Here is a 48,043-nt window from a genome sequence, read left to right on the forward strand (position 1 = left end):
GCCATTGCGAGAATGGCAAAAGGCTCCTTCGTGCTAGAAGAAGCCTTAAATCGAATTACCCCAAAGGCCAACGAAACGAGAAGACCCAAATGACAAACGAGCTAAGCGACATCTTTATTGTCGGCCATGGAACAAAATCTGCAATGGGACAAGAACAACTAAGGACCCTAGTGGAAATGTGTAGTAAGCACTTCCAGGGACGCAAGGTTGGATATGGCTTTTTAGAACTGGCAGATCCACATCTTGAAACCGCACTTAGGGGCTTCATTACCAAAGATACAAAAGAAATCACAGTGATACCTTTGGTGCTCTTAGGTGCTGGCCACGCCAAAAGTGACATAGCTGGAGCAGTCGAGGCTGCCCGAGGCGAATTTACTACCATTGAATTTCGCTATGGTCGAGATCTCTCGATAAGTATCGAGTTGATCGATGCATTCATGGAGCGCTACCGCCCTATCGACCCCAGCCAAGAAAAAAACGAGGAGGCGATCCTCCTTGTAGGACGAGGTTCAAGTGATCCTGATGCAAATTCAGAGGTCGCAAAGATAGCCAGGATGATCACCGAGATACACCAAATCTCTATTGTGGAAAGTGCATTTATATCCCTAACCACTCCCAGCGTCCCCCAAGGTCTAGAGCGCGCCTATCGCCTTGGCGCGAAAAGAATTACAGTACTACCATATTTTCTCTTTGCTGGCGCATTGATCGATCGAATTTCACAACAGGCAAAAGAATGGGGTGTTACACACCAAGATGTCACCTTGGGCATCCATGGTGAACTTGGACCTCACGAAGTGCTGGTGGAGTTAATCGCCCAGCGCATAGCCGAAGCCGATGGGGACAGGGTCCAAATGAGTTGTGATCGTTGCATCTACAGAATTCGAACAAAAAACTTCGAGTCAAACTTTGGACAGCCACTGGTGGTGGCATATCCGAACGACCATCACCACCATTAATGGTGGTCATATCGCCACTTTCACGACAAGCCTATACTTTTGGCGCGGTTACCTTTAGCCTCCTTGGCACTAAAAGTTATGGGCCTCCCACAAAGCCTCCATTGGAATATAGGTGCTGACCATTTATCCAACCGCCTCGTGGCGAGCAGAGAAAAGAGACAAGATTTGCAACATCTTCTGGCTCCCCAACACGCCCCAGTGCAGTTTTACTCTTGATCAAATCAATCAGCTCAGGAGACATCCAGCCCGTATCGGTAGCTCCAGGATTTATCACATTCGATCGAATTCCCAATTCAGAAAGTTCATGGGCAGCAGCTAAAACAATTCGATCGAGCCCGCCTTTGGTAGCGCCGTAGGGGAGATTGAAGGCTGTGTGGTCGCTGGTAAGTGCGACAATGCGGCCTTGATCTGGCGCTAAGCTCCAACGAGTTGCAAACTCTCGAATCAAAAGCCAGCTTGCACGCATATTTACCTGAAAATGACGATCGAAGCTCTCAAGTGTCGTATCCATAATCGATGAATCCACAGACTCACAATGCGAAAGAACCAACACAGCCACAGGACCCAATTTCGAGTTGACCATATCAAAGATCATCGATGGAACAGAGGGCTCCGAAAGGTCGGCTTCTATGCCAATACTTAGTCCTCCCAAGTTGGCGATATAGTTGCTAAGTTCGCTGTTATGCTCAGGATCGGCTCCCCAAGGCATCGATTCGTCATATCGGCTCCAGTAGGTGTAGGCGATATCAAAACCATCCCGAGCTAGAGCCTTAGCAATCGCGCTTCCAATGCCTATTCTTCTGCCGACTCCCGTTATTAGCGCCACTTGCCTTGGTGCCATCGCATGCGCCCTCCTACCCTTTTGTAATGGCAAACTTCGAAATCATCACCGCTATTTATCGCAATCCATAAGATCGCCTCAGCTAAAGGGTAATCCCAAATCCCAACAGATACCGTCACGCCTAACAATCCTCATCTACCAAGTTATCTCTACATATGGCAACGGCCATTAGAAAATGCATGAATGTGGCAACGAAAATTACTACGGAATGACCGCCTAGCGTGACGGCCCACTCTCGGTCTCTGGAACCTTCGAGGCAACTATCCCAAACCCATCGGAGACTGTCGCATTCGGCCTGCAACTACGACTCTGCGTCTCTGACGACGCGCAACCGGTAGTTATAACCAACTGTGGACCAACTCATCTTTGTCTTCTAGCCCATGGCTACATACTTGCCTAAATAAAGATCAAATCCATAACAACCTAATCCAAATAACAACATCGTCTAGCATTGTAGCTATCACGTCGTGTGGTCTCCTTGGTACGCAAGATCAGTTATCACCAACAATACACCACAGTACCGCCAACATTGAAAAGAGCATTCCTACAATCAGCTAAAGGAGATCATTACCCAGGCTCCCTTTCGAGAAAGGGGTCGAATTGACTGAATTTAAGACCACCTCTGATCGCCTACATCCTCTCGTAGGCGTCGATCTGAACCACGAAATTGGTAATCTCGTCGCGGAATCAGGGGTCGTTCTCTCGACTTATAGCGCGATAAGTCTCCACGTCTTAGTTACAGAGTCGCCAACGCTGTGGACAAACTCATACTGATCGCTAAAGGCCGACGACGCCCCGTTAGAAATCATCGAGCAGTACATGGCTAATCAGCGCAACGTTTGAGCCCAGTTCTTTAGGGCTTCGCCCCAGTGGGGCAGAATCTCCATGGCTAGCGCCATGGAGATTCTGCCCCACACCCCATTGCGCTAACCCACAACTATGCAAGTTACACGTCAGAGGCGGCAATCATCGACTCGTATCGGTTCCGTCTCTATGGGATATGATGCAAGGCGCTGAAGTGGCGAGGTTACCACGACAAAAGGAGTGCCTATAGATCCGTAGACATTTCAGAACATCAGGATTATCCCAAATGGATAAAAACCTCTTCACTTTAAAGCACTCCACATTTGAAGCCGAAATTGGATTATGCCTAATCAAACCCAACGTCCGTGATAGGCACTATCGCCATAATCTCGAACAAAGAGGTTGAAGAAAATCAGTTATATCCAATTGCGATAATCAAATTGCGATAATCAAACTCCGGGAAAAACGAGCTTAAGGGAATCGTCATAGCTCAAAACCTATAAGTGCAAAGATTGAATCCTGTTCACCTACCGAGTTGAATGTTCACCCACCGAGTTAACTGGTCATAATAAATTAATAAAAACACGACTTAAAATGGCGGAACACAGCTTAAAAATATAATTTACTCGATTGGACCAACCGAGTCAAAGGCGCAAATAGTAGCTGCCATGTCGACTAGTGACGTTCCAGCGACATATTAAAATAGCTACAAGTATGCAACTTGGGCTTCGATTGAGCGCGCCACTAGCCCCCGTGGGAATCAGCTCACCATCGCACACAGGACATGGCTCATCAATCAATCACCCACTGCGCATAAAAACATCGAATCTTCCCTTATTGTTACAGACCTGGATCCAATTGGATTAAATGGATTATTTCATAAAATCACTAGCGCTAAAGTAAAACTTTTGAATAGTTAATGTTGATACGATATGGCATCATCTAATAATAATTATCCCGGTAAATCAACTAACGAACAATCATAGATCCAAGCAGGTGAAGCAAAATCAGGTTAAATCCAAAAATAATCAGGTATGTCAACACAGTCGACATAGAGTCGACTGCTGGAGGAGACATTGTCACTGATAAAGTCCACGTGATGCAAAAATAAGAAAGTAACGGCCTAGGACTTGTTTAAAAATCACATTTTACTATTTCAAATATGGCCCATTCTCCGTCTTTGGATAATTCTCATGGTTCAAAATAACTGTAGCTAAGGCTACAGATAAAATTCTAGGAGAGGGTCCGGACCAAAACAATCCCTCACCATACCATGGCCATACAAAGCAGGCCAAATGCCAAAGCCGTAGCTGCACGATTAAACGAACTAGAGATAAACACGGCTAAGACAAGCATGCAATTGAATAGATAGATAGATCAAGAGCAGGGTAGAAATTTTTGAGGCAGCAGTGGTGAAGTTAGCCCTGATCTAGTCCCATCCCAAAAACCAATAAGCCTCATCATCTTCGCAGGTAGAAAAGTTTTTAAAAATATTTTCCGCAATTGACTTGAAAGTGCCATTACTAGTGAATAATATTACTTCTAGTGGAAGCGCTTCCACGGCTCGAATTACCTTGGGGAAGGTAGAGCCAGTGAACGCACAAAGGGGGAAACCACGTGCTAAAACATTCGAGAGTTAACATATTTGATGTTGCTAACCATGCTGGCGTCGCCGTTTCCACCGTTTCCAGAGTGCTAAATGGAAGCACTAAAGTTTCAGATGCAACACGTGCAAAAGTACTTCTTGCGATCGAGACACTTGATTTTAAACCAAGTCGCCTCGCCAGCAGCCTATCTAAAGGAAGATTCGACAACGTCGCTATCGTGGCGCCGTTTCTCACTCGACCCTCAGTCGTAACTAGAATCGATGGCGCACTTGATTTCTTAGACCAAACGGGTCACAGCACAGTGCTCTACAGCGTCTCCAAAACATCTCAGCGCGACCACTACTTCGAAGCACTAATGGATCAACATGAAGCAACCGGTGTGATTGTGATATCTGTTCCGATGATGCCCGAGCATATACGAAAGTTCCAATCCGCTGGAGTCGCGTTGTCCCTTGTCGACACGATTGGCGAAGGAACCGCTCAGGTCACAATAGATGATCAATTGGGTGGACGCCTAGCTACTAACCACCTCATTGAAGAAGGACATAGCCGTATCGGTTTCATCGGCGATCTAATCAAAGGGGAAAGCCTCAAATTCTCGTCTTCTCGCGAACGACTCATTGGAATGGTCCAAGCACTAACGGCCAATGGATTGACCCACGATGAATCCTTGGTCAAGTTAGGTGATCATAGCGCTGAGGCAGCTCGAGTATGCGCCCAGCAACTCTTGGAATCAGCCAATCCACCGAGCGCAATATTCGCCGCATCAGATACACAGGCTATAGGAGCACTGGTGGCGGCTGAATCTTTGGGACGCAAAGTTCCTCAAGATTTGGCCATAATTGGCTTTGACGACCTAGAAGTCACCAGCCTTTTGGATCTCTCAACCGTGCGCCAACACTTACATGAGAGCGGAAGGCTCGGGGCCCAACGACTAACCACTCTCATGGAGGGCAAAAAAATCGACGAACCAACACTCCTGATGGACATCGAGGTGGTCGTTCGCTCTAGCACTAAAGGAGAACGGGGGTCAAGCCTGAGTCGAATTATCTCGTAATTCAAATTCTTAAAAGGTAAAAAAACGATCGAGGTTATGGTCTTGGGCCACTTGGTAATTCGCGCCCAATACCTAACGCTCGATCGATGCTTATAGCTTCGCAGAAGCACGAAAGGAAGTCTAGATGAAAATCCATAGCAAATCTACGGTGAAGAGGAACCCTCGTAAAAGGGCGGGCAAATATGCAATAACCATCGCTACATCTGCTTTAGTATTAAGCGCTTGTGGCTCATCGTCAACATCTTCATCATCGGCCTCGACCTCAGCATCTGGGACCTCAGGCGGCATAACCACTATCAATTGGTGGGCGAGCCCCCTTGGTGGCGCAGGCGATCGCCAAAAGCTAATCACTGCCTTTGAAGCGGCAAATCCAAACATAAAGATCAAACTGATCTCCGCTCCAACGAACACAGATACAAATCGAGCCCAACTTATCACCCAGATCTCTGGGGGTGCCACAACACCTGACGTCTTTATGGGGGATGTGATTTGGCCGGCTCAATTCGGAGCCCATGGCCTTGCGCTACCGTTGAGCAAATACCTACCGGCGAGCTATTTTGCTAAATTTGCACCTGGACTAGTATCTGGAGCATCCTATAAGGGTCAGGTATATGGATCACCACTCTTTTCAGACCAAGGCTTTCTCTACTATCGCAAAGATCTTTTAGCCAAAGCGAATCTACCAGTTCCAACGACATGGCCACAACTCGAATCTGAAGCGGTAACCCTCGTCAAAGATGGTTTAGTTCAAAACGGCTTCGTTTGGGAGGGGAACTCCTACGAGGGCCTGACTTGTAACTTTATGGAATATCTCGCTTCGGCAGGTGGAACCGTTGTCAACTCAGGATACAGCGCGTCGACTATCAATTCCGCGGCCGGGCTAAAGGCACTCACCTTCATGCGAAGCCTAATTACCAGTGGAGCCAGCCCTGCCTCTGTCACTACAATGCAAGAACCACAAGCCGAATCAACGTTCGTAGCCGGCAATTCCGCCTTCTTGAGAAACTGGACATATGCATGGGCTGACTCCCAAAACCCCGCCACTTCAAAGGTGGTCGGCAAAGTTGGAGTGGCCCCTCTCCCAACCTTCCCAGGTCAAAGTGGACCTGGTTATTCAAACATTGGTGGGTGGAACTTGTATGTCAACCCTCATACCAAGCACCTTCAGGCCGACCTAACCTTTTTGAAGTGGATGTCAGGAACTGCAGCCCAGACCACTTTAGGAAACCTGTCCTTTATTCCTACTGTGGAATCCGTTCGTCAAGCCTTTGCTTCGTCGACGACGGCTCCTCCTCCGCTTCAGATAGCTGCAAAGACCAAACTGGTACCTCGTCCTTCGGGTACGCCAAACTATGCTGCGGTTAGCCAAGCAATCTACGCCAATGTAAATGCCGCTCTTTCGGGTTCCACCTCGGTAGCTTCAGCGCTTTCAACCGCTTCATCTCAAATGAACTCAGCGTTGGGTGGCGGCCTCTAACCCCCCCCCATAGCGATGTGCCCCTTGGAGTTTTCAACTCATGCATGCTTAGCCATGTATGAGTTGAAAACAACTGCCACCCCCAGGTCAAGGGGCACAAACAATTGACAACGGGTTCAGCCGTATCAATATAGAAGCAATCTATCTAAAACAGCGAGGTGAAAGATACCCATGGTTGCAACAGAAACGAAAGTCACAGAAGCCACGCCTACTTCAAAAGCCGCTTCGAAAAAGCTCCGAGATCGAAATCAAATCCTACTGGCGCGCCTCGGATGGCGCTTCACCACACCTTCACTGCTAGTAGTTGGCCTTGTTACAATCTTCCCAATCTCTTTCTCAGTAATCCTAAGTCTCTCAAACGTAACCCTTTCAGGAAACGGCTTTTCGCTTGGGGGCTTTACCTTCAACAACTTCTCGATCTTGATTCACTCATCTGAGTGGCGTTACGCTTTAGCCTTTACCATCTTCTATACCATTGTTTCGGTCCTAGTGGAGGTAATACTAGGAACAATGATCGCGCTTTTGATGGAACGCCTTTCCGGAGGACGCGGTCCCATGATGGCCCTGCTACTCCTGCCTTGGTCGATAATCACCGTAATATCGGCCGAGCTTTGGCAATATATATTTCAGGGTTCCTACGGCGTCATGCAACAGATCTTTAGCGCCGTCGGCCTCGGCAAACCGGTCTTTCTCGGAAGTCCCACGCCAGCCATCATCTCAATGATGATTGCCGACATCTGGAAGACAACACCCTTTGTGGCGGTAATCGTCCTAGCGGGTCTCGTGATGCTACCCGGCGATGTCTTTGAAGCAGCCGCAGTGGACGGATGCTCTGGATGGGTTATGTTCTGGAAGATAACCTTCCCTCTGCTGCGACCAACAATTGCCATCGCGGTCCTATTTAGGATCTTACAAGCGTTTGGAATCTTCGACCTCCCATTCGTTTTGACTGGTGGAGGGCCCGGGACTTCTACTACCTCCTTGGCAATCCTGGGGTACAAAGCCATGTTTCAAAACCTACAATTCGGACCTGGTTCTGCAGTTGCGGTCAGTGCTACGGGCCTGGTTTTAATCGGTTGCCTTTCATTTCTAAAGGTCTTCAAGAGCCAAGTGAACAGCGGGGAGTAGCCAAAGATGGAACGTAAGAAAAAAACCGGTTTCGCTCGATATATCAACTTGGTAAATCTCGGAGTCTTCGTAGTCGTCACATCGGTGAGTTTGCCGATCTACTGGCTAGTTATCTCAAGCCTCAAACAACCAGTGGCAATAGGTGCATCGCCACCTCAATATATCCCCTCTCCGTTTAGCTTTGCAAACTATCAGCAGGCATTCAGTCAATACGGCTTCAGTCAATACTTCATCAACTCAATGATCGTGACCGTAGCTGCTACCATTTTGGTATTGGGACTGGGATCTCTAGCGGGCTACGGCTTGGCACGACTTCCAATGCGAGGCAAAACCACGATCATGTTGACGCTTTTGGTCATTTCGCTATTTCCAGGAATTGCAGTAATTCCGCCCCTATATCTAATGATGCGCACTATTGGATGGTTAAACAGCTATCAGGCGCTCATAGTTCCCTACACCGCTTTCAATCTACCCTTTGCCATTTGGATCCTGAGAAACTACTTCCTGGGACTACCAAAAGAGATGGAGGAGACGGGACGAATAGATGGCGCATCCCCACTTCGCATCTACTGGTCGATCATCTTGCCACAAGCGTTGCCGGGCCTCTTCACAGCTGGAGTCTTCACCTTTACAGCGTGTTGGACGGAATTTCTCATGGCACTAACCCTCAACAACTCGAACAGTTTTAGAACCATACCTGTAGGAATCGCACTCTTTGGCACACCATTCAATATTCCCTATGGAACAATATTTGCAGCTAGCGTTGTAGCAGTTGTACCGATTGGAATTCTCGTATTTGTCTTCCGCAAGTCGGTGGTCTCCGGTTTGACCTCCGGGGCGGTAAAGGGCTGAGGAAAACGCCACAATTTTTATAAGGAAAGCTGAATTAATTGACAGATATTGACCTTAAGGCACAAAGACACTGGTGGGATGGATCACTGATCTATCACATCTATATTCGATCCTTTAAGGATGGCAACGGAGACGGGCTAGGAGATATAATCGGTGCCCACGAAATGCTACCGTATCTAAACTGGCTCGGCGTAGGCGGCATCTGGCTTTCACCGAGTATGCCCTCTCCAGATCGAGATTGGGGATACGACGTAGCCGACTACAAAGGCGTCCACCCCTCTATAGGTACAATGGAGGAGCTAGAGCGCTTCATATCAACAGCAGCAGAGTTAGGAATCCACGTACTTCTAGACCTTGTCCCTAACCACACGAGCGACCAACATGCCTGGTTCATTGAGTCTAAGGGTAACCCAAAGTCAAAATATCGAGACTACTACGTTTGGGCAAAGGGCAAGGGGCCGAACCAGCCACCTAATAATTGGATCGATGCAACTGGTTCGAGCGCATGGACCTTTGACGAAGCTTCCGGGGAATATTATCTCCACAACTTCTTAAAGAGTCAACCGGATCTGAACTGGTGGAATCCACAAATTCATCGAGAGATGGATGAGATCGTTCAATTCTGGTTCGCAAAGGGTGTGGCGGGATTTCGAATCGATGTAGCGCACGGCCTCTACAAGGACAAAGACCTAAGAGACGACCCAATTGCACCTCCTGAAGATACGGTGAATGAACGGTTCAACTTGATAGAAAAATATTCGAAAAATCAACCCGAGGTCCACGATGTCTATCGGAGATGGAGAAACTTAGCAGAGTCGTACTCTCCACCGCGTCTACTACTGGGTGAAACCTGGGTGGATGGCTTAGAAGGGTTGGCGAAGTTTTACGGAAAAAACGATGAACTTCAAATGGCCTTCAACTTCCTCTTTACCTTCTCGAAGTTCGATGCCAGCTCTCTTAGGAAGTCCATCGCCGAGACACTAAGACATCTCCCTGAGGGATCTACTCCCGTCTGGACTGCTTCGAACCACGATATCTCCCGCTTCCCAACACGATGGGCCAAAGGTGATGCGAAAAAGATCCGAGTTGCACTTACAATCCTTGCCACCCTTCCGGGCACGTTAGTCATTTACTATGGTGACGAACTTGGGTTTGGTGACGAAGCGGTACCACCAAAGATGATGCGGGACGAAATGACAGCGGGCATACCAGGTACTCGATTTGAAAGAGATAGCGCAAGACTACCAATGTCGTGGAACTCTAGTGCAAATCGTGGCTTCAGTGATGGCGACAGCGCTCCGTGGTTACCATATAGAGCAAATGACTATCAAGATGTGGCCTCGCAAATGGCCAATAGGAATTCGATCCTTCACTACGCTCGAGAACTATTTGCATTGCGCAAGACGGCCTATGACTTTCGACGAGAACATTTTGCCCTCTTGGAGAGTCCACCCGATGTACTCTATTACCGAACCGGGCGTTCTTATGTTGCCTCAAACCTTTCAGATGCAACGATAATTGCACACTGCGACCCAAATTCAATCGTCCTACACAGCCTAGATAACACAAGCTGGGAGGTCCAAAGTGATACAATTCAACTAGCGGGATGGGAGTCCGTGATTTCGACTCAAGAGCTACGTTTTACTTTTTAAGACAAAATCATTAGTCAAAGACCAAAGAAACCGCTGGTCTTAGCCATTTAAACAAATGGTGGCCACCAGCGGTAAAGACCGAAAAATTGCGAGAAACTACTACCTAACTGGGGGACGCAACCGTGGCAACTATCAATCTAGAAAATATTAAAAAGATCTATCCAAACGGTTACGAAGCGGTACATGACATCTCTTTATCGATCGCCGAGGGAGAATTTATGGTCCTAGTTGGCCCGTCAGGATGTGGGAAGACCACGCTACTCCGCATGGTTGCCGGACTCGAAGATATCTCACACGGATCTTTAAAGATCGGCGAGAAAGTAGTCAACGAAGTATCACCCAAAGACAGAGACATCGCGATGGTATTTCAAAACTATGCCCTTTATCCCCACATGACGGTAGCTGAAAATATCGGCTTTGCCCTGAAACTCAAGAAGCTGCCCAAGGAAGAGATCGGCAATAAGGTACGTGCCGCCGCAGAACTTCTTGGTCTGACCGAATGGTTGGACCGTAAGCCTCGGGAACTCTCTGGGGGCCAACGCCAACGTGTAGCCATGGGCCGAGCAATAGTAAGGGAGCCTTCGGTTCTTTTGATGGACGAACCTCTTTCAAACCTCGATGCCAAGCTTCGAGTGAAGATGCGTTCTGAAGTCCTAAAGATTCAGCGCCAGCTTGGCGTAGCAACCATGTACGTTACCCACGATCAGACCGAGGCTATGACCATGGGAGACCGCGTGGCGGTTCTAAATAGCGGCAATCTCCTCCAATGCGATACCCCGCAAAACCTATACGACTATCCCATCGACCAATTCGTCGCTTCATTTATCGGATCGCCCGCAATAAACCTCTACCAGGCAGAATTGACTCAGGGCGCCAAGGGACTTATTCTCGCTGGGGAACTCATCGATCTACCTGACAGCGTTCTCGTATCACATCCAATCCTCGAAAGTTACGCAAGCAAGCAAATTACCGTTGGTATTCGCCCCGAGGACCTATCGTTGGCTGACGAATTAGAGACTAATGCGGTAGGTGCTGTAGTGGAAATCGTGGAAGCGCTAGGCTCTGAACTCATCGTTCACTTCACGATAAAAGCTAATTCGATCACCGTTGAGGGTGCGATTGAAGAGGCAGAAACCATAATGGAAAGCAAAGGGGCAGGAGTTGCTCGGATCGAACCACGCGCAATTGTAAAGGCTGGAGATAACGTTCGCCTAAAGCCAAATTCTACCGCTTTTCACTTCTTCGATTCCGTCACCGGGATAGCAATCTACTAACGACTCGACTTTGCCGATTTAACCCTTTCGGCGCTTATATCGCTTCAGGGCTCTAAATGTCTATTGGCACCTTCGTAAAAGATTTTGAAGGTGCCAATCTCCAAAAGACGATGGGCCACAATTTAGTGCCACCGTCCATTGCCACTAGAGATTTCGCCACATAACATTCGGTTTCAAGATAATCCAATTAGGCCGAGCTTATGTGATGTCAAAATCATCTCATCGCTAGATCTCTTAATCGGTTAGACCGTAGCAACAATCGAAATAGAAATTCACGATTTAAAGGTTGGCCCAAGGAAGACCAAAACACTTTATGAGCTATGCCTCTTCAATCGCCGACAAAGCCTTTAATTGCTCCACAAAAGCTTCTACATCGATGAGTCGACTAAAAAATTCCTCGTCACATCGCTCTACGGCAACTATGGCCTGATTCGCCAGTTCAGTTCCAGCTTCGGTAGCCGAAAGAAGCCACGCTCTCTTGTCGAGTGGGTCCTGACTTCGAACAATTAGATTCTTTGCCTCAAGGCTCCTCAAGACCTGAGAGGTCATCATCGGATCGATAGATGCAAAGCTTGCTAAATCTCGTTGGTTGATTACCCGCTTGTTCTTAAGCCAAACCAATGAAGCTAGAGCCACAAATTGAACATGGGTCAATCCAAATGGTCGAAGTGCAGCCCTTTGAGATGCCTGCCAACGATTCGTGGTATACCAAAGTAAAAAGCCAGGACTCGCCTGTGGCGTATCGAATTCACTATCTAAGTTTTGCCGAGGAGCTATCGCCATATCTTGAATCCTTCCCAAATCGAAATAAGCATAGTCAAAATCTAACAATGGCATAGCTAAAGTAATCTTGGTGGCCACTGAAGGTTAAATAGCTCTTGCGATCCGGCAACCAAAGCGGCCCTTATAATCACTGCGAAGTTCTAAAACCTAATTTTCAACCATCTCTACCAGGCGATCTAAACTGGCTTTGGTATTTGAGCGAATACCTGGAGCCAAAATACGTCGCCACATCCAGGTCATTGGCCCTGAAAGTGAAACCGCTACCTCGATGTCGCTTCCACCATCTTCGCGGGCCAAGAGAAAATGACCAAATATCAATTTGGCACCGACCAACCGTGAGCTATTGACAAAAGAGCTACCTAACTCCAATGACTCAATTTTGATAGAAACCTTCGGTCCCCTTTTTGGCTTCATCTCTCCAACGCCACCTTGAATCATAGGTCCCACAAGAGTGGCCCACTCGACATCTAAATCCCAATCACTCCAACTCCCAAGGTCCAGCCAGCGATCGTAGAAAGTCGATGGAGCTACCTTTGAGGACGCTCGAGCTACAGCAATCACTTTTTCCATAAATATATAGTATACGCGCTTATTATATTTTCGTCCCTTGGATCCAAGACCTCGCTCCACGATTCAGCCCTCAAGGTGCTAGGTTACAAATCCGGATATGGAAGTTACCCAACTCTCCAATGGGTAATCAAATCTCTTATGCAAATCTCCAATTCGCTTCTATCATGATTTAAGCAAGATGAAAGTCACGCGTGACAGGTGAGATATGCCCCAAAGCCAAAACGAGATAGCCATCGAAGATTCGACCGGCAATGCGAGAGACGACCAAACCTTAGAATCCAAACCGGCTGCTGTAATCTTGGGAGAAAACCTCGTAGACCTCTTTGTAAGCGAAGATAGCGCTATTAGGGCAATTCCTGGCGGTGGACCGCTAAACGTCGCTAGAACGATCTCTAGATTAAAGGGCCACTCATATCTCTTTAGTCGACTTTCCTGGGACGTCTTCGGGCGCAAGATTCGAGTCGGACTCCAAAAAGACGGAGTAATCCTTGGGCTACCCGATGAAATTCAACTACCCACTCCCCTAGCGGTGGTAAACCAAGACCAAGGTAAGACAACTTATGGCTTCCATCTAGATAGAACCTCCGCTTTTCAAATCAACACGGACGAAGTTAGCGCATTCATGGATCAATGCAAAAGGCCTATCGGCGCAATTTATGCCGGTACTTTAGGACTAGTAGTAGAACCCATGGCTTCTGTAGCAGAGGTAATTTTATCCAGCGCTGCGGAAGATACCCTTGTCGTCATAGATCCAAATTGCAGGCCCACTGCAATCGCCGACAAGGATCTATATATCGCAAGACTCACAAGACTATACAAACGCTGTGATGTCATAAAAGTCAGTGATGAAGATCTGGATTACCTATTCCCCGGGCTAGAGATTGCAAATGCCGCTAAATCGCTTCTTGCTCAAGGGCCACGATGTATCCTCGTAACCCGTGGTGGGGCACCTATAGAGATCTACATTGGGGATCAAACCGCATTCGTAGAGATACCTATTGTTAGGATCGCTGACACCGTAGGTGCTGGAGACGCATTTGTCGGAGGATTCATTGCCTGGTGGTTAAAGTCCAAACTAAGCCGAAATGAAATCAACGACATAGGCCAAGTCACTAAAGCCGCTAAAGCCGCTGCTCTAATAGCTGCTCTAAACTGCACCAAGCAAGGAGCCGAACCCCCGTGGGCCCCTGAGGTATCCTCCATAGAAGGCTGGTCCGATCTGTAGTTTCGAAGGAATGTGAACTTATAAAAGTTAACGCCATTTAAGCTCTCACGATCTAATCGGTATAGTGATTTTTACCAGCCCTAGAGGTGCTGGAAGACGAAGGTGAGCCGCCCTCATAAATCACCCAATTATTGCAATTTCAATCGACGATCGAGAGTTCTCAAAAACAAGCATCCCCGAGTAGGTCCCATCTGGGTCAATTACCAGAACGCTTTGGGTCCAACGAACCCTAATCACCAACCCCAATCTTCAATCGCACAAATCGCTGTATTGGTATTTCTCTGAAAAGTTCCCATCAGGGCGCTAAGTTAGGATCATAGGAAAGTTTTGCTGTCGCAATTTACCATCGATCGCAATTTAACGATTCCGAAGGTAGCAAGTATCGATCAATAGGAGATCAAAGTTGGCCCAAATTACACTTCAAGACCACGAGATCAACGACTTTGTCAAGTCCCTTTCATTACCAGGAATAATCGACATCCATATCCACTTCATGCCAGACAATGTGATGGCGAAGGTTTGGCAATACTTCGAAGATGCCGGCCCTTTAATGGGTCGACACTGGCCCATACAGTACAAAATCAGCCAGTCAGAACGTCTTTCGTTTCTAGATAAAATCGGAGTAATTGCACATAGCGCATTGAACTACCCCCACAAGGCCGATATGGCACAGTGGCTAAATCAATGGAGCGCAGACTTTGCCAAATCACAGAAGTCGGTCATCCATTCAGCCACCTTCTACCCAGAAGAATCCGCACCTCAATATGTAACTTCTGCAATCCAAGAAGGAGCCAGGGTCTTTAAATCCCATGTCCAGGTGGGAAACTACGATCCTAGGGACCCAAATCTAAACGAGGTATGGTCGATCTTAGAAAAATCACAGATACCCATCGTGATACATGCAGGCTCAGGACCAACATCAGGAAGATTTACAGGAGTTGACCCCATCTCATCTGTCTTGGAAAGATTTCCCGAACTGTATCTGATAATCGCGCATATGGGAATGCCTGACTATCTTCAATTCATCGAACTCGCCCAGCGATACCCTAACATTTATCTCGATACCACCATGGCCTTTACCCCCTTCACCCAGGAACAGTCTCCATTTCCTATCTCCTTATTACCCATCTTGCAAAAACTCCAAGATAAAATTCTCTTGGGCAGTGACTTCCCCAATATCCCATATCAATATGCCCTCCAACTTTCATCACTAGCCAACTTAGGTCTTGGCGATGAATGGTTGCGGGCCATCCTCTATGAAAACGCCAAACGTCTCTTTCACGTCGGCGCCTAAAGTAAAACCAACCAGAGACCAATAGATCGCACCGACAGATCTCATCGTACAAACGGACCCAAACCGTGATCTCAACTTGCTTTGCGATATCTAAAATTGCTCAAAAACAAATTAAGGTTCATCACTCTAACATGGATCCGGATCAGCGCTAGGTTCCCATACCTCAAAAATTATCTCGACCAAAAGGTTATGTTTCAAGTGGGTCAATCGCATTTTGAATGGCAGATTCCACTTAAACCCAAGCGATGATACAAGATGTGGGGCCTAGCTTAGCGAGAACTCTAGGAAACGATTCCCGACTAAAAAAGATACATTCCGCATAGATATTACCAAATTTGAAGCGCACAGCCACAACTTATAAAACGGTAACAATCGTCTTCCTTAGGGTCAATCCAAAGCATCGATCTGCTAATCTTATGACAAATTTGCCTTAGAATAATCCCTACAAAACAGGAGTACGGTTTGAATCGCAAAAGTCCGCTGCCACTTTGGTCACAGCTCCTAGAAGACTTACGCAGAAGAATATCTTCTGGCGAATTCACTGAAAGATTTCCAACGGACAAGGAGATGATCGAGCACTATCAAGTCTCACGTCAAACCGTTCGTGAAGCCGTGCGTCACTTGGAACAAGATGGCCTCGTGGTTCGCCATCGCGGGCGAGGAACCATTCTGTCACACTCTCGCTTTGAACAGCGTCTCGGCTCGATCTATTCGCTCTTTCGCGAATTAGAGCGGTGCGGATATCAGCAGAACTCTAAAGTTCTTTTTCAGGGTAGCGTCATCGACGAAGCTTTAGCGTGTCAGTTCCAATTGACCGACGACAACTTCTTCTACCTAGAACGTCTTAGATATGCGGGCGCCTTAGAAGTGGCTCATGACAAGGTGCACATACCAATGAGTTATGCAAAGCCTCTCCTAAATGTAGCCTTTGAGCACACATTCCTTTACGACGAACTTGAACTGCGTTGTCACATCTCGCCCACCAGTGGCGAAGAAAGATTCTCGCCAATCGTCCTACCACCATCAGAATCAGAACTACTCGGTTGTAAATCACCGAGTGCCGCTCTCTCAATCCGAAGAGTCACATATTTCGGCGCGGCTCAACTCGAAGTACGCGACACGATCGTTCGAGGAGACCGATATTGGTTCGTCTCCTCGTTCGACTCCGCCAAAACCTCCAATTCAACGCAATTGAGCCAAACGTTCTATAGTTGACATCCTCGAGAAATATGACTTGGAAGTAACTACACGATAATCAAAAGACAAGGGTGACACAAAGAAAAATTAAATCAATCCTTTATTCAGCCCCTGTCGCACCTGTCCCTGCAGAATACTCTGCAATCGAGGGAGGGGAAACAACTCTCGAATTAAAGCGTTATGTCACGAAATTAAAGCAACATTCCTATAGGTCCAAAATTGTCCAACGTCCACATATTGGATCAACCAACTAACGATTTGTCCATTCGAAAATAAAAGTCCCAAGATCATTCGATACTAAAGATCACAATGCAAAATAGCAAGGCATAGATGCAAGGTATCTTCCAAAAAGTCATTTACGAGGTCCACCATCTACCATTGTTTACCAAATCGTTCCATCTAAAAGGGCAAAGTACCAAACAGAAACTCCTAAGAGCAAGTGCCAAGCGACGGTCCAAAAAACCCAATGAAACCACCTCATCGTTTCGCCCAGTCCAAAAAACTCATGGTCATTTAAATAATTCGGGAGAAATATACCACTCGTCCTTGTGTGGTAGGGTATCATCTGTGATAATTCATAGATGCATTAGGGATACAAGAGGATCCTAAGCGTCGAAGGCGTTAGCAATTGAGATCATCGAAGATATCCAAAACGATGAAGAGAATTAAGATTTTAAATTCGGAGTGATAAAAAATGGACCTTGGCCTCAAAGGCAAAGTTGCGCTTATTTCAGGAGGAACCAAAGGAATTGGTCGTGCTATTGCTGTGGGATTTGCAAAGGAGGGTGCCAACGTGGCATTCTGCGCCCGTAACCCCTCAGAAGTGGCTGAAACTCAAACACTCTTAAATTCACTTGGCGTTCGAGCGATGGGGACAACGCTTGACATAGGAAATGCACAAGGTGTTGCTGATTGGGTGGAAGCCAGCGCATCGGAACTTGGCGGCCTCGATATCGTAATTAATAACGTCAGTGCACTTGCCATACCTGACAGCGAAGAAAATTGGAAGCTCTCACTAGAGGTCGATCTAATGGGTACAGTTAGAATCTGCAAGGCCTCGCTACCCCATCTAATTGCTCGTGGCGAAGGATCGATAGTGAATATCTCAAGCGTGTCGGGGCGCGAAGCCGACTTTGCAGGTGGGCCATACGGAACTGTCAAATCTGCAATTATCGCCTATTCAGCCCACCTAGCCTTCACCTATGCTGACAAAAATATCCGTGCAAATACGGTTTCACCTGGTAATACTTACTTTCCGGGTGGAGTGTGGGAAAATATTGAAAATGGAAATCCGCAACTCTTCGATATGGCGATGGCGCTAAATCCAACGGGAAGAATGGGAACACCGCAAGAGAGCGCCAATGCTGTAATATTTTTATCAAGCCCCGCAGCGAGCAGAATCTCTGGAACCAACCTCGTCGTCGATGGGGCGCTAACCCGAGGAATTCAGTTCTAGCCGTAGAAACAAAGCGAGCAGTTTAATTGAAAAACCCCTTGATAATTAGCCACTTGATCCAATGAGAGCAATCATGAAAAGACCGCGGCTAAGAAATGTTGGAAATTATTTGAACTTCTCCGACGACTTCTTCAATCTAGAAAGATCAAGATTGACCCGCGTGGCCGATATCGCCGACATGCGAGAGCTTGCGCGACGTAGAGTCCCTAAGGGAGTCTTTGATTACGTCGATGGTGCTGCGGGAACCGAGGAGGCGCTAAGGCGTCAAAAAGACTATTACCTAAGGGCAGAGTTCACTCCCCGCCTACTAGTCGACATCTCTAAGATAGATACCTCTACCTCAATTTTAGGGGTGAAGAGTCCAATGCCCTTCGCGCTAGCTCCAACTGGATTCACCCGGCTGATGCACCATAGTGGAGAGGTGGGCGTCGCCCGAGGTATTAAGGATTCAGGCCTTCATTATGCCTTGTCAACGCTGGGAACAACCTCGATCGAAGAGCTAGCTAAAGCTGCGCCTTCCACGCGCAAGATCTTTCAACTTTACCTTTGGAAGGATAGATTATTCAACATTGAACTGCTCGAGCGGGCAGCAAGAGAGGGATATGACAGTGTCGCATTGACCTTAGATACGCCAATTGCTGGCCTTAGAAATCGCGACGTTAGAAATGGTTTTACAATTCCACCGACGCTCTCTCTATCTTCATTGATAGATATTTCAATGCATCCGAGATGGTGGTTCAATCTTTTGGCTTCACCCCCTATTGAATTTGCAAACCTCAAATCCACTTCGGGCTCTGTAGCTGACCTAGTTGGGCAAGTCTTTGATCCCGCGATTACAGCCAAGGATATTCATTGGCTCAGAGAGCATTGGCAAGGAAAGATAATCGCAAAAGGGGTAACTACAACCGAGGATGCCCTCACCTTAGTAGACCTTGGGGTCGATGCCATCTGGATCTCCAATCACGGAGGACGCCAGCTAGAGATGGCACCAATACCACTGGAGGTACTCCCGAAGATTCGTGCTGGGTTACCTGCTGAATACGAAATCTATATTGATGGCGGAGTCACCACTGGAGCAGATATCATAGCCGCCATTGCCCTAGGTGCAAATGCCGTATTTATTGGTCGCGCTTATCTCTATGGACTCATGGCAGGTGGACAAGATGGCGTTGCAAGAGCACTTGAAATCCTCTCCAAGGAGGTCCGCACCCAAATGGGATTGATGGGCGTTACATCTATCGATCAACTTTCAGAGAAAAACGTCAAAATCAGACCTCGAGAGGGTCGATAAGGGAACTACAAAGGCTGACAGGCAGATGGAAAAAATAGAATTTAGACCAGAACGAGAGCAATTCAACTATACCTTCGGGGGAGCAAAGCCGCTATTTAAGGTCCGTCCAGGAACGATCATGGAACTCTGGTCGGAAGACGCTTTCAACTATGCCCTTCAAACACCAGCAGATCTCTCCAGTCAAAAGGTAGATCTGCGCTATGTCAACCCTCAAACAGGTCCTTTCTACGTGGAAGGCGCAGAGCCCGGCGATACCTTGGTGCTTCATTTCATCTCAATGAAGCCAGCACGCGACTGGGGGGTCTCTGCGGTAATGCCATTTTTTGGCGGCCTCACTTCAACAGATCGAACCGCAACCCTTCAGGATCCCCTCGAAGATACCACATGGATATACCATATCAATCGGTCAAAGAATACGCTTGAATATGATGCTCGCTTTAGTGAATTTAAAGTTGACCTTCCTATCGAGCCGATGCTGGGAACCGTTGGAGTTGCTCCCGGCGCTTCCGAAGTAAGAACTTCCCTTGTCCCGGAGCGCTTTGGCGGGAACATGGATACACCTGAGATGAGACCAGGGGTTACTTGCTTTTTAGGGGTAAATGTAGAGGGAGCGCTCTTTTCACTTGGAGACGGCCACTACCGCCAAGGAGAGGGCGAAGCATGCGGAACCGCAGTTGAAGGAGCCATGACCACCACTTTGATAGTAGAGCTGATCAAAGGTAATGCACCCCTTTGGCCAAGAATCGAAAGCGACGACCAGCTAATGGTAGTGGGGTCATCGAGGCCAATGGAAGACTCTTGGCGAATTGCACAAGTAGAGATGGTTCATTGGTTTCAAGAACTATTCGAGCTGCACCATATGGACGCCTACCAACTGCTATCGCAGATCTCAAAGGCGCCAATTGCCAATGTGGTAGATGCAAACTATAGCGTTGTAGTCAAAGTCGCTAAAAACCTTCTTCCAAGGGTATCCATCTACAATGATATTCACAACGAACTGAGAGCAATTGCCTCAAAGCTTGGGATTTGATCACCGGCGATTGATCTCTAACCCGCAATAAATATGGTCCGTACCTCAATCGCCAAAAACACTGCGATGGTAGCACTTCCGTCCTTCCCTTCGCCTAATCTGGACCAAAACATAATCTAGACCAAAACTCAGAACCTAAAAGTCAATCCCCAATGCGCCGCTAAGGTGAAAAACCCTAGATCCCATATCTGCCAGCTCGCGCAAGATCACTCGAAGGAACCGCGTGAGGATTGAAACACCAGAACCCGGCCACCGCCACAAATAACGCACCTGGGTTCTGACGATCTCACTCCAACGCGCCACGTGCCACAGATGACAATATCGACAACACTGGGTCGCTTGAGGGTCGCTTAAGCGCCAATAGAGGCCGGAAGCTCAAAGTAAGATTGAGCCAAAGACGCCAAATAACCCAGATCAATCAAAGCGCTCCAAGTAGCGTCCTCTATCTTTTGGATCTTAGTGCCTGGATCCAAAAGATAGGATTGGGAAGGATTCACCCGTATAAAACCAACTTACATGGAATCTCCGATCACGCATAAGTTGGCAAAAACCATCGCATCCACTATTGCGATAGATCCCATATCGAGATCCTAGTCTTGATATGACTAGTAACGATATCTGACTGCAGCGGTCGCATCTAGGTCACCAATGCCCTGTAGGTAATTTGACTCTGCAACTCGCAACGAAGCAAATGTTTCGATGAATACCTGTCCAAAGGCGTCCATCAAAACTTGACTCCCTTTTAATGCCTCAACTGCTTGATCGACAGAGGTTGGAAAAGACGGTGAATCCTCAAATTCCCCTAAGTCAACTAACGTCCCACTTGTATCGCTACCGATCGAACGCAACTTTTCAATGGCCGCTGTCGCAACTGCAGCCATTGAAGCGCCCACTAGGTATGGCGAAGCACTTTGATCAAAGACTCCGATACGCCCAAAGGCGCCAACCTCCCCAGAGATCTCATTCGCAGGAACCAAAGAGATTGAAGAACTCGGATTAATGAGACCAGCCACTCTCTTTGACTTAGATCGTTGCTCTTTGGCGAATCTCAAATATGAGCCATAACTCGGTGCACCAATCGCGACAAGCGCATTCAATTCCGAGATCAATTCACGAAAAATTGCCTCGCCCTCTGGTGTTAGTCCTGCGAATTCGCTACCGGCTCCAAATAGATTCTTCCCAGAGCTTTGAAAGACAAATCTAACCTGACCACAATTATAAGGACCATCGATACTGACTGTCGGCGAGAAGGATGCTCTCAAGTCATGGTGCCGAGAGGCAATTCGAATTACGTGACGAACCAGACTTGCCACATCGCCAGCCCGAACGATATCGTACGAATCCGTTGAAACCTTAAACTGGCCAGAGTCAAAACCAGGAAAGATCTCGTTTACTCCAACGCCGGCTGCTTCCAAGTCTTCTAAGATCTCAAGACAATACGCGCCAACGTCCACCAAACGAGCCAACCCAAAAGAGGAACCCTCCAGAACGTTTGGAGTATCTTTTCCCTCTTTCGAGGCCTTGGAAGTAATCGGTTCAACAGACCATTCGACTTCAAAACTAATGCGTGCTACAAGGCCAATTTTAGAAAGTTCACCTTGTAGTCGACCAGCAATGTTTCGATGGCAGAGTTCATAGGCCGAACCGTCAAAGTTGAATCGCGACCCAGCTACCCAGGCCCACCCCGGATCGCCCTCTACCAAGGAAAGGGATTCAATGTCTGGAAAAAGAAGAATCTCGTGTTCTTTTGAATATGCATTGGGAGCAGGGACGTCATTTACCATATGGGTGTCCAAAACGGGTGAGATCAATAAACCTTTAGACAGAACCGTATCTAGACGTTGAAAAGGAATAGCCTTGGCTCTTGCAATGCCAGAGTTATCGATAAACGAAATAGCAATAGCTCGGACATCGCTCTTTTCTAGATTGCGATGGACCCCATTTACTAACGATGAATTTTTTTGTCTCAGATCGTGGAGAAGATCGTTCACTTCAATCCTTTCTTAGGCTGAATTCGAACTCGATATTCAATCCAAATACCATCTACACCTTAGGCAATAGTATCGCCTTTGATCCGCTATCTCGAGATCTCCCTGCTATGACGACAAAGGATCTTACACGATGTTGCTCTTTGGTTCATAAAATACAAAAAGAAACCAACGCACTCTCCGCGGCCAAATCACCGACTCGTGCTTATAAGATTGACGAAATCGATAACCCGTACTAGTCAATTTAGGACTGTGGCGACCGTAGATCAAGGGGAAGAGTTGAAGAGAATAGGCATAACCTTTGGCAGGCAAAATGACCATAGGTACGGGATACATGTTGGCTACAGCGATGCTTTGAGCAAACTCAATGCGCTTTCAATTCTCGTTTCGGCGGCGCCAACCAATCTTTTGGAATCCCCCGAATCTGAAATAACGCTCTCGGAGTACGCCCGCTCCACAATGGACCAATTGGATGGACTGATAATTTCGGGTGGTTGGGATGTCGATCCCGCGTTATATGGCCAAGACCCTCATCCCAAACTAGAAACCATTGATCCACAAAGAGATCGCTTTGAGATGGCGATGATAGAAGCAGCTCTTTCGTCATCCAAGAAAATACTCGCGATCTGTCGTGGGATGCAAATATTGAATGTCTTCCTGGGCGGTTCGCTTTATCAAGATCTGGTCAGTGCTGGCTTTCATGACCACTCCAAGCCAAAACAAGAATACGACCTAGCCCATGCCATTCGATTCGAAAGTAATAGCGAACTTGGATCACAGATGAAAGGTGCCGAAATGGTAAACACACTTCACCATCAAGCGGTAAAAGACGTCGGTAAAGATGTTCATCCTGTCGCCTATAGTCCCGACGGCGTCATTGAGGCCATCGAAGGCAACAATCTGATGGGAATTCAATGGCATCCAGAGCGGCTATTCCAGAGGGACGATAGACATCTAGCTGGTTTCGAATGGGTTGTTTCCTAAACCTTAGATCCCTCAACAAAGATGGATACCTCCACATTTCAACCTCCAGATCGACAGAACAAGCCCTGTCGATAAATTTCTCCCATCTAAATATATCGATAACCATTCAAACCAAAAATGTCGATAGATTTAGGCTAACTTTATAGGGGATAAGAATAAATTTTCAGGGGGAAACAATATGTCAATGATGGACGTCGATCTAAATACATGGCGCCTTCTCGCCCATGCAGACACGCACTTTAGTGACGTTGAGATCGTCACGCAAACTTCTCCAACGACGACCCACCGCTATAGCTTTGGTGACTTCACAAAGAGAAGCAAAAAGCTGATGAACGTCTTAGACGGTCTTGGTCTTACAGAAAACGCAAAGGTCGCCACTTTAAGTTGGAACAACTATCGCCATCTAGAGTGCTATTTCGCAATTCCATGCACTGGTCGCATACTTCATACTTTAAATGCTCGGCTATCTTCAGAGGACCTAATCTTCATAATCAACGACGCAAAAGACGAAGCCATCTTCACGACACCAGATCTCGTCCCAGTTCTAGAAGCCATTGCAGAACAAATTCCCACCGTAAAAAAGATCATCGTGATGGACGACGTAATTCCTCAAAGCTCAATTGAGGGCCTTGAGTCATACGAAGAACTACTCTCGAACGCACTCGATGAGTACGACGAAAAACCTATTCCAGAACGACAGGCGGCTGGCCTCTGCTACACATCAGGCACGACCGGACGGCCCAAGGGGGCACTTTACACGCACCGCTCCACCTATCTCCATGCATTAAATGCAGCATCGCCCTCTGGCATGTGTTTTGGAATCTCAGATTGCATCCTTCCTGTAGTGCCGATGTTTCACGCATCAGCATGGGGAATGGTTCATGCGGCAATTGCCACAGGCGCAAAGATTGCATTTGCTTATCCTCATCTACACCCCAGTTCATTTGTGGATCTTCTGATAAACGAGGAGGTAACACTTGCTGCAGGTGTTCCTACTGTATGGATAGGTCTAGAAGAAGAATTACGATCGAGAGGCGAACTAAAACTAAGCCTCAGAGAGATAGTTTGTGGTGGATCGCAACCGCCGAAAGCACTCATTGCTAGATATAGAGACAACTTTAACATCCCAATCGTCCAAGCTTGGGGTATGACCGAAACCTCACCATTAGCGACAGTCGCCAGGCCAAAGCACTCCATGCGCCACCTTGGCGCAGATGAACTTCTAGAGCGGGTTGGAGGCCAAGCTGGGATTCCAGCACCAGGAATTGACGTAGCCCTTAGAGATGACGAATGGAGCCAAGTTGACTGGGACGGGACGTCAATGGGAAATCTCTACGTACGCGGACCTTGGGTAATCAGCGCATATCTACACGAACGTGGCGCCGACTCCTTCACAGAGGATGGATGGTTCAAGACAGGCGACGTAGCAATTGGATCTCCAGATGGCTATTTCGTCATAGCCGATCGCACTAAAGACCTAATCAAATCGGGCGGCGAATGGATCTCCTCCGTCGATCTAGAAGGCGCCCTAATGGCAATGCCAGGAGTTGTCGAAGCAGCTGTGATTGCTATGCCCGATGATAAGTGGCAAGAGAGACCCCTCGCATGTGTCGTTCTGGACAAAGATGCAACTATTGACATTGAATCAATAAAAGCTCATCTTGAAACTCAAGGATTTGCAAAATGGCAACTCCCCGACAAGGTCGAATTCATCGATCAAGTTCCTCGAACCAGCGTCGGAAAATTCGATAAAAAAACACTAAGGGCTAAATTCACGAGCCAAGACGAACCCGGCAGCTACAACAAGAACTAAGGGTACAAACAATTAGAGTCGATTTCGAAGCAATTATCTCTACTAAAACAACAGGAGTTTCCTAGTGTCCCTGTGGGATTCGAGGGATTACATGTGTGCACACTATTGCCAGATCATCGACATCATACTCGCGCTAGCGATCTTTAGACTGCTAAGCGCGATCTTTCTAGAGATCTTTCTAGATGAGATATGCCGTGACTTGGGTGGTTACCACCGTCGCGAATGAACTCGTAAAAGTTCAGTGACTTAGAATATGCGAACTTTATACCTGATGAGCTCAACCACTTATACTTTTGCCAAACCACTCACCAAAAGACAAAGATAGAAAGAAGCTATGACGCCTTCGTCACAGCCATATCCCCAATTGAGGACAGTTTTGATGAAAACTACAGAGAAACCCTAAATTAATCCTGCCACTCGATGCCCACCTTGGATATCAATGACAAAGTATTTACCAGGAAATACCCAATAATTATGCCACAAGGCATCTTCCGCGCCAAGTTGCAAAATAAAACATGATCCAATAGTTTCAAGGGCCAAAAGCGGAGTTGTCTCCGCCTTTGGCCCCATTTGATAGTACTTCGGGTGGGAAGTTTTGCTAGGCCATATCTACTATTGGCTTGTTTAGCTTCATTGCACCTGTTGAGCCATAGAAGGCTGCATCACCAAAGCAGAAGACTCCACCGTCGCTTGCGACTAACCAGTAGCCCTTACCATCTGGGGTTCCAAGAGCACAACGAGAGATCAAATCGTGCACGAACTAACCGGCTACGAGCAACCTAGCGAAATTTCGGCCTCGATGGAATTTCTGTTTCTAGAAAATCTTCTTAAAGCAAATACTCGCCTTGGAACGCCCTATCCAACTTGATCTATCTATATTTCGTTTATGCGCAAATATCGTCAAGAAATCATAGTTAGACTTCCCCGTTCACCTTGGTGAGATAAATAATCGGAGATACTAAAACCATTCTGAGGCTTTTGGGGAACTCTTAAACTGCTGCGATGGGATTTCGAGCAACATTCCAATCAAGCGTCTAACTTTGACTATCTCTCATAGGGTCGCAAGTTTTCCTGCGTGACCTCAAAGGGATAAACTTTGCGTAGTTATGGTGAATAACCATATGAATGCCAAGCTCCCTAAGTCTGAACCACCATAACAATTGCGCAATCCCGCTACGAGGAACGAGCGGTTACCGAATGTGGGTGTATTTGACCAATTGCACCCGAAAAGATCAACTCACTAGTCACCACCGAGCCACCATAGTTCTTGCATCAGATAAAGGCGTTGTCTATCACATCCGCACCAGTGGTGTTTCTGAGCCGGTTCACAAAGAGATCTACCGTCTCTTAGGAGTTAGTGATCCCCTTAAACGGATAAAGACGATTGCGACGCATTTGTAGTGTCCCAACGTAAGACCACATACTCAACTAGCTGGGAGAATAGGTTGATTTTAGGAAAGATGGGTTGGCGCAATTGCACACAACCTGGCACGGTGCAATTGAACACAACCTGGCACGATTCACTGCACGAATACGTGCTATTACAGAAACTGTTACACCACACCAAAGCTTCGACGGTGTTACTTTCAGATCGCAGGACATATCACTCGTTCAGCTAGAAAAGTAATACTGCATCTTGAAGAACACTGGCACTATAAGGATAAGTTCTTAGAGGCTCTTGATCGGATCAGAAAGTTTGAGATCGCCATCACCTGAACATCTGGTTACCTAACACACTGAATATTACTTGAAGGAACTGCTCTAGAAGACAAGGGACTAGGTCACTATGGCTAAAATGAGATTTCACAATCTCAAAAATGACCAAACAGGCTCAACCACAAAGGGAATAGGTCATATTTGGCACTCTGAAACCAGATTTAAGCCATAGACCCTCCGTCAAACCTAAATCAGTTCCGAAAAACCGACTCAGAGTCACACCGAAGGGCTCAAGCTGGTCCATTTCTGTGGATTCAGGCTAAATAAGCTACGAAAAGCAATGGCTGATCGTAATGGTTTATACAAACTTGGAGGAAACGTCCAGGTAGATGAGTTCTTTTTGGGTGGTGAGAGCCATGGCGAAGGCTAAAGAGCAAAAGGAACGACACAAACGAATGTCCTAATTGGCGTATCGCTTAGCAATGGAGCTCCGATCCATTGCTTTATGGAAGTAATCAAAGACACCACCGCCAAATCATTCAAAGATGTTTTTGTAAAGCGTTTAGATTCTGACACGAAGCCGATAAGCGACGGTAATCCAAGTTATGGGGCATGTGCTCGAGAGCTTGGATTACCAAATTCGGTTACTTTATCCAAAGACGAACAGGCACATGCAACATTTAAATGGTTCAATACCCTGATTGGAAACTGCAAAAAATTTATCGACGGAACCTATCACGGACGTGAGGAACGTAAGCAACTTTACCTCGAGGAATTCGTTTACCGATTTAACCGAAGGAGGTTTGGAATGTCATTGGTCGAGCGACTTCTCAATACATGTGTGTTTGCGTCGCCACATCCGCTACTCCGGAATGGCTCTTGCTTGCGAAAGTTTATAAGTACGTATACGAATACAGCCAGGCGAGATCAGTGATTACAGCCCCGTAAAATGCACACAAAATCTCCTCCCCGGTGACGGCCTAGCATGGCTGTCCGCCCTTGGGGCCAAGATACCTGAGAACTGCCAACATAAAAGTGGTTCGGAATCACTTTTTGAGAAAAGACTCCGACGAAGAACGATCTCTGACGCCACGTTAGACTCATGCTACTCATAATGTTAAGATACATAATGCAAAGATCGGGCTCAAATTGAAGGAAGCCAAGCGATCAAATGCAAATCATGAACATTTAGGCTCTCATTAGATCGTACACCTGCAACATTGATGCTTTAACCAATTCGAAGAACCTTGCTCGTTCTAATTTGCCTTTATGACCGTTCGTAATACTTGATATGGGCTCCTTCTCCTTGGCAATTCTCGATGGTCGCTTTGATGCAAGAAATCGCTCAGCAGTCAAACCCTATGCGGATAAGTCGAACTTCTAAAATAGCTTTAGAAACACCATAGACACCATTTGATCGGGTATCGAACTAAGTTATCCATGCAATGAATCACCGAATAGCTCAACTAGAAACAAACATAAGTAAATCGCCATTAACCCTGATTGAGATCCCCAAATCCGGTCGGGTCTTCACGTCGCAGCGGCGCTTAGGACTTGGCGATTGTGACACAATGGGGCGCCTTCGCATTGATTCTGCGGTCCGCATAGCCCAGGATATCGCTGCTAGCGATCTAATCGACTCTGGCCTCTCCCAAGAGGGTATTTGGGTTGTCCGTCGAACCGCAATAGAGTTCTTAGGTGACGCTCGCTACCAGGACCTAATCAATGTCAGCACATTCTGTGCCGGAGTAGGAAGAGCATGGGCTCAAAGAAGAACAACTATTCAAGTTGAAGAAAAACCAGTCGTGGAGATATCTTCTCTTTGGATTCAGACCGACCCGATAACCCGCACCCCAAAGAGCACTTCAGACTCCTTCCTAGCCATCTTTGGTCCGTCAGCATTTGACAGGCAGGTTACTCACCGATTAGCACTTGATCCTCACACGACAGGCAAGAAACTCGATTGGACACCACGCTTCACCGACTATGACCTGCTGGGACACATAAACAATTCGACCTATTTCGAAGCCGCTGAAGAACTAATCAACCGATACGACCCACCGAAAAATGACCGTCAACACTTCACCGTAGTTGGAGAGTATCGCGCAGGAATTGAATTAGGACGACCTCTATCGATCGCTATCAACGACCTGGAAAGTGAGGTCGCTCAAATCGACTTCGTCTGTAATCAAAAAAGTGAATGTTCAATCTGGTTGGCTCAGAACTAATTCTGTTCTGCTTGAACCATGCTTTGCACCAAATCGACGTCAGATCTTCTGGGACCATCGCCAGCACCAGGCGTCTCTAGGATCAAATCCACATCTCGAAACCACTCGCTATTTACGAATTGACCCAAAGCGACCAAACCGATGTGTCCATCGCCCAAATTCTCATGACGGTCGAGGTTGGAACCACATGTTGACTTGGAGTCATTGAGATGTACCGCTCCAATTACATCTTTTTTGAACTTCTCCGCAAGCGACGAGCTAAAACGCTCCATCTCTTGGGATACGGTATAGTCACAACCGCTCGCAAAGAGGTGTTGGGTATCGACGCACAGCCCAACACGTACGCTCTGCGAGGTCGACACCAATAGTGCGAGCTCGCTTAGGCTCGATCCAACTGAGTCACCGGCTCCAGCACTATTTTCAAGAAGTAATCGCACTCGCTTGGTTCCCTCGAGTGCTTGATCAATGGCGTCAACGATCTGGTTCAAAGCACTGTCAAAGCCGGCGCCCTTATGGCTACCCACATGAAGCACGACACTCTCGACGCCTATCTCATCGCAATAGTTGACAGTCTCTTTCAGCAGTGCTTTGGACTTCAAATAGAGTTCGGGGTCAGGTGATGCTAGATTGATCAGATAACTCGCGTGGCTGACGATCTTAGATACGACTCCTGATGTTGCCGCCATCGCCACAGCAACATCACTAAACCCATTTAAAGAGATCCGCTGGGCCTTCCAGCCCCGAGGTGAATTCGAAAAGATTTGAATTACACCAGCGCCTATCTCCTCACCACGTGTAATGGCCTTGGCTACGCCGCCAGCACCAGATACGTGTCCACCTATCAGCCTTGTCATGTCGTTCCTCCGAAGTTAACAACCTAACCAAAATCTCTATAAACAGCTACCAACTAAAGAGATATATAGTCACTTTCAAATCAGGTGCTAAAAAAATGAGCTAAGTGAGCCAAGCAACTGAGCCAAGGAAGGTTAACTCGAACTTGCGACAAGGAAGCCAACTATCGGTGAAGGTTCGAGGCCACTATCGTGAACCAACTCTGCCTGATTTAGCTATCTCTAGGCTACCTCAGGGGTATTGTGCAAATCAATTGTGCAAATCAGTCTTCGGCTAATTCGTACCTAGCTGGTCCGAAAAGCTCCATTCGCACACTTCGATTTAGAGCCACCACGCTAGTTGGCGTACCTGCACTAACCCAAACAACATCAAAGTCCTCTAAGGCGCTATCAACGAATAATGTGACCTCATCGGGAAGCGACAATGGGCTAACAGCGCCCACGGAGTAATTGGTCCTCTGGTGGACTAGAGCTGGACTACCAATCCTAAGTTTCAAGTCGCCATGAACGAGTCGAACCTTATCGCGTGATACTCTTTTGATCGCAGATATCAACACAACAACTGTTGACGAATCAGAGACAAATACAATCGACTTGCCGATTGCACCGATCTCAACGCCTAGGGCTCGCGACGCATCCAAGGAAGTTGCCGTCGAATCGCTAAAGTCCACTACCTCCAAGTTATGCTTGGCTATATCAAAATTAACTTGATCTGGTTGCGACATCTTGAGCCTTAGTAGATGAAAATAGTTAATTCCTAGAGTACTCATTACAAGCACAATCCATCAAATGCACCTATTACCGCTAATTTGCTTTATGCTACTCTAAGGCGTTAAAAACCTAAAACACCAAAGTTCACTACGGCACGGCACTTTGCGACCTGCCTAGCAGATTAATAAAACTGGAGTACGTTAAAGACAATGTCGTCCCGATTGGAACTAGAGCTAACCAGTAAGAGGCCAGATGAAACCTGGACCTGGAGAAAAGCCGGGGCTAAAGAGCCTAAGGGAGTACTTTCAGGGTCATTACTTTACGAAGGAGCCAAAGTTGGCGATGTCGTAAAGGCTGAAGTAAATTTCGAAATCGATGGTATATACGTTGAGTCCGTGCATGCGCCCCAAAAGCGCGAGGAATCACGTAATAATATTATCGAGATCGTGCCCAAGCCCATTAGCACCTTCACCACGATCGAGCGAGCAAAACAATCTCGCTCTAAGGATAAGCCCCGCGGCCGAAAAGAAGAAGGTGGAGCTAGTACGGGCGAAGCTAAACCTAGAGGCGAGAGGCGAGAACGTCGTGATGGCGCGGACTCTAAGCCGCGAGAAAAGCGAGAATTCAAACCACGTTCCAACGACGACCGTCGTCCTGCCACAGAGGGCGCAGATGATGCCCAAAAGACAGGAAGTCGGCAACCACGTGGCGATGGCGCGAATCGCAAGCGCAACGAATCACCTAGGACCCCGAACAATCGACCGGCCCCAGTTCGCTTTGCGCGATTGACTCCCCAGAGTCACCACAGAAACGCTTTCCTTGCAGAGGTGCCTGAGGAGCAAAAGTCAATTGCAGAACAGCTAATGGCCGGCGGATTACCTGCTGTTAGAACAGCTATAGCAACCCAAAACCAAGAGCTTGCCAAAGAGTCTAAGCCTCCTATGCCATCGGATCCAATTCTCGCAATCGCAGAATCGCTTCTACCTGCATATGAGCGAGCATCTTGGCGAGATCGTGCTGAAGCCGCTCTAGCAATCGCCGACAATATCTCCATTCGCGATATCAAGACAGTAGTTTCATTCGGCGAACGAGTGGCTAAAGCCGAAGAGCTCGTCGAATTGCTCGGTCGACTAAAGGTACTACTTAAAGCTCGAACTGAAAAGCTTGAGTCAGAATGGGTAGCCCAAATAGAAGAAGCACTTACAGAGAACAAGAGCATCAAGGCTGTACGTGCCTCAACAAGAGCCCCTGACGTTAACTCTAAATTGCCAGAGGAACTCCTAAACCGCCTCTCTGAGGCCGCAAGCCAGACCTTGAGCCCGGCTTCATCACCGGACCACTGGAGCGCCATGCTAAGCGCCCTTGAGACGTCGCCAATTAGAAAGCTCGTTGTTCCAAGTGGCCTTCCGGAAAACTCACCAGTTGAACTACAGGCCCTCGCACAGCAGATGAGTGGCCGCATACCTCACCTAGCTGAACTCCTTGGAATAAAGATGCCTCCGCCTCCACGTCCCCGACGCAAAATTGGAGACCCAGTTGAAGCGCAAGCTCCAGTTGAAGCGCAAGCTCCAGTTGAAGCGCAAGCTCCAGTTGAAGCGCAAGCTCCAGTTGAAGCGCAAGCTCCAGTTGAAGCGCAAGCTCCAGTTGAAGCGCAAGCTCCAGTTGAGTAACTTACAAGTCTGACTAGAACAAGCAAAAGTACCCCCGTTCAAACGAAAGTTAGGATGGGGGTACTTTTTTATTTCAAAGATCCCGAACCACGGAGATACGACACTGAACGACGGAGTACGTCGCCCGCGCCCTAACAATCAGGGAAACAGTGTCAATCTGGCGAAAAATCACAAACAAAGTCGCACAACTGAGATTTGGCCAAAGTATAAAGGGCAAAAAAGATAGGATCGAGTTGTTGATCATATCGAAGATCACTGACTAAGAATGTGAGAATAAATGGCGACCGGTACATCATCAACGGCTGTCGAGCAAATGATGCTTGACGAACACATTATGGCAATTGCAATAAATAGACCAGAAGCTCGAAACGCCATAAACGGAGCAGTTGCCCAAGGAATAGAGGCTGCGATAGACAACTACGAAGCCAACGAAGATGCATGGGTGGCAATTCTCTATGGCAATGGAACCAACTTCTCGGCTGGGGCCGACCTCAAAGAGATTGCGAGCGGCAATGCTAGTGCTCTAGCAACATCTCGTGGCGGATTCGCCGGCATCGTCCGTCGGGATCGAAAAAAGCCTCTCATAGCGGCTGTGCACGGCTCTGCCCTAGCGGGAGGATGCGAGATCGCACTAAGCGCCGATCTAATAGTTGCCACAAAATCAGCCAAATTTGGGGTACCAGAGGTAAAGCGATCCCTAGCAGCGGCAGCTGGGGGACTTTTTAGATTGCCAAAGGTCCTACCTAGAAACCTAGCATTAGAGATGATACTCACAGGGGATCCCATCTCTGCAATCGACGCTCACCTGCACGGAATGGTCAATGTGATCACCGAAGACGACCAACTGCTTATAGATGCCACTGCCTTAGCCAAGCGAATTGCAACAAATGCCCCACTTGCGGTTAGAGAGTCGCTCCATATCGCAAAGAGAGCTCTAAGCCTGTCTGAAGATGAGCTATTTTCATTGAGCGCCATGGCTATGAGCACCCTATCACAGACAAATGACTTTCGAGAAGGGCCCAGAGCGTTCATTGAAAAGAGAGAACCCAAATGGACTGGCTCATAAGTCCACTTTAGGCTCAGATAATTTATGCCTCTCGTGTCATCCTCAGGCCATCCGCTTTGAACCCAGCTCGTTCTAAAGCACTCTTAGAGGAACGAGCTCCGGGAGAGACAAAGCTGTAAATCGATAAAGTTCCGCAACCCAATGCCACTGCAACGATCTCATTGAGAAGTTTGGATCCATAACCTTGGTTGCGGAACTTGCTATCGACAAAGACTATAAACTCTCCACTTTGACCATCAATAATCAACGAAGCAAACCCAACTAAATCAATCCCACATCGTCCAATCAGAAGCTTCCGATCGTCAGATCTACTCAAATCTGAAAAAAACGAAGGGTAAAATCGATCAAAAGCTTGCCTTGCCAGTTCTTGACCACCGCGATATTTCGAAACCTCATGGACCAGAGCACTAATACAAGTGAGGCCAAAATCCCGCTCTCTTGGTGAAAATGGCTCGACCGAAAGGCTTTTTCCTATGACCAAAACTCCTTGCGACAACAAATTAGCTGACGACTGCAAAATCCGTTTTCGTTACGGCTGTTCTCCTAGCAGCTTTTGAGCCCTAGCTACTATGGTCTTTCGCCCTCGATGTTCTGTCTCAAAACGAACCACCAGATCCAGCTCAGAAGGGCTCAGCAGGTCAAATCTTGCGACTATTTGATTCGCCGATAAAGTCTGATAGTTAGGAATTATGACATCGATCTCGCCATTGGAGACGTCAGCAACATTGACATCATTTACCGGTGCTAAAGGTCGTGACTTAGCATCTAGGTCACCAGCACCACTCTCATCTGATTCTGTCAAATCCGCCAAAACCGTTGTCTTCTCGCTGGCCTCCGCCTCGACTGTCGTTGTTCTATCAGGCTCAGAAGAAGGAACATCTGAATAAAAACCACCATCGTTAGAAGTCGACGATGAACCACCCGGAGTGGAATCATTACCCAGTATGAACCTCGCTAGATCGCCCCAAGGTTCAGGCAGCACCGAAGTAATTCCATCCGTCACAGAACGTCGGATATCTTCAACTTGGGTCTTTACCTTATTGCCCGTATAGTCGACGGCCATCTTTCCCATGAATTTGGCCACCATAGTACGCGACTCTACGATAGAGCGACCATTTTCAACGGCCTTTGGCAATGATTCCGCCACTGATGTTATTATTCCAACTGGGGCATATACGAGGTAGTCGAGAACCTTAGCAATATCTTCTTCTTGCACCGTGACATCAATTCCTTATTTCTTGGTAGAAAACCACCAATAATCATTACAAAATCTTACACACAGTCGCGGCAATAAGTATGTTCCTTATCAGCTAGCTGGGTAAGTTTCTTCACCAAAAAACAACTTTGGCATACAAACTCGTCGGGTTGCCTCGGTAAAACCGTGAGCGCGATATCTGATCTATCGTCGGAATCATCGTCGTCATAGTCCTCGTCGTCTGAATCAACGACCACGAGACGTTCTTTTAGAATGTCATCGAGACTAGCCTCTACCTCTTCTTCAATCTCTTCATCGTCATCGGATTCATCATCTACATCTGAATCCGGGAGGTCAGCATCGTCGTCGTCATCGACCAAAATATCGTCTGGTTCGAGTTCTTCCTCTTCCAACTCATCGACATCAAGCTCTTCTAGATCTTCCAAATCGTCAGGATCGTCGAGAATCTCTTCATCGTCGAACTCCACATCGTCTAGTCCCTCGTCAAATTCGTCGTCTAATTCGTCGCCTAATTCAAGATCGTCGCTCAAACCCGCATCATCGTCGGGCTCTTCAAATTCGACTGCCTTCTTCCGAGCCATAAATTGTCCTTTCAATAACTTTATAAAATGTCACAGAGATCATCAACGTCATCCCTATGACCAAAAAAATACCCAAACCGGCCTGAATCGCTTGCAAATATAAATACTTCGCATAGTGGATCAAGATTAATACAGATTTTGTTCCCGAAAGAATCTAGTAACTTGGAAGCGGTTATTATGCCTGTTATGTCGATTAGTGACTATATCGATCTTTCCGCCTTGTCAATCTCACGCTTTATCGAATCCCTACGACCCAAAGAACCATCGCTCAAATCAACATGTAACATAGATGATGATATTCGTTGATGGCGCGCTACTTTCGAAATTGCCTTAAAAAGAAGTTGAGCAACCTCTCTATAGCTCTCATGTCCCTGTGGTTGGGATCGCAATTCAATCAAATGCATCAATTCGCGAGCATTTGCCTCAATTTGAAAGCGCACTCGATATGCCATCGGCACAAGATACGCACTTATGTCACTCCCATATCTTTCATCAATCCTGGCATGTAGCTCCAAAGGCGCTTCAAGCGCCTTTTGGTACCTAACCTTCTCTTTTGTCTTGAGTCGGCTAGAAGCATAGCTGCCAAGATCCATTGTCAAGGTTTGCCAGGAGATGTTGAGCATCCGGTGACGCTGAAGGTCGCGAAAGGCACCGTAATCGGTCTCTATCTCAAATAGATAACGACTACGCTCAAAGGCTCTCGAAGGGCGATGGCGTCGGTTCAATCGTTCACCTATGTACCCTTCAAACAAGTGGTCTAGCTCTATTGCTGTAATCGAATCGAGATAGCGATCTATTTGAGCGGCTGACAACTGAGTCATCTCAAAGAGTATTCCACTGGCAACTCGGCGCTCCCCGTCTGTGTCAAAAGAGATAAGGCGGACGCGACATCCCAACTCTCCCGTCAAACAATCATCATCTTCTAGAGGATCGCTGTTGGTCGCTCCTTTAAGTTCCCTTCTGGTGGAGATGTGGCGTGTATCTGAAAGATACTTTACCCACGGATCCCGCCGATCATTGCGATCAAGTCGAGAGACCAAAGAAGGAATCTGCGAATATAGCTGTCTTTGAAGCGACGCTCCAAGTCTTTGTATCTCCATTAGCGGATGCGCCAATAGGTGAAGGGTCAACGCCTCAAACGCCTGCGCAGAGCCGTAGACGCCAACGTTTGACTTGGTTGAAGCAGGTAAAAGACCTCGCGTAGCATCCAGTGCCGCAGCTCTTAGTGTAGCCCTTTGCAATGGCGAGTCCTCACTAGAGGTTGCGCCATCTTGAAGCAACCTAGCCATGACCTCCTTGGACAATGCGGCATACTCCACAAAAAGCTCATCCATGGCATTTGAAAAGGCCAAGGGGTCGTCGCCTTGTAACTCGGGTGGGGTGTAGTAGCGAAATTTCCCATTGGAATCGAGGAGGTCGTATGGTATGTAGCGAGTCGATTGTTCAAGATATGACATCAACCTGGGGCGCTCAAGCACCTTAGTGGCAATGTTAGATATGTTCTCAAAGGAAAAATGAATCGATCCAAGTTGAGCCACCGAATCATCCCCATAGTCGGCCAAAACTCGAGAAAAAAGGCCCTGGGCCCTAGCTACCCCCTGTCTGGATTGGTCGCTAACCATTTCATTATCATAAAACTCATCCAAAAACAGGCGGCGAATCGACTTTGGAGAACGAGAATATCTGGCAAACAAAGCTGCCTTGGTAACTTCGGGGAGGTTCGTTATCGAAAAGACGTCCTCTTCGATACTGGAAAAGTAACCGCTGAGGATCTCTTTTTCAATTTCAGTAAATTCTTCGGTCATTGCCCAATACATTAGGAGCATTTGAGGGAAATGGCTTCAATAATGTCTATCCAATAGCGGTATTTTAAGATCCCAATGGAAAATTCATCCACTCTGGCAGTGTTTGGCAAACCCTACTCGTCAATTGGTATAACTCTTTAGCTGGGGCCGAAAAGGCAAATTGGCCAAAAAAAGCGCTAGCGTGCAACCTTAGTACAATGTCACCGCTGAACTCTGATGGAAGCCTCCACGACACCTCGACACAAAAGGCGATTCAATGACGACAGGTTCAAAGCTACCTGCGGATCGTCCACCACCGAGGCTAACTGGCGCGCTAAATCGATAATCTGCTTCATGAATCGAACGAAGTCTCCACCAGGGACTCCATGATCGCCTATGACGCTGGCGAGGTCTCTGCCTCGAGCCCAAGCGCCGGCGTAAACCATAAATCCGGACTCGACTGATTTGGTTGGAGGAATTCTAAGGCGGGACTCCTCGCGATTTAGTTCCGCCCTAATATCGCACACCAAATTAAATCTCTTTTCAAGTTCACGAGATGGGAAACGATCCGACCCTGGAGCTGAAGTACGCGGCTCATAGACAAAGACCGACAGAAGAGATGCAAGCTCAACTGAATCTAACCCCGCAAAGACTCCATTATCATAGGCAAGAGCGATCAACAGATCAGATTCATGAAAGAGACCAGCTAGACGCTCGCCCTTTGTTGTAAGTTCCCAGTCAACAACAAAATTGTGAGTCGTGAGCACCTCAAGGACTCGATCAAACTGCCTAGCCAAGGACTCTGTATTGGACTTAACGCTCTGTCTGAGCTCCCCAGTTGTGAGTTGAATCCGCCGGAGCCGCTTTATCGCGGCTATATGTCTCGTAAAGTCTGGACAACGTCGAAGCTTATCCCGAAGTTCGTTCATCTCATCTTCATTTGCCTCCTCGAGCTCTCTTTGACCAGTGCGACGCTGGAGCAATGGCTCTACCAACAAACAGTCGGCTATTGGCATATCCCTTAAATGGTCAGCTACAAGATGAAGATAGTCATGGTCCTTGGGATCGTACTGGACCTCTACCTCGATGCGACCAACGACCTTAGGAATAAAATCGATCGTATTGGGCCGCAGAAGGTACTTCTGACCACTTGTACTGATCGCCCACGCGCTAATTCGCCCGCCCTTTTTCTTCGAGCTAGAGACGATAGCCAATCGTGTTGGAAAATGAGACTCTCCCTCGCTGGGTGCTATGATGACATCTCCCGGTCTTAACCTAGAGAGATGGAGGTGGATCAAGCGCTCTGGAGGAGGCGCAACGCCAACCTTTGGAGCCCGATCCTTCTTCTTCACCGAATCATATATAGCCTCAACGTCACCCAATTCACACGACGCCGCCTCTAGCAACTCATCTTCTTGGCTTCTAAGCTTGGCCAATCGCGCCTCTAAACGCACTATCTCTGCGTTAGATCTAAATTGTGCAAATGAAAGATTCAACAAGTTGTGCGCAATCTCGGGCTCGAAACTCTTCACCAAATTAGCGGCCATATTGTAAGTGGGTCGAAAAGATGAAGTAAGGGGATAGCTGCTTGTCAGCATCAAATGAGAGACTTGATCGAAGCTTACAAATGGAGACCAAAGCGAAAGGCAATAACCTATCTCGTCGATTCCGCGACGTCCTGCTCGCCCTGAAAGCTGTGTATATTCACCCGGAGTAAGAAGCTCATGAGTCTCGCCGTTGAACTTGTTTAACTTTTCAATCACAACGGTCCGAGCTGGCATATTGATCCCCAAGGAAAGGGTCTCGGTCGCAAAGACAACTTTCACTAGCGCTCTTGAAAAGCACTCTTCAACTGCCTCTTTTAGTGGCGGGACCATCCCCGCATGGTGCGCCGCTATACCGGACTCTAAACCAGCCATAAAGGTCGAAAACCCTAAAGCTTCCAGATCTTCCGTTGAAAGATTAGTAATAGACCTATCGACGATTGCACGAATCTCGCTTCGCTCTGCCGGGGTCGTCAAACGTACCGAAGCACGCACCAACTGCTCAACGGCTGCTTCACAGCCTTGTCGTGAAAAGATGAAGAAGACAGCGGGAACCATCGATTCATCCTTCAAGAACTCGACCACCTCAAGGCGTCGTGGAACGCCGCTTCGTCTCAGCGGCCTCTTTCGAACGATAAGCCCTTGAGAGCGAGGATCGTCATAGCGTGAGCAATCTGGGTTAGGGCGACCATCTACTATTGCCTCCATAATGTTTAGGCCATTGAATCGATCTTCGGCAACTCCGTAGAGATGCACCAACTCAACGGGACGCTTCGTCTCAACCACCACATCTGTAGGGCCTCGAACGGTTCTAATCCAATCACCAAACTCCTCGGAGTTGGAGACTGTTGCCGATAGACAAACCAAAGAGACCGACTCAGGGAGGTGAATAATCACCTCTTCCCAAACCGCACCGCGATAAGGGTTCTGCAGATAATGGACTTCGTCCATAACCACATATGCCAATCGGCCCAGATCGGCATTACCCTCATAGAGCATGTTCCTAAGTACTTCCGTCGTCATAACCACAACTTCAGCATCTGGATTTACAACGTTATCCCCCGTTAGAAGGCCGACCCGATCGGGACCATAGAGAGTTATGAACTCATAAAACTTTTGATTTGACAGTGCCTTTAGAGGAGTCGTATAAAAGACTCTCAGACCCAGCGAGAGAGAGCGATCAACGGCATATTGAGCCACCAGCGTCTTTCCACTTCCCGTAGGAGCAGCAACCAGTATCGAACGATCCATGTCGATCGCTGCAAAAGCCTTCAGCTGGAAAGGATCCGGCATCAATCCTGTTCGTTCGATAAACGATTTGTAACTAGGAGTAGTGAGCAATGGGGGCTATTTCGTCAGTTGATTAAAGCTTTGATACAACTGATCTTATGGCAAATTCTAAAAAGAAAACCACCTTAGCTAGGTATTTCACAATTAGCTAGCCTTGATCTCTTTTTTCTCGCGAACCAAAACTCTTCCAATCAGGATCGCCACCTCATAAAAGACCACCAAAGGGATCGCTAGAGCAAACAGTGAAAACGGATCAGAGCTAGGAATCACAACAGCTGCCACTGTAACGATTATTACAATTGCCCATCGTCTAACCGAGGCTAGCTTCTTTGGGGTAACAACTCGAGCAAGTTCAAGAGCCACAAGTAATACCGGAAACTCAAATGAAGCCCCAAAGGCCGCCATGAGCAAGAATATCAGGTTCAAATAGCTTGAAGGCGTGTAGATCTGCTTGAGCTGTTTCCCACCGGCTGCCTGCAGAAAGGCTAATGCGTGCGGAAAGATAAAGTAAGCAACATATGCACCGCTAACAAAGAGAATCAAAGACGCTAGGACAAATGGAACCGCATATTGCTTTTCCTTTTTTCGAAGGCCCGGCGTAATGAAACGCCATAGTTGCCACAAAATTACCGGCAATGCAAGAAAGACTCCGCCATATCCTGCAATCTTAATTCTCAGCGCAAAGCCATCCAAGGGACCCGTCACATAAAGCGAACATGAGGATACTCCTGATACGTGACAGTAAGGCTGGGTAAAGAAATTTAACGTTTGGTTGTAGAAGATATAAGAGATCACCGATCCAACCAATATCGCAAGTGCAATCTTGGTCATTCGCGATCTAAGCTCCGCCAAATGCTCAAAGATGCTCATCGAGCCATCTTTATCACCTTTGTGTTTGAGCGATATTCTAGGTACCTTTATATTCTTCAAATTCGAGACCAACTGCTAGTTTAGGAAACTTCTTAGTTCCAATAGGGATCTGCGTTGAATCCTAGATGATCCACGCCTTCAATTGGGCTCCATGGACGTAAAGTCGCATCGGCACTCCAGCTTAACGACAAATTAGCCCCACCAGACGTATTAGCGCCTTGGGGGTCGACGTTAGATTCCTCTTGGGTGATCGAGTTGGTCCCAAACATAGATGCTGCATGCGCTTGTGAAGGCGCCACTGCGGACGTAGTCAATAGTGAAGCTGCAGCACCTAGCGGTCCTTTGAGAGACATGGCTGAACCTAGCGGTCCTTTGAGAGACATGGCTGAACCTAGCGGTCCTTTGATTGAACCAATAGAGGAGTCCACAAAGGATGAGATAGGGCCTACACTCTCGGTAATGGTACTTAGAGCACCATTCATCTCGGTCTGAATGCGCCCACGAACCTTCTGAAACTCATTCCAGTACTTTCCAATTTGGCGCATTGCGACAGGAAGTTTGTCGGGTCCAAGGACTATCAAAGCAACAGTTGCAATAATCAACAACTTTGTCGGATCTAAGTTGAACATATCAACCAAGATACTCTGTTATTGGTGACAACGTTGAGCGTATTCTAAAGATAAGTGATGATAGGTCACATTAAGAACTCCCACCTTAGAATACTCACCTGGAACCGACAAGAAACTACTCTTCTTTAGTAGACCCCTTCTCTATAAGTCGATCCAGCCAACCATCATTTGAAATCTGACAGTGAAAGTCCATCAGCTCGTCATAAGAGATTGGTTCGCCTTGATGGTCCTCTTCGAGTTCCATCGGCATTCTCCAAAAACTCATGGTCACACCCGACGACAATAAAATATCTACAACAGCCTTCTCAGCAGGCTTGGAAACCCTATAGCGGCAACTAGGGCACCTAAAATTGTAGGAGGCCTGCCCATCTGTTGAACAAACCATAACTTTGATGTCTGCTAGCGTCAATTCGACATCACCACAGGTCGGACAGCTAGCCTTAATTAAAGGCATCGCGACTCCCTTCGCAAATTTGCATCCATACAAATAACCTAACAACGTGACTAATTTTTTTTACGTTGCTAACCTTGGTTATCGACCGCGAAGATTAAAAAGTTGAGGAGAACGTTAGGTGAACCGCTCAAGCTAAAAGCATGTCAATTGAGACTCAGTCATCGACTACAGAATTGCGATTCGGTTAAAGGGATAGTATCTCAAAACTACCTGCCCCACGAATAGCGAACCGGGAACTGGACCAAAAAATCGAGAGTCGTACGAATTTCCACGGTTATCTCCCATCATGAAATAGTCACCGGGCGGAATTTTAGTCGGCGGAAGATTGTAAGTGAAATCCCCCTTGGGTAGATAAGGTTCACTGAGCCTCGTGCCATTTATATAAACGTGTCCATGTGAGGCAGAGATCGTCTCACCCGGCAAGCCAACTACCCTTTTCACCAGATCTTTGATCGTCGGGTCGACCTTGTCTGCAGCTGGACGAACGAAGACGACCATGTCGCCTCTCTTGACGCCAAACAAGGCAAAATTTACCTTTGACACAACAATTCGATCATTTATCATAAGAGTTGGTATCATCGACCCAGATGGAATATAGAAAGATTGAAAGACAAATAACCGAATTAAAATCGCAAAAGTGATCGAAAGTCCAAATGCTATTAAATTCGGGCGTAACCATCGTCTTGGCTTATCCGAACGAGCTAATTTAGCAGCATTCTTACCGGCTTCATTTGGATCAGACAAAGTTTCTCCTCGGACCTCGGAATTCGGCAAAAATACACCAACAATTCCGATTTAGCTTACAAATCGAACAAAAGAGCTTACAAACTCTCAATCAGCTTATCTACCCTATCGTCTTCAGATCGAAATGGGTCTTTAAGCAGTACCGTCCGTTGCGCTTGATCGTTCAATTTAAGGTGAACCCAGTCGACAGTAAAGTCGCGGCGCTTCTCATTTGCACGCTTTATGAATTCCCCACGAAGCTTGGCACGCGTCGTTGAAGGAGGGGTCTCCACCGCTGCTTCAATAGCCTCATCGCTAACCATTCGCTCGACAAAACCACGCTTTTGCAGCTTGTAAAAGACTCCACGATCTCTTGATACGTCGTGGTACTGAAGGTCGATAAGTGAGATCTGCGGATGGCCCAGCGTCACATCATTACGGGCCATAAACGCCTCAAGTAGATTGTATTTAATAACCCAATCACATTCGCGGCCAAGCCTAAATGGGTCGATGGCTATATTCTCTAACACATAGATCCACATATCGAGGGCTTTGGACTCCTGATCGGGCAATCCTTGCAGATCACGATATTTGACTGCGCGTTCACAATATTCATTCTGAATCTCAAGTGCGCTTAGCTCGCGCCCATTGACTAGACGGATCTTCCTGGTGCAGGTGAGGTCGTGCGAGATCTCACGAATGGCACGAATTGGATTTTCAATGGACAGATCACGCAACACCACGCCGGAATCCTCAAGCATTCTCAACAAAACCGTAGTCGTTCCGACTTTGAGAAAGTTTGTATATTCACTCATATTGGAGTCGCCGACGATTACATGCAGGCGTCGATACTTCTCGGCATCCGCATGTGGTTCATCTCGAGAGTTGATTATCGGTCGCGAACGGGTCGTTGCAGAAGATACGCCCTCCCAAATATGCTCAGCCCTCTGTGAAATCGAATAAACCGGCCCTCGAGCGGTTTGGAGGACCTTACCCGAACCAGCAAAGATCTGACGAGTCACAAAAAATGGAATGAGGATATCCGAATATTTTGAAAAATCATCGGTCCTAGTGGTCAAATAGTTCTCATGACAACCATATGAGTTTCCGGCCGAGTCGGTATTATTTTTGAATAAATAGACGACGCCCCGAATGCCCTCTTCTCGCATTCGAGCCTCAGCCGAAAAAACCAATCCTTCTAAGATCTTTTCGCCTGCTTTGTCGTGTGCCACCAAGTCATAGAGCGAATCACACTCAGGCGTGGCATATTCAGGGTGTGAGCCTACATCGAGGTAGAGTCTGGCGCCATTTCCTAAAAATACATTCGAGCTTCTGCCCCAAGAGACGACCCTTCTAAAGAGATATCGGGCCACCTCGTCCGGACTGAGGCGGCGCTGACCACGCAACGTGCAGGTAACCCCGTATTCATTTTCAAGGCCAAAGATTCTCTTTTCAAGTGTCAAAGCATTCTCTCCATATACATCTTTGACCCAAAACGCCGTTCGAACCAAGATCTCCAATAATTTTAAATTCGCCATGGTCGTTTCTGGCCAGTGAAGCGTCGATAGGGTCACCTAGCCGCCTAGACCTAGAGGGAAAAGTATTTCCCTCTAGGTCCCTATCATACCTTCATCGAAAAATTCACTCCTCGAGCAATTCACTCAATTCGCTTCCAATGATGCGCCTAAAAGTACGGCGACCATTCTTGTCCTGTAATACTGCAACCTCAAGATCATGGGCCCCAAGCTTTCGTTCTGGACCACCTAAGGCTAAGATGGCCGAGGCTAGGGTACCTTTTAGGGAGTCCGAGGCGTCGTAAGTCTCGCCAAAGCGAGTCGCAATTGCATCCGATTCGCCTCCTAGAACCGTAAAACGATCTTCGTCCATTACCGTACCGTCGTAGAGAATATGGAACAATTGCGACCGAAAGTTCTTCCTTCCGAGTTCAGCGACGAGTATCTCAACTTCAAGGGGTTTCATCTCATGGGTAAAGACTTGACCTAGATAAGAGGCATAAAGATTGGCAAGCGACCGAGCATCCACATCATCCCTCGAATAGGCATAGCCTTTGGTATCAGCGTGACGAATCCCTGCGACTCTAAGTTGGTCAAATTCATTGTATTTACCAACGCCGGCGAAAGCTATGCGATCATAGATCTCCGAGACCTTGTGCAAGGACTTAGATGGGTTCTCAGCACAAAGAAGTATCTCATTTTGAAAGATCGCACAAATAAGTGAGCGGCCACGAGCAATTCCCTTTCGAGCGTAGTCTGCTCGATCCTTCATTACCTGTTCAGGTGCTACGTAATACGGCATACTCATTATTGGCCGCCTCCAATCCCTCTACGATTTCCAAATACTTCTACCGCGATTGCACCGATCTCTTCATCACTAGCGGCTTCAAAGCCCGCACTAGTGATAGTTGCAACAACTGGGAAGATCTTCCTTGCCAGGTCGGGACCGCCAGTTGCTGAATCCTCTTCGGCTGCTTCAGTCAAAGCCGAGATAGCAAGTTCGAGCGCACCTTGGCGAGAGAGTGGAACATCTTCCCTCAGACCTGCCTTGATAGTGCCCTTTGCGTCCCTACCACCCGAACCGGTCGTCTGAAATGCAACTTCTTCATAACGCCCACCTGTAATGTCGTAGGCAAAGATTCTCCCGATCCCACGGATCTGATCCCATCCAGCAAAGAGTGGGACAACGGCGAGACCCTGCATTGCCATGGGCAAATTAGCTCGGATCATCTGCCCTAACTGGTTCGCCTTACCCTCGAGGGAGAGCACGACACCCTCGACCTTTTCGTAATGTTCCAGCTGGGTTTGAAAAAGTCGGACCATTTCAATTGCCGGACCCGCTGCACCTGCTATGGCCACTCCTGAGTAGCGATCAGCCGCAAATACCTTCTCGATCCTACGATGTGCAATAAAATTACCCTCAGTGGCTCTACGGTCTCCCGCCATTACCACCCCATCGGAAAACTTAAATGCAACAATTGTTGTGCCGTGAGGAACGCTAAGTTGACCATTGGAAGTGCTCAAAGAAGAAGCAATGCCTCCACTGTCAAATGGAGACAGACCTGCCCTCTCGAGCGTCTTCAAAAAATTCGGACCTGGGTCCTCTGTTGGACGAAAAATCGGCAAACTCACCGTAACTCTCTCCTATCCACTTCTACCTGAAACGGACTCTAACCATTACCTTATTACCCTACGGCAGTGATCAACAATTCCGAACACTTCCAAGGCAGCTCTTAGGCCGTTCAAGCAAATTCACTTTGGTGCAATTTCCCTATTGAATTGCTAAAACTTCATTGGAATTCTACAACCCTCCAGTCGCCCGAAGTGGATCAAAGTTCGCCTGCACTTTTTCATTTAGGCCATTTAGGTCATTTAGGTCAATGGCACTAAAGCATCAAAGCACAACCAGGCAATGCGCTGGTGCAACGAAAGATTGCATCTAAAAGAACTAGCAGCTCCATAAATTTAAACCAATGGGAGCGCAATCCCCTCCGTAAGGGAGGGGTCAAGCGACCCCATCCTTTCTTGGTCTCCCTGATTTACCTCTTGGGAGTTTCTGGTTTTCTATGTACTTCTTCACTTCCTCTAATGGGGCTCCACCACAAGACACTATCGACCATGAGGGTGACCAGAAGTGGTTCCCCCACAAAGCATCTCGGACTTCCGGCCAGTTCTTTGGCTTGCTCTCATGGCTGCGAGCGTCTTCATCAACATCACCATCCTTGATAAAGCAACTTTAGCTGCGTTGGTTATCGACAGGTGAGCATGATCACCGTCTATCTCAAAAGCATCGGAGATGGAATCAAAACGAGTACACACTTCAATGAGAGCGGATTTGATCTCGTTACTTACTCTGTTCGTCATCACATAACGGCGATATTTAGGAGCCAGTACAATGTGGGCATGAAATTGATATAGACCACATGCCTCGGGTTACGCCAATCATCGATCACGAACTTCGGGTGAGCACTTCTTTACTCTTGCCATAATGATGACTCCTTAACCCAAGACTTGGAGTCTCCAAGATTTCCGGGGCGTATCAAAAAGATAGCTCCGCCACCCACCGTCATATATAGCAATCCAAAGACACCGACAAACCAGCCATAGGCCGATCCGCCCAAGCGCGAGCTCCACTGGCATGCATATCCAACTAGTGGAATCCGAATGCCCAGTTCAGCCACCACTCCTGCAACTAAAAGTTGTCCGACTCCAACCACCAACCACCAACCACTCCCAAATGCTTGCTGGTCCAAAGTTATTTAGGGCGTCGCCATAGGCGAGAAAAATTCCCGTCCTAATCGAAATAATCGAAGACGAGACTCCAAAAAGAGTAAAAAAACGAAGAGACCGACTCAAATCCTGGACATAGCCAAATCTAGCCATTTCATCGCTTGTATCGCTTTTCGTGGTCGGCTTGATCCGACGCCGATCTCGACTAACAATCAAAACGCACCCGGTGAGTGTCAAGATAGTTGGCACATTTGCTTAGTTGGATCTTGGCGATCTATCTGGTCCTTTAATTCACGATTCCAGATGTAGATAGTTGTCTTTGGTATCTGGACTTGTTTAGCCAAATCGGCGATTGCACCTCTGGGTGCATTGGGATCTGACAACAGCTCCCTCAGCCTCTTGACAACAGCTTCTTTTTGATCCTTTGGATAAGGCTTCATCGTGTTCGATCAAAGTTCTCGCCCTGCATGGTTGGTATTCTATTCGAATAGATGCCAACTCCCTTGACACCTAGGGCTATGGAGCAATTGCACTTAGCTTATCTCAAGCCGGTGACAAAAGAAGTGTTCACAGCATTCTTGCTCAAGTGTCTACCCATAGCCGCTTGAACGTAACGATGTTAGATGATAACAAACGTCTACATAACCTTCGTATCTCCTCTACTCCAAACTCTACCCAAAAAGAGATCTACTCTATTCTTGGAGTAGTAGATACCCTAGCTCGAACCAAGAAGGTGATTGCTCAACTGTAGTGCCCAAATCCAGACACCAATATGGTCATGACCTGGGCTTTCATGGGGTGGTTGTCGAGTGGCGGGGAGGAACTTCCCCTCCCCGCTCTCACAGAACCGTGCGTGAACCTCTCAATTCACACGGCTCCTAGCGAACCGACTTTTGGTATTACCCCAAATGACCAGTGAGCCCAAAGATTGGGTTCACGTTCGGCTATTTGAGATAGGTATTTCCAAGCATTTGCTCGTATGCTAAGTCGCCTGTACTTTTTGCGTGCCCATCTAATCAAATAGATATTGATACGACGGAGGAGTTGGCCTAATCTGGATTTGTAGAAGCGTCCATAGTAGTTGATCCAGCCTAAGATCACCGGGTTGTAAAGCCTGGCGAGTTCGGCTATGGTTTGGCCTGTTTGGAGGTGAATACGAAACCGCCTAAGTTCTCTGCCCATTTCTTCTACCGCTTTATCTGAAGCCGCTGGCAGGAAGTTGTTAAACTGCTGCTTGAACTTATTGC

General features: G+C 47.4%; 46 protein-coding genes and 2 pseudogenes (1 of these 48 running past the window's edge). 23 read left to right on the forward strand and 25 right to left on the reverse strand.

Annotated features, from left to right (window positions below):
- Both AXFE_RS04930 and AXFE_RS04935 read left to right on the forward strand, forming a co-directional pair.
- On the forward strand, positions 1-93 hold the final stretch of the coding sequence (locus AXFE_RS04930; RefSeq protein ID WP_052604768.1) for a precorrin-8X methylmutase. Its footprint begins 720 nt before the window's first position; 93 of the gene's 813 nt are visible here — the last part of the coding sequence; its start codon lies off the left edge, out of view; the stop codon is at positions 91-93.
- Complete coding sequence (locus AXFE_RS04935; RefSeq protein WP_052604769.1) at positions 90-956, forward strand: sirohydrochlorin chelatase; 867 nt, start codon at positions 90-92, stop codon at positions 954-956. The genes AXFE_RS04930 and AXFE_RS04935 overlap by 4 nt, the downstream gene beginning before the upstream one ends.
- Before the next feature lie 76 nt (positions 957-1,032).
- Here AXFE_RS04935 and AXFE_RS04940 read toward each other — a convergent pair whose 3' ends face one another.
- Positions 1,033-1,797 (reverse strand): SDR family oxidoreductase, encoded by a 765-nt coding sequence (locus AXFE_RS04940; RefSeq protein ID WP_052604770.1) that lies wholly within the window; start codon positions 1,795-1,797, stop codon positions 1,033-1,035.
- Positions 1,798-2,397: 600 nt separating this feature from the next.
- On the opposite strand from AXFE_RS04940, the gene AXFE_RS19880 reads away from it, so the two are divergent.
- The 7 genes from AXFE_RS19880 (at position 2,398) to AXFE_RS04970 (ending at position 11,648) form a co-directional block, all read left to right on the forward strand.
- Positions 2,398-2,571 (forward strand): hypothetical protein, encoded by a 174-nt coding sequence (locus AXFE_RS19880; protein WP_160291732.1) that lies wholly within the window; start codon positions 2,398-2,400, stop codon positions 2,569-2,571.
- Between the two features lie 1,647 nt (positions 2,572-4,218).
- Positions 4,219-5,265 (forward strand): LacI family DNA-binding transcriptional regulator, encoded by a 1,047-nt coding sequence (locus tag AXFE_RS04945; protein WP_052604771.1) that lies wholly within the window; start codon positions 4,219-4,221, stop codon positions 5,263-5,265.
- 124 nt (positions 5,266-5,389) lie between these two features.
- On the forward strand, positions 5,390-6,742 hold the full coding sequence (locus AXFE_RS04950; RefSeq protein ID WP_052604772.1) for an ABC transporter substrate-binding protein: 1,353 nt from the start codon (positions 5,390-5,392) through the stop codon (positions 6,740-6,742).
- Between the two features lie 171 nt (positions 6,743-6,913).
- A complete protein-coding gene (locus AXFE_RS04955; protein WP_082058492.1) occupies positions 6,914-7,870 on the forward strand; it encodes a carbohydrate ABC transporter permease in 957 nt (318 codons plus the stop codon).
- Positions 7,871-7,876: 6 nt separating this feature from the next.
- Positions 7,877-8,722 carry a carbohydrate ABC transporter permease gene (locus tag AXFE_RS04960; protein WP_052604773.1) on the forward strand — a complete coding sequence of 282 codons (846 nt, stop codon included), beginning with the start codon at positions 7,877-7,879 and terminating at the stop codon, positions 8,720-8,722.
- Between the two features lie 38 nt (positions 8,723-8,760).
- Positions 8,761-10,374 (forward strand): alpha-amylase family glycosyl hydrolase, encoded by a 1,614-nt coding sequence (locus AXFE_RS04965; RefSeq protein ID WP_052604774.1) that lies wholly within the window; start codon positions 8,761-8,763, stop codon positions 10,372-10,374.
- A gap of 122 nt (positions 10,375-10,496) precedes the next feature.
- On the forward strand, positions 10,497-11,648 hold the full coding sequence (locus tag AXFE_RS04970) for an ABC transporter ATP-binding protein (RefSeq protein ID WP_052604775.1): 1,152 nt from the start codon (positions 10,497-10,499) through the stop codon (positions 11,646-11,648).
- A gap of 318 nt (positions 11,649-11,966) precedes the next feature.
- Here AXFE_RS04970 and AXFE_RS04975 read toward each other — a convergent pair whose 3' ends face one another.
- A complete protein-coding gene (locus AXFE_RS04975; protein WP_052604816.1) occupies positions 11,967-12,431 on the reverse strand; it encodes a MarR family winged helix-turn-helix transcriptional regulator in 465 nt (154 codons plus the stop codon).
- Between the two features lie 147 nt (positions 12,432-12,578).
- Positions 12,579-13,001, reverse strand: coding sequence for an SRPBCC family protein (locus AXFE_RS04980; protein ID WP_152625871.1), 423 nt, complete (start codon positions 12,999-13,001; stop codon positions 12,579-12,581).
- Positions 13,002-13,206: 205 nt separating this feature from the next.
- On the opposite strand from AXFE_RS04980, the gene AXFE_RS04985 reads away from it, so the two are divergent.
- From AXFE_RS04985 to AXFE_RS05010, 6 genes are all read left to right on the forward strand, one after another.
- Positions 13,207-14,226: a PfkB family carbohydrate kinase gene (locus AXFE_RS04985; protein WP_052604777.1), complete on the forward strand. Its 1,020-nt coding sequence runs from the start codon at positions 13,207-13,209 to the stop codon at positions 14,224-14,226.
- A 403-nt stretch (positions 14,227-14,629) separates the two neighbouring features.
- Positions 14,630-15,520, forward strand: a complete 891-nt coding sequence (locus AXFE_RS04990) for an amidohydrolase family protein (protein ID WP_200891190.1) — start codon at positions 14,630-14,632, stop codon at positions 15,518-15,520.
- Between the two features lie 462 nt (positions 15,521-15,982).
- A complete protein-coding gene (locus tag AXFE_RS04995) occupies positions 15,983-16,735 on the forward strand; it encodes a GntR family transcriptional regulator (RefSeq protein ID WP_052604779.1) in 753 nt (250 codons plus the stop codon).
- Positions 16,736-17,411: 676 nt separating this feature from the next.
- Entirely contained in the window at positions 17,412-18,173 is a 762-nt protein-coding gene (locus AXFE_RS05000) for an SDR family NAD(P)-dependent oxidoreductase (protein ID WP_052604780.1), read from the forward strand.
- A 73-nt stretch (positions 18,174-18,246) separates the two neighbouring features.
- Complete coding sequence (locus AXFE_RS05005; protein WP_160291733.1) at positions 18,247-19,464, forward strand: alpha-hydroxy acid oxidase; 1,218 nt, start codon at positions 18,247-18,249, stop codon at positions 19,462-19,464.
- Between the two features lie 25 nt (positions 19,465-19,489).
- Positions 19,490-20,494 (forward strand): acetamidase/formamidase family protein, encoded by a 1,005-nt coding sequence (locus AXFE_RS05010; protein WP_052604782.1) that lies wholly within the window; start codon positions 19,490-19,492, stop codon positions 20,492-20,494.
- A gap of 350 nt (positions 20,495-20,844) precedes the next feature.
- Here the strand turns inward: AXFE_RS05010 and AXFE_RS19885 are convergent, their stop codons facing one another.
- Positions 20,845-20,991: a hypothetical protein gene (locus tag AXFE_RS19885; protein ID WP_160291734.1), complete on the reverse strand. Its 147-nt coding sequence runs from the start codon at positions 20,989-20,991 to the stop codon at positions 20,845-20,847.
- A gap of 108 nt (positions 20,992-21,099) precedes the next feature.
- On the reverse strand, positions 21,100-22,485 hold the full coding sequence (locus AXFE_RS05015; protein WP_052604783.1) for a type I glutamate--ammonia ligase: 1,386 nt from the start codon (positions 22,483-22,485) through the stop codon (positions 21,100-21,102).
- Between the two features lie 276 nt (positions 22,486-22,761).
- Between AXFE_RS05015 and AXFE_RS05020 the strand changes: the two genes are divergently transcribed.
- The gene (locus tag AXFE_RS05020; protein WP_152625872.1) at positions 22,762-23,466 is read left to right on the forward strand and encodes a gamma-glutamyl-gamma-aminobutyrate hydrolase family protein; all 705 of its coding nucleotides are present in this window, start codon (positions 22,762-22,764) and stop codon (positions 23,464-23,466) included.
- Between the two features lie 184 nt (positions 23,467-23,650).
- Positions 23,651-25,279: a long-chain fatty acid--CoA ligase gene (locus AXFE_RS05025; RefSeq protein ID WP_200891191.1), complete on the forward strand. Its 1,629-nt coding sequence runs from the start codon at positions 23,651-23,653 to the stop codon at positions 25,277-25,279.
- A gap of 598 nt (positions 25,280-25,877) precedes the next feature.
- On the opposite strand, the gene AXFE_RS19890 is transcribed toward AXFE_RS05025, so the two are convergent.
- Complete coding sequence (locus AXFE_RS19890; RefSeq protein WP_160291735.1) at positions 25,878-26,036, reverse strand: hypothetical protein; 159 nt, start codon at positions 26,034-26,036, stop codon at positions 25,878-25,880.
- 368 nt (positions 26,037-26,404) lie between these two features.
- On the opposite strand from AXFE_RS19890, the gene AXFE_RS19075 reads away from it, so the two are divergent.
- From AXFE_RS19075 to AXFE_RS05035, 3 genes and pseudogenes are all read left to right on the forward strand, one after another.
- Positions 26,405-26,680: a hypothetical protein gene (locus AXFE_RS19075; RefSeq protein ID WP_152625873.1), complete on the forward strand. Its 276-nt coding sequence runs from the start codon at positions 26,405-26,407 to the stop codon at positions 26,678-26,680.
- A gap of 574 nt (positions 26,681-27,254) precedes the next feature.
- A pseudogene (locus AXFE_RS05030) lies at positions 27,255-27,869 on the forward strand (IS1595 family transposase); the annotation flags it as partial.
- 511 nt (positions 27,870-28,380) lie between these two features.
- Complete coding sequence (locus AXFE_RS05035) at positions 28,381-29,163, forward strand: acyl-ACP thioesterase domain-containing protein (protein ID WP_052604787.1); 783 nt, start codon at positions 28,381-28,383, stop codon at positions 29,161-29,163.
- Here the strand turns inward: AXFE_RS05035 and AXFE_RS05040 are convergent.
- Positions 29,160-30,017, reverse strand: a complete 858-nt coding sequence (locus tag AXFE_RS05040; protein WP_052604788.1) for a deoxyribonuclease IV — start codon at positions 30,015-30,017, stop codon at positions 29,160-29,162. The two genes, AXFE_RS05035 and AXFE_RS05040, sit on opposite strands and share 4 nt — an antisense overlap.
- A 260-nt stretch (positions 30,018-30,277) precedes the next feature.
- Entirely contained in the window at positions 30,278-30,739 is a 462-nt protein-coding gene (locus tag AXFE_RS05045) for an aminoacyl-tRNA deacylase (RefSeq protein ID WP_160291736.1), read from the reverse strand.
- Between the two features lie 195 nt (positions 30,740-30,934).
- Here AXFE_RS05045 and AXFE_RS05050 point away from each other — a divergent pair, with 195 nt between their 5' ends.
- Positions 30,935-32,395, forward strand: a complete 1,461-nt coding sequence (locus AXFE_RS05050; protein ID WP_052604790.1) for a hypothetical protein — start codon at positions 30,935-30,937, stop codon at positions 32,393-32,395.
- 277 nt (positions 32,396-32,672) lie between these two features.
- Positions 32,673-33,461, forward strand: a complete 789-nt coding sequence (locus AXFE_RS05055; protein WP_200891192.1) for a crotonase/enoyl-CoA hydratase family protein — start codon at positions 32,673-32,675, stop codon at positions 33,459-33,461.
- A gap of 22 nt (positions 33,462-33,483) precedes the next feature.
- On the opposite strand, the gene AXFE_RS05060 is transcribed toward AXFE_RS05055, so the two are convergent.
- The 16 genes and pseudogenes from AXFE_RS05060 to AXFE_RS05135 form a co-directional block, all read right to left on the reverse strand.
- Positions 33,484-33,942, reverse strand: a complete 459-nt coding sequence (locus AXFE_RS05060) for a GNAT family N-acetyltransferase (RefSeq protein ID WP_052604791.1) — start codon at positions 33,940-33,942, stop codon at positions 33,484-33,486.
- A 48-nt stretch (positions 33,943-33,990) separates the two neighbouring features.
- The gene (locus AXFE_RS05065) at positions 33,991-34,677 is read right to left on the reverse strand and encodes a hypothetical protein (RefSeq protein WP_052604792.1); all 687 of its coding nucleotides are present in this window, start codon (positions 34,675-34,677) and stop codon (positions 33,991-33,993) included.
- A 56-nt stretch (positions 34,678-34,733) separates the two neighbouring features.
- The gene (locus AXFE_RS05070; protein ID WP_052604793.1) at positions 34,734-35,258 is read right to left on the reverse strand and encodes a DUF4193 family protein; all 525 of its coding nucleotides are present in this window, start codon (positions 35,256-35,258) and stop codon (positions 34,734-34,736) included.
- Between the two features lie 200 nt (positions 35,259-35,458).
- Positions 35,459-37,063 carry an FAD-dependent thymidylate synthase gene (locus AXFE_RS05075; RefSeq protein WP_160291737.1) on the reverse strand — a complete coding sequence of 535 codons (1,605 nt, stop codon included), beginning with the start codon at positions 37,061-37,063 and terminating at the stop codon, positions 35,459-35,461.
- A 200-nt stretch (positions 37,064-37,263) separates the two neighbouring features.
- A complete protein-coding gene (locus AXFE_RS05080; RefSeq protein ID WP_052604795.1) occupies positions 37,264-39,879 on the reverse strand; it encodes a DEAD/DEAH box helicase in 2,616 nt (871 codons plus the stop codon).
- A gap of 141 nt (positions 39,880-40,020) precedes the next feature.
- On the reverse strand, positions 40,021-40,746 hold the full coding sequence (tatC, locus tag AXFE_RS05085) for a twin-arginine translocase subunit TatC (protein ID WP_152625874.1): 726 nt from the start codon (positions 40,744-40,746) through the stop codon (positions 40,021-40,023).
- Positions 40,747-40,838: 92 nt separating this feature from the next.
- Positions 40,839-41,375, reverse strand: coding sequence for a Sec-independent protein translocase subunit TatA/TatB (locus tag AXFE_RS05090; RefSeq protein WP_052604797.1), 537 nt, complete (start codon positions 41,373-41,375; stop codon positions 40,839-40,841).
- A gap of 115 nt (positions 41,376-41,490) precedes the next feature.
- Positions 41,491-41,829, reverse strand: a complete 339-nt coding sequence (locus AXFE_RS05095; protein WP_052604798.1) for a hypothetical protein — start codon at positions 41,827-41,829, stop codon at positions 41,491-41,493.
- A 165-nt stretch (positions 41,830-41,994) separates the two neighbouring features.
- Positions 41,995-42,573: a signal peptidase I gene (gene lepB / locus AXFE_RS05100; protein ID WP_052604799.1), complete on the reverse strand. Its 579-nt coding sequence runs from the start codon at positions 42,571-42,573 to the stop codon at positions 41,995-41,997.
- A gap of 77 nt (positions 42,574-42,650) precedes the next feature.
- Positions 42,651-44,126 (reverse strand): Pup--protein ligase, encoded by a 1,476-nt coding sequence (gene pafA, locus AXFE_RS05105; RefSeq protein WP_235347624.1) that lies wholly within the window; start codon positions 44,124-44,126, stop codon positions 42,651-42,653.
- Between the two features lie 67 nt (positions 44,127-44,193).
- On the reverse strand, positions 44,194-44,874 hold the full coding sequence (gene prcA / locus AXFE_RS05110) for a proteasome subunit alpha (RefSeq protein WP_052604800.1): 681 nt from the start codon (positions 44,872-44,874) through the stop codon (positions 44,194-44,196).
- The gene (prcB, locus tag AXFE_RS05115; protein WP_052604801.1) at positions 44,874-45,698 is read right to left on the reverse strand and encodes a proteasome subunit beta; all 825 of its coding nucleotides are present in this window, start codon (positions 45,696-45,698) and stop codon (positions 44,874-44,876) included. Before prcB ends, prcA begins: the two co-directional genes overlap by 1 nt.
- A gap of 373 nt (positions 45,699-46,071) precedes the next feature.
- Positions 46,072-46,176: a hypothetical protein gene (locus AXFE_RS21335; RefSeq protein ID WP_407071672.1), complete on the reverse strand. Its 105-nt coding sequence runs from the start codon at positions 46,174-46,176 to the stop codon at positions 46,072-46,074.
- Positions 46,176-46,472, reverse strand: a pseudogene (locus tag AXFE_RS05120) (transposase); the annotation flags it as partial. The pseudogene AXFE_RS05120 and the gene AXFE_RS21335, both read right to left, overlap by 1 nt.
- Positions 46,473-46,540: 68 nt before the next feature.
- Positions 46,541-46,786: a hypothetical protein gene (locus tag AXFE_RS05125; protein ID WP_152625876.1), complete on the reverse strand. Its 246-nt coding sequence runs from the start codon at positions 46,784-46,786 to the stop codon at positions 46,541-46,543.
- A 243-nt stretch (positions 46,787-47,029) separates the two neighbouring features.
- Positions 47,030-47,236 (reverse strand): hypothetical protein, encoded by a 207-nt coding sequence (locus tag AXFE_RS05135; RefSeq protein ID WP_052604805.1) that lies wholly within the window; start codon positions 47,234-47,236, stop codon positions 47,030-47,032.
- Positions 47,237-47,382: 146 nt separating this feature from the next.
- Between AXFE_RS05135 and AXFE_RS19895 the strand changes: the two genes are divergently transcribed.
- A complete protein-coding gene (locus tag AXFE_RS19895) occupies positions 47,383-47,547 on the forward strand; it encodes a hypothetical protein (protein WP_160291738.1) in 165 nt (54 codons plus the stop codon).
- Between the two features lie 116 nt (positions 47,548-47,663).
- On the opposite strand, the gene AXFE_RS05140 is transcribed toward AXFE_RS19895, so the two are convergent.
- A partial coding sequence (locus tag AXFE_RS05140; RefSeq protein ID WP_320408775.1) for a group II intron maturase-specific domain-containing protein occupies positions 47,664-48,043 on the reverse strand: 380 nt, incomplete at its 5' end.

Origin of the sequence: Acidithrix ferrooxidans, from assembly GCF_000949295.1 — a bacterium.
Classification (GTDB): domain Bacteria; phylum Actinomycetota; class Acidimicrobiia; order Acidimicrobiales; family Acidimicrobiaceae; genus Acidithrix; species Acidithrix ferrooxidans.

Coding starts and splice junctions, on each gene's coding strand:
- AXFE_RS04935 (WP_052604769.1), top strand. CDS start 90: ATGACAAACGAGCTAAGCGACATCTTTATTGTCGGCCATGGAACAAAA.
- AXFE_RS04940 (WP_052604770.1), bottom strand. CDS start 1,797: ATGGCACCAAGGCAAGTGGCGCTAATAACGGGAGTCGGCAGAAGAATA.
- AXFE_RS04950 (WP_052604772.1), top strand. CDS start 5,390: ATGAAAATCCATAGCAAATCTACGGTGAAGAGGAACCCTCGTAAAAGG.
- AXFE_RS04955 (WP_082058492.1), top strand. CDS start 6,914: ATGGTTGCAACAGAAACGAAAGTCACAGAAGCCACGCCTACTTCAAAA.
- AXFE_RS04960 (WP_052604773.1), top strand. CDS start 7,877: ATGGAACGTAAGAAAAAAACCGGTTTCGCTCGATATATCAACTTGGTA.
- AXFE_RS04975 (WP_052604816.1), bottom strand. CDS start 12,431: ATGGCGATAGCTCCTCGGCAAAACTTAGATAGTGAATTCGATACGCCA.
- AXFE_RS04980 (WP_152625871.1), bottom strand. CDS start 13,001: ATGGAAAAAGTGATTGCTGTAGCTCGAGCGTCCTCAAAGGTAGCTCCA.
- AXFE_RS04985 (WP_052604777.1), top strand. CDS start 13,207: ATGCCCCAAAGCCAAAACGAGATAGCCATCGAAGATTCGACCGGCAAT.
- AXFE_RS05000 (WP_052604780.1), top strand. CDS start 17,412: ATGGACCTTGGCCTCAAAGGCAAAGTTGCGCTTATTTCAGGAGGAACC.
- AXFE_RS05005 (WP_160291733.1), top strand. CDS start 18,247: ATGAAAAGACCGCGGCTAAGAAATGTTGGAAATTATTTGAACTTCTCC.
- AXFE_RS05010 (WP_052604782.1), top strand. CDS start 19,490: ATGGAAAAAATAGAATTTAGACCAGAACGAGAGCAATTCAACTATACC.
- AXFE_RS05025 (WP_200891191.1), top strand. CDS start 23,651: ATGATGGACGTCGATCTAAATACATGGCGCCTTCTCGCCCATGCAGAC.
- AXFE_RS19075 (WP_152625873.1), top strand. CDS start 26,405: ATGCCAAGCTCCCTAAGTCTGAACCACCATAACAATTGCGCAATCCCG.
- AXFE_RS05035 (WP_052604787.1), top strand. CDS start 28,381: ATGAATCACCGAATAGCTCAACTAGAAACAAACATAAGTAAATCGCCA.
- AXFE_RS05040 (WP_052604788.1), bottom strand. CDS start 30,017: ATGACAAGGCTGATAGGTGGACACGTATCTGGTGCTGGCGGCGTAGCC.
- AXFE_RS05045 (WP_160291736.1), bottom strand. CDS start 30,739: ATGTCGCAACCAGATCAAGTTAATTTTGATATAGCCAAGCATAACTTG.
- AXFE_RS05050 (WP_052604790.1), top strand. CDS start 30,935: ATGTCGTCCCGATTGGAACTAGAGCTAACCAGTAAGAGGCCAGATGAA.
- AXFE_RS05055 (WP_200891192.1), top strand. CDS start 32,673: ATGGCGACCGGTACATCATCAACGGCTGTCGAGCAAATGATGCTTGAC.
- AXFE_RS05070 (WP_052604793.1), bottom strand. CDS start 35,258: ATGGCTCGGAAGAAGGCAGTCGAATTTGAAGAGCCCGACGATGATGCG.
- AXFE_RS05075 (WP_160291737.1), bottom strand. CDS start 37,063: ATGACCGAAGAATTTACTGAAATTGAAAAAGAGATCCTCAGCGGTTAC.
- AXFE_RS05080 (WP_052604795.1), bottom strand. CDS start 39,879: ATGCCGGATCCTTTCCAGCTGAAGGCTTTTGCAGCGATCGACATGGAT.
- tatC (WP_152625874.1), bottom strand. CDS start 40,746: ATGAGCATCTTTGAGCATTTGGCGGAGCTTAGATCGCGAATGACCAAG.
- AXFE_RS05090 (WP_052604797.1), bottom strand. CDS start 41,375: ATGTTCAACTTAGATCCGACAAAGTTGTTGATTATTGCAACTGTTGCT.
- AXFE_RS05095 (WP_052604798.1), bottom strand. CDS start 41,829: ATGCCTTTAATTAAGGCTAGCTGTCCGACCTGTGGTGATGTCGAATTG.
- prcA (WP_052604800.1), bottom strand. CDS start 44,874: ATGAGTATGCCGTATTACGTAGCACCTGAACAGGTAATGAAGGATCGA.
- AXFE_RS05135 (WP_052604805.1), bottom strand. CDS start 47,236: ATGAAGCCTTATCCAAAGGATCAAAAAGAAGCTGTTGTCAAGAGGCTG.